The sequence below is a fragment of the Mediterraneibacter sp. HA8405 genome (genome assembly GCF_056148955.1).
This window is the reverse complement of record NZ_CM148758.1, coordinates 2,073,976-2,131,646: the sequence shown is the minus strand read 5'-3', so window position 1 is coordinate 2,131,646 and position 57,671 is coordinate 2,073,976. Positions and strand designations below refer to the sequence as shown.

Genomic DNA, 57,671 nt, shown 5'->3' with positions numbered 1-57,671 from the left:
GCCGTTTCTTCTTACTTCCTGCTGTCCGTCCTGGGCTGTCCTGGCGAAGAAGTACTTCCCGGACGTGATTGATGAAATCTCCCAGGAGCTGACCCCTATGGTTGCCACTGCGAGAACGATTAAGCAGAAACATCCGGATGCAAAGGTAGTTTTTATCGGGCCTTGTGCTTCTAAGAAACTGGAAGCATCCAGAAGAAGTGTGCGAAGCGATGTGGATTTTGTCGTTACTTTTGAAGAACTGCAGGCAATGTTTGATGCAAAGGGAATTGATCTGACTACATATGAAGCCGAATCTTCCTTCCATGACGCAACCGGAGCCGGACGCGGCTACGCTAGCGCAGGCGGTGTATCGGCGGCAATTGAAAAATGCATAAATGAGTATTATCCGGATGTTCAGGTTAATATTGAACATGTGGAAGGACTGGCGGAATGCAAGAAAATTCTGACGCTTGCAAAAGCCGGCAGGCTGAACGGATGCCTGATTGAAGGTATGGGCTGTCCTGGAGGCTGCATTGCCGGAGCCGGAACTAATATTCCGGTGGCAAAGGCGAAGAAGAATCTGGATAATTTTGTGAAAAAATCCAGCCGCGCCGTACCTCCGAAAGAATTGATCGAGATTGATCTGGAGTAGGGCTGCTGCACCCGGACAGAAAAATAAGCGAAGACGAATACTTAGGGCAGAGCGGACGCATTTTGTGCGTCCGCTTTACAAATATACCCTGCTGTGATATATTATAAAACAGGCTTTTTGAGCGAAAGAGGAGGATTTAAGCAATGCAGCCATATGGAGTAAACCAGCTTAGAAAAATGTTTCTGGAGTTCTTCGAGAGCAAAGGACATCTTGCCATGAAGAGCTTTTCTCTGGTGCCCCACAATGATAAGAGCTTACTGCTTATCAATTCGGGAATGGCACCTTTAAAACCATACTTTACCGGGCAGGAAATTCCGCCGAGAAGGAGGGTCACAACCTGCCAGAAATGTATTCGTACGGGTGATATCGAAAATGTAGGAAAGACCGCGCGTCACGGCACTTTTTTTGAGATGCTCGGAAACTTTTCCTTTGGAGACTATTTTAAAGAAGAAGCGATCCAGTGGACATGGGAATTCCTGACAGATGTAGTAGGTCTTGATCCGGACCGTCTGTATCCGTCCGTTTATGTGGATGACGATGAAGCTTTTGAGATCTGGAACAAGAAGATCGGTATTCCGGCGGAACGGATCTTTAAATTCGGAAAAGAAGATAACTTCTGGGAGCACGGTTCCGGTCCCTGCGGCCCCTGCTCGGAAGTGTATTATGACAGAGGCGAGAAATACGGATGCGGCAAACCGGACTGTACGGTAGGCTGCGACTGTGACCGTTATATGGAGATCTGGAATGACGTATTTACCCAGTTTGACAACGATGGGGAAGGCCATTATACCGAACTGGAGCAGAAAAACATTGATACCGGAATGGGCCTGGAGCGTCTGGCAAGCGTTGTACAGGATGTGGATTCTATCTTTGATGTAGACACGATCAAAGCGCTGAGAGATCACGTGTGCCGCCTTGCCGGGAAAGATTATGGAAAAGAATACAAAGACGATGTATCTATCCGTGTTATCACAGATCATATCCGGTCTGTAACGTTTATGATTTCCGATGGAATTATGCCTTCCAATGAAGGACGCGGCTACGTTCTCCGCCGCCTTTTAAGAAGAGCCTGCCGTCACGGAAGACTGCTGGGTATCCATAAGGGATTCCTGCCCGAGCTCGCAGAGACAGTGATTGAAGGTTCAAAAGACGGATATCCGGAACTGGAAGAGAAAAAAGAATTTATTCTCAAAGTAATTACAAAAGAAGAAGAACAGTTTAATAAAACCATCGATCAGGGACTCGGCATTTTGTCGGATATGATTGCGGATATGGAGTCAAAGGGCGAAAAAACCCTGAACGGCGAGGATGCATTCCGTCTCTATGACACATATGGTTTTCCTCTGGATCTGACAAAAGAGATTCTGGAGGAGAAAGAGCTGGGCGTAGATGAAGAAGGCTTCCATGCGTGTATGGAAGTGCAGCGAAAGAAAGCCCGTGATGCCCGCGAAGTTACAAACTACATGGGCGCGGATGTAACAGTATATGAGTCCATTGATCCGGGTGTGACAAGTACGTTTGTAGGATATGACAATCTGACTTGTGATTCAGATGTGACTGTTCTTACCACAGAGGAAGAAATTGTTGACGCGCTTTCCGAAGGACAGAAGGGAACCATTTTTGTTAACGAGACTCCGTTCTACGCGACAAGCGGCGGCCAGGAGGCTGATACCGGATATATCCGTACAGCTGAGGGTGAATTTAAGGTAGAAGATACAGTGAAGCTTCTGGGAGGAAAGATCGGCCATATCGGCGAGATGACGAAAGGTATGATTAAAACCGGAGATAAGGTAACTCTTGAAGTGGATGCAAAGAAACGTGCGCTTTCCGCAAGAAACCACAGTGCCACTCATCTGCTCCAGAAAGCGCTGCGTACCGTTCTTGGAACTCATGTAGAACAGGCAGGATCAAGCGTTAATGAGGACAGGCTGAGATTTGACTTTACTCATTTTTCCGCAATGACGCCGGAAGAATTGCAGAAAGTAGAAGACATTGTTAATGAACAGATTTCCAGAGGCCTGGATGTTATTGTGAAAAATATGCCTATTGAGGAGGCAAAAAAAACAGGCGCTCAGGCTCTGTTTGGTGAGAAGTACGGTGATATTGTGCGTGTAGTCAATATGAGCGGCTTTTCTATTGAGTTCTGCGGAGGAACTCATGTAAAGAATACATCTGAGATCATGGCATTCAAAATTATTTCCGAGAGCGGCGTCGCTGCCGGAGTGCGCCGTATTGAAGCACTGACTTCTGACGGCCTGATGAAGTACTATGCTCAGATTGAAGAGAAACTGAAAAACGCAGCTCACCTGCTGAAGGCGACGCCGGATAATCTTGCGGATAAGATTACGCATATGATAGCAGAGAATAAATCTCTTCACAGCGAAGTGGAAAGCCTGAAGAATAAAATGGCTCAGGATGCAGCCGGAGCTGTACTGGATCAGGTGAAGAAAGTAAAAGGCATAAAACTGCTGGCCGCTCAGCTTGACGGAGTGGATATGAACGGTCTCAGAGATCTGGGCGATCAGTTTAAGGCAAAACTGGGAGAGGGCGTTATTGTGCTTGCCTCCGGAAATGACGGAAAAGTAAGTCTTATGGCAACAGCTACCGACGGCGCCATGAAACAGGGAGCTCATGCGGGCAATCTTGTGAAGGCTATTGCAGGCTGCGTGGGAGGCGGCGGAGGCGGCCGCCCGAATATGGCGCAGGCCGGAGGAAAGAACCCGGCAGGTATTCCGGATGCTCTTGCAAAAGCAGCTGAGGTGCTGGAATCCCAGATTCAGTAAATGAGTATTTATCCTCCTAAACGGTGTATTTACGACGTTTTGCGAGTTTTTGGCGGAAAACAGTTGACGGAAGAGAAAAATATGATATAATCTTTGTTAGTGCAATAAAAATACCCGATCAGTCGTATTATGCACAATACAAGACTGGAGGGGAGGTAAGGTGTGAGACTATGTCAAATGTAATCGTTAAAGAAAACGAGACGTTAGACAGCGCTTTACGCAGATTTAAAAGAAACTGCGCTAAAGCTGGCATTCAGCAGGAGATTCGCAAAAGAGAACACTATGAAAAGCCAAGCGTAAGACGTAAGAAAAAATCTGAAGCTGCTAGAAAACGTAAATATAATTAATAAGTGCACTTTAAACGGGATGTCGTTATACGGCATCCTGTTTTTCACTTTCTGCTGTTCTTATATATATGCAAAAACGAGACGGCTACAGGAAAGGAATACACGGGAACGGTAAATGTCAGAAGAACAGAATACATAAGATTGCAATATATACATCTCTTTTCCTGCAAATTCATCGAGATAAAGCGATAAAACTGTAAAATGCTGAAATTTTTGATTGACAATAATTCATTTTCTATATAAAATAAACGGGTAGACAAAGATGTCTGAGATGCGGTCAGCTCTGTCTGTCCGCAATTTTTATTTTAGGAGGTTGTTTAAGATGTCTTACGTTGATGAGGTAATTGATCTTGTCGTAAAGAAAAACCCGGCTGAGCCGGAATTTCATCAGGCAGTCAAAGAAGTACTTGAGTCTCTTCGCCCGGTAATCGAGGCAAATGAGGAAAAATACCGCAAAGAAGCACTTCTTGAGAGACTGACAGAGCCAGAAAGACAGTTTAAGTTCCGTGTACCGTGGGTAGACGACAATGGTCAGGTCCATGTAAACACAGGATACCGTGTACAGTTCAACAGTGCAATCGGACCATACAAGGGAGGTCTTCGCCTTCATCCGTCAGTAAATCTTGGTATTATCAAATTCCTTGGATTTGAGCAGATCTTCAAGAACTCACTGACAGGTCTTCCGATCGGCGGCGGTAAAGGCGGTTCTGATTTCGATCCGAAGGGCAAGTCAGACAGAGAAATTATGGCATTCTGTCAGAGCTTTATGACAGAACTCTGCAAACATATCGGCGCTGATACCGACGTTCCGGCCGGTGATATCGGAACAGGCGCAAGGGAGATCGGATACATGTTCGGCCAGTACAAGAGAATCCGCGGCGTTTATGAAGGCGTTCTTACAGGAAAAGGACTTTCCTATGGCGGATCCCTTGCACGTACAGAGGCTACAGGCTATGGACTTCTCTATTTCACAGACGAGATGATGAAACTGAACGGAATGGAACTTGCAGGAAAGACAGTTGCAGTATCCGGTTCAGGAAACGTTGCAATCTACGCTACAGAGAAAGCACAGCAGCTGGGAGCTAAAGTAGTTACAGTAAGTGACTCTACAGGCTGGGTATATGATCCGGACGGAATTGATGTAGCCGCCCTGAAAGAGATTAAGGAAGTAAATCGCGCAAGACTGACAGAATACAAGAAATACCGTCCGAATTCCGAGTATCATGAAGGAAGAGGAGTATGGTCAGTTAAAGTTGACGTTGCTCTTCCGTGCGCAACTCAGAATGAGCTCCTTATCGATGATGCAAAAATGCTTGTTGAGAACGGATGCAAAGTTGTTGCAGAAGGTGCGAACATGCCTACAACAATCGAGGCTACAGAGTACCTGCAGGAGCATGGCGTTATTTTCGCTCCGGGAAAAGCAGCAAATGCAGGCGGCGTTGCTACATCTGCTCTTGAGATGTCCCAGAACAGCGAGAGACTGAGCTGGTCCTTCGAAGAAGTAGACGCAAAACTGAAAGACATCATGGTAAATATCTGCCATAACGCGGCTGATGCTGCAGAGAGATACGGCTTTAAAGGCAACTATGTTGTAGGTGCAAACATTGCAGGATTCGAGAAAGTCGTAGACGCAATGGAAGCACAGGGAATCGTATAAGATCGTATAAGTTTGAATTTATCTGCAGCATGCGATTGAAAAAAGTCCGAAAATGTCAGAATACGAAGTGAGAATAAATCGTTTTCGGATAGCGGCTGCGGGAAATTTCCCGCAGCCGCTATCCGAAAGGCGCATCCCATCGTCCGTATTCCACCATTTTCTGTTCTTTTCCAATCGGCACTGCCACTGATAATTTCAAATTCAACAAACAAAAACAAAGACAGAACTATTTCGACTACGGCTAACTATTCATCCGATTTCCGCTTTTGAAACAGGAAAATACACCTGCTTTCAAACAGCAGCGCGGAATACAGTCTTGTGTCAGCCGATAAAGTTCTGTCTTCGTTTCTTCTTGTTTGAATTTGAAATTGTGGGGGAGAAAGCGCAGTCGGGAAGGGATGAGGGGGTGATGGAGGACCGTAAAACAGCGCCGGCACTTAGAGCGCGTCTTTTGCGCTCTTATGTACCGCTGCGCTGTGTCCGAACGAAAGTGCGTCCTCCGGCACTTCCTCATCCCTTTCCGACGGAAATTCTCCGCCCACAAATTCAAATCTGTATGTATTGGAACAGGAAATTCCGGGAACAGTATTAGGGTGCGGTGTCTGCCCTGCTGCAAACCGCGTGAAAAGTTTGTGAAATTTATTGACAGAATCAGGAAAATCAATTATATTATCTTTTAAATAAAAGGGAGTAACTGGCGCTGAAACGTAGCGTTTGCGATATCGTCAGTACGATGGGAGCATTCCATCCGTATCGTGATTAAATGGTGAGACTTTTATTGCATTACATAACAAGGTTGTGCAATAGAAGGCTCATTTTTTATTGCACCGCAAAGAAAACAGTAGGAGGCAAAGATGAAACAGTATTATCAAATGACTGGTGAAGAGACGATTATGGAAGTCAATGGTTCTCTGGAACCGCTCACCGACGAACAGGTATTGGAGCATCAGGAAAAATACGGGCCGAATGAGCTTGTGGAAGGGAAGAAAAAAACAGTTCTTCAGATTTTTCTTGAACAGTACAAGGATTTTCTTGTTATTATTCTGATTATTGCGGCGATTGTATCCGGATTTATCGGAGAAGTGGAAAGTACCGCAGTTATTCTGATTGTAATTACGATGAATGCGATTCTCGGAACTGTACAGACGGTGAAAGCCGAGCAGTCTCTGGCAAGTCTGAAGAAACTTTCCGGACCGGAAGCAAAGGTACTGCGGGGCGGCACGGAAATTCAGATTCCGTCTTCTCAGGTTACTGTAGGCGATATTGTTATGCTGGATGCGGGGGATTATATTCCGGCTGACGGCCGTCTTACAGAGTGTGCAAGCCTGAAGGTGGATGAAAGCGCGCTGACCGGTGAAAGCCTTGGCGTAGAAAAAACGATCGATGTGATCAATTCAGAGGAAGTGCCGCTTGGCGACAGGCTGAATATGGTTTATTCCGGCAGTTTTGTAACATACGGGAGAGGAGCTTTCGTAGTAACAGGAATCGGTATGGAGACAGAAGTGGGTAAAATTGCAAGCCTTCTGAAGACAACCTCCGAGAAACGGACTCCGCTTCAGATCAATCTGGATCAGTTCGGCCAGAAACTTTCTATCTTGATTCTGGTTTTTTGTGCGATTCTGTTCGGAATCAGTATTTTCAGAGGAGATGATCTGGTAGATGCATTCCTTTTTGCAGTTGCCCTTGCAGTAGCGGCGATTCCGGAGGCGCTCAGTTCAATTGTTACTATTGTGCTCTCTTTCGGTACGCAGAAGATGGCGAAAGAACATGCAATTATGCGTAAACTGCAGGCGGTGGAAGGTCTGGGAAGCGTATCGGTGATTTGTTCGGATAAGACCGGTACACTGACACAAAACAAAATGACCGTTGAAGATTACTACGTAGATGATAAATGTATTAAAGCAGCAGAGGTAGATGTTAGTGATCCGTCCCAGAGCCGGCTGCTGATCAGCAGTATGCTCTGCAATGATTCTAAGAATACAGACGGTGTGGAAATCGGTGACCCTACAGAAACAGCTCTGATTAATCTGGGCAGCAAGCTGGGACTGGAACCGGAGGCTGTCCGCGCAAAATATCCGCGGGAGAGTGAGAATCCGTTTGACAGTGACCGGAAGCTGATGGCAACAAAACATACAATGGAAGGGATTCCTACTATGCTGATCAAGGGTGCTGTGGACGTACTCCTTGACCGCATGACTCAGATTCAGATCGGGGATGAAATCCGTCCGATGACAGACGAAGACCGGATAAGGATTGAAAATCAGAATCAGAAGTTTTCACGGGAAGGTCTCCGCGTGCTGGCATTTGCATACAAAGTTGTGTCCGACGAAGAAGAACTTACGCTGGATGACGAGTATGATCTGATCTTTATCGGCCTGATTGCCATGATGGATCCGCCGAGAGAAGAATCCAAAGCAGCTGTAGCAGAATGTAAGAGAGCAGGTATCCGTCCGATTATGATTACAGGAGATCATAAAGTAACTGCAGCGGCTATTGCAAAACGTATCGGTATTCTCGAAGACGAATCTGAGGCATGCGAGGGCGCGGAAATTGATAAGATGTCCGATGAAGAGCTGAAGGATTTTGTGGAAGGAATTTCTGTTTATGCACGTGTGTCTCCGGAACACAAAATCCGTATTGTCCGTGCATGGCAGGATAAAGGAAATATTGTTTCCATGACCGGCGATGGCGTCAACGACGCGCCTGCCCTGAAACAGGCGGATATCGGTGTTGCCATGGGCATTACCGGAAGCGAGGTTTCCAAGGATGCGGCAGCCATGGTGCTGACAGATGATAATTTTGCAACAATCGTAAAAGCGGTAGAGAACGGAAGAAATATATACCGGAATATCAAGAACTCGATCCAGTTCCTGCTGTCCGGAAATTTCGGCGCTATTCTGGCGGTACTTTATGCGTCTATTATGGCCCTTCCGGTACCTTTCGCGCCGGTTCACCTTCTGTTTATAAATCTTCTGACAGACAGTCTGCCGGCAATAGCGCTGGGACTGGAACCGGGCTCCAGAGACGTAATGGACGAGAAGCCAAGACCCATGAATGAGTCGATTCTTACAAAGGATTTCCTGCTTAAGATCGCGACAGAAGGACTTTCTATCGGAGCAACGACAATGGCAGCTTTCCTGATTGGCTACCAGAACGGAGCAAACACGATGCTTGGGATGACAATGGCTTTTGCGACCCTTTGCTCCGCAAGACTTTTCCACGGATTTAACTGCAAATCCGACAGACCGGTTGTATTTACAAAACGAGTATTCAACAATATTTATCTGATTGGCGCGTTCCTTCTCGGTCTTATCCTGATTACTGCAGTTGTAATGATCCCGGGACTGCACAATATCTTTAAAGTACAGACGCTGAATATTAATCAGCTTCTGATTGTCTACGGACTGGCAGCACTGAATATTCCGATTATTCAGATCCTTAAAGGGATTAAATGCGCCTTGAAGAAAAGAAAGAAATAATAGGAACTGATCAAAAAAGCCGGGATACAGATGTGTTTTTCTGTGTGCCGGCTTTTTGCGGCGGCGATAAGACAAAGCAGGGGAATCTGGAGGCATTTACGCTTTCGGAATAAGCCTTACGGCACTTCCGGTGATTGCAGAAACAGGACTTTCGGCAAAAGGTTTTATAGATTGACATGACAGAAGAGAAGAGAGATAATCAGGGTATGGATAAAAAGCTGACAGAGGAGACAGACCGATATGCCATTGAGAAGAAAACAGGATATTTCAGAGATACAAAGACCAAGAAGAATTGAGACAACCCGTTATAAGCCGGATTACAGAAAGGGCCTTACCGGACAGCAGGTTCAGGAACACTATCTTCACGGCTGGACAAACCGTGCGGTAGAGCCGCCGTCCAAATCTGTAAAAGATATTATAAAAGAGAACTTATTTACGTATTTTAACCTGATTTTTGCCGTGATTGCCGTGATGCTGTGCCTGGTCGGCTCTTTTCGCGATCTTACCTTTCTCCCGGTTATTATAGCAAATACGCTGATTGGAATTATACAGGAGATCCGGGCGAAACAGGTGCTGGACAAGCTGACAATGCTCAATGCGCCGCATGCTACGGTCGTCCGTGACGGGAAAAAATATGTTATTGACGCAGAACAGCTGGTTCTGGATGATATCGTTATATTTAAGGCAGGCAATCAGGTCTGCGCAGACGCAGAAGTCTGCGCGGGCGAGGTACAGGTAAATGAATCCCTCCTTACGGGTGAAGCGGACGAGATTACAAAGCGAAAAGGAGCCAAACTGATGTCCGGAAGTTTTATTGTATCCGGACAGTGTCATGCAAGACTGGATAAAGTAGGCGAAGATTCCTATATTTCCAAACTGACTCTTCAGGCGAAGGAGATGCAGGAAGGAGAACAGTCGGAGATGATCCGGTCACTGGATAAGCTTGTGAAATGTGTCGGCATTGCGATTATACCAATAGGACTCATTCTGTTCTGGCAGGCATTTTTTGTACAGCACGACGGATTCCGTGACAGCATTACTTCTATGGTAGCGGCAGTGATCGGTATGATTCCGGAAGGTCTGTACCTTCTTGCCACTGTGGCTCTGGCGGTCAGTTCTATCCGCCTTGCCACAAAAAAAGTTCTGCTTCATAATATGAAGTGTATTGAGACACTGGCCCGGGTTGATGTTCTATGTGTAGATAAGACGGGGACAATCACAGAGAATACGATGAAGGTACAGGATGTTATTTCGACAGACGCATATGATTCCGGGACCATGCAGCCCCTGAATATGATGATCGGAGACTTTGCGGCTGCCATGGATACGGATAATATTACCATGGCAGCCGTGAAAGAATATTTTCAGTCTTCATCGGGAGCAAAGCCTGTCTCGAAAACAGGATTTTCTTCTGCAACAAAATACAGCAGCGTTACTTTCCCGCATGGTGCATACGTAATGGGGGCGCCGGAATTTGTACTCAGGGAAAAATATGAGGATTATGCCGGCGAGATTACAGAGCATGCGGCTTCCGGAGCCAGAGTGCTGGTTTTCGGTATCTATGACGGCAATATAGACGGAAGACCCCTGGAGCATGGCATCACGCCCCTTGCTTTCCTTCTGCTTGCCAATCCGGTCCGGGAGGCGGCTGAGGAAACATTCCGCTACTTTGCGGAGCAGGGAGTTGAAGTGAAGGTGATTTCCGGGGACAATCCGGTTACAGTTTCAAGAGTCGCAAAGCAGGCCGGAATCCAGAATGCAGAGAAATATGCAGATGCCTCAGAGCTGGATACTGAGGAAAAGATGCGGGATGCTGTGCTCGGGAATACGGTATTCGGACGTGTTACACCGAATCAGAAGAGAAAGTTTGTACAGATTCTGAAAGACGCGGGGCATACGGTTGCAATGACAGGCGACGGAGTTAATGATGTTCTGGCGCTGAAAGACGCAGACTGCAGTATTGCCATGGCCTCCGGAAGCGACGCGGCGGCCCAGGCTTCTCAGCTGGTTCTTCTGGAGTCTGATTTCTCATGTATGCCTCAGGTTGTTCTGGAGGGAAGAAGAGTGGTAAACAATATTCAGAGATCGGCAACACTGTTTCTGGTAAAAAATATCTTTTCCTTCCTGCTCAGTCTGATTTCAGTTGCATTTGCGTTTACGTATCCGCTGGAGCCGTCCCAGATTTCTCTGATCAGTATGTTTACCATCGGTGCCCCTGCGTTTTTCCTCGCGCTGGAACCGAACAAAAACAGAATCAAGGGACATTTCCTTACAAACGTATTTCTGAAAGCACTGCCCGCAGCTATTACAGATGCGCTGGCAGTCGGGGCGCTGGTTATATTCGGACGCACTTTCCATGTGAACTCTACGGATATTTCTACGGCGGCCACCATGCTGCTTGCTATTGTAGGCTTTATGATTCTTTATAAGATCAGTGCGCCGATGAATGTACTGCGGACTGTAATTCTCTGCGGATGTATAGCGGGTCTTCTGTTCTGCAGCATTTATTTGAATGATCTGTTTGCCATTACGGGAATGACTATGGAATGCATTATGCTGTTTGTGGTATTTGCAATTGCTACAGAGCCGGTGCTCCGGTATCTGACTATTCTTGTGGGAAAACTGAGATTTTATTATCAGAGACTGCGCGGGCGCAATCCGGAAGCGGAATAAAATATACAATAAACAATAAAAACAGAATGAAAAGGAGAGACTATTTATGGTACATCATATTGTAATGTGGAAATTCAAACCGGAGATTCCGGAGGAAAAAAGACCGGAGCTGAAAGCGGCTATGAAGGAGAATCTGAATGCGCTGGTGGGAAAGGTGCCGGGACTGCTTGAAATGAATTTTGTGGACGAACCGCTTTCTTCAAGTACGCATGATATTGCGCTTGTAAGTATTATGGAAAAAGCGGAGGATATTGCCGTATACGGATCCCACCCGGCACATGTGGCAGTGGCGGATACCTATGTGCGTCCCTATGTGACAGAGAGAGCCTGCCTGGATTATTAATCCTCAGGAGAGAATCAGAAAGGGAAGGTGGCATCTCTTATGAATATGTGTGATCTGATTGTGAAGAAAAAGAGAGGATATGCCCTGTCAGAAGAAGAAATACAATGGATGATCCGGGAATATACAGACGGAAAGATACCGGATTATCAGATGTCTGCCATGATGATGGCGATCTGTTTTGCAGGCATGACTCCGGAAGAGACGAAAGAGCTCACACTGGCTATGGCGCACAGCGGAGACATGCTGGATCTTTCCGGCATACAGGGCATTAAGGTAGACAAACACAGCACCGGCGGCGTGGGGGACAAGACTTCTCTTGTACTGGCCCCGCTGGCCGCGTCTGTCGGCGTCCCGGTGGCAAAAATGTCCGGCAGAGGGCTGGGGCATACGGGAGGTACAATTGATAAGCTGGAAAGTTTTACCGGATTTTCGGTCAGTCTGACTCCGGAGCAGTTTGTACATAACGTAAATACCATTCACATTGCAATTGCAGGCCAGACAGCCAATCTTGCGCCCGCTGACAAAAAACTGTACGCGCTTCGCGATGTGACAGGAACGGTGGACCAGATGTCACTGATTGCCGCCAGTATAATGAGTAAAAAACTTGCTTCCGGAGCAGATGCAATTGTACTGGATGTAAAAACAGGAGACGGCGCCTTTATGAAAAGCCTGAAAGACGCGCAGGCTCTTGCGGAAGAGATGGTAAGCATAGGAAAACTGGCGGGTAAAGATATGACAGCAGTTATTTCTGATATGGATCAGCCGCTGGGATATGCGGTGGGAAACGCCCTGGAAGTAAAGGAAGCGATTCTTACGCTGCAGGGGAAAGGTCCGAAAGATCTGGAGGAGCTTGTATTAGTACTTGGCGCTTATATGACAGTTAAGGCAGGAAAAGCAGATACTCCGGAAGAGGCCGCCGGCATGCTGAAAGATTCCCTGGAAAGCGGAAAGGCATTTCAGACATTCCTGGAATTTATCCGGGCTCAGGGAGGAGATCCCGAAGAGGCTGTTCACCCGGAGCGTCTGCCTCAGGCGGCGTTTCAGGAACCTCTGCTTTCTGCAAGAGAAGGATATATCTGTGATATTCTCACAGAGGAAGTAGGGAAGGTCTGCCTTCTTCTGGGCGGCGGAAGAGAAACAAAGGACAGCCCGGTTGATCTTTCCGTGGGGCTGGTACTGTGCAGGAAAAAAGGCGATTATGTAAAAAAGGGAGAACCTCTCGCTGTTATTCACGCAAACGACAGACACCGCCTGGAAGAGGCGGGAAAAAAACTGGCGGCATGTTTTGAATTTTCAGATACAGAGCCGGCAGGAGAGCCACTTATCAAAGCTATTATTAACTGATTTCTGATATCAGTATCGTAAAAAGAAGAGGAATAAGAAATATAACGCTGCACATATACTGGCTATAAAAGGCGTATGTGTGGCGTTTTTATGGAAAGAGAACAGATCAGGGAAAGGCTTGCATCGGCTGCAAGTATGCCGAAAGACGTTGTACTCGGGGCATCGATTGTTACAATTACAGGTGTATCGGAGGTCTGTGTTGAAAATTACAGAGGGATTATAGAGTATACGGACTGCCTTGTACGGCTTCAGGCCAGGGAAGGTCAGATGCGTCTGACAGGAAAACGGCTGAATATTGAGTATTATACAAATGATGAAATGAAAATAACAGGCAGAATCGACAGCATTGAGTTCAATGATGGGAGGAGAGGGGATTGATACATTCGCTGATCCGCTGTATGAAAGGGTATGTCAGAATCCGTGTGGAAGGATATTCACCGGAACGTTTCCTGAATATGTGCTGTTATCATGGAATCTATATCTGGGGACTTGCACCTGCAGGAGATGCCTATGAGATGTATATGTCTGTTTCCGGATTAAAAAAAGTCCGGCCCCTGGCCAGAAAAACTCATACAAAAATCTGTATTGTCCGCCGTGTCGGGCTGCCGTTTTTTCTTGTGCGGTACCGGAAACGCAGACTGTTTTTTGCAGGAATTATTCTGTGTGCCGCCCTGCTAAAGTTTTATTCTGTGTTTATTTGGGATATTCATTTTGAAGGAAATGAGAAATGGACAGATTCTACGCTGACAGATTTTCTGGCGTCGGAAGATGTTACGCCGTTTATGCTCAAAAGCCGTGTTGACTGTCAGGGTATTGTAAAAGCCATCCGAAAGGAATATAATGATATCGTTTGGGTGTCTGCGTCTGTTGACGGAAGCAGACTGAACATTCAGATCAAAGAAAATGAGGATACCTTCCGGGAAGAGGAAAAAGAAACCGGAATACAGGAACAGCATCCTACAGACCTGGTAGCCACGGCGGACGGTGTAATTACAGAAATCGTAACCCGCTCCGGCGTCCCCCGGGTGCACGTGGGGGACGAAGTAAAAAAGGGGGATATTCTTGTCTGCGGAAGAATTGAAGTACTCAGTGACAGCGGTGAAGTAACAGGATATCAGTATCAGAGGTCCGATGCGGATATCTATGCGGACACAGAAATGAAATATGAGAATACAATGCCTCTGACCCGTCAGGAAAAAATATATGACGGAAAAGAAAGCCGTCAGGGATTTGTACGTATTTTCGGATGGACTGTTTCTGTGGGAAGTCTGAAAAATCAATATGAATACAGTGAAATTCTCACAGAAGAGCAGCAGATCAGACTGGGGGAGAATTTTTATCTTCCTTTTTCCTGGGGCGCGAAAACCGCAAAATCTTATTCATTTAAGACGGAAAAGTACAGCAGTGAGGAGATCCGGCAGAAATTAAGCGCGGATTTCGCCCTTTTTTGCAGAGAAATGGAAGAAAAAGGTGTTCAAATAAAAGGAAATGATGTTAAAATACAACTGAACAAAAATTCCGCGTCTGCTTCTGGCACATTATACCTGAATGAAAAAATCACACAGGAGGCAGATACGGAGATTTTAATTGTTGAAAGGAAAGAATCAGATGAGTCTGACAGAACAGATGATTGAGATACCGGCCGAACATGAGGCAAATGTATTCGGCCAGTTTGACGCATATGTAAAAAAACTGGAGCGGACATTTCATGTCACTCTGATTGCGCGGGACGGAAAAATAAAAATTGTCGGAGAGCAGGCGGCCGCGGAAAAAGTTTTTCGTATCCTGACACAGCTTGTGGAATTGTCCAGGCGGGGCAATACTATTACAGAACAGAATGTAGACTATGCGATTTCTCTGGTATTTGAAGACCAGGAAGAGGGAATTGTCGCCATAGATAAGGATCTGATCTGTCATACGCTGCAGGGAAAACCTATTAAGCCGAAAACACTGGGGCAGAAACGCTATGTGGATTCGATCCGTGACGGCATGATTACTTTTGGACTGGGACCTGCGGGAACCGGAAAGACCTATCTGGCCATGGCAATGGCTATTACAGCGTTTAAGCGGAATGAAGTGGGGAGAATTATTCTGACCAGGCCGGCGATTGAGGCGGGGGAGAAACTCGGATTTCTTCCCGGCGATTTGCAGAGCAAAATCGACCCGTATCTGAGGCCTCTGTATGATGCCCTGTATCAGATTATGGGGGCGGAGAGCTTTCTTAAAAATTCAGAGAAAGGTCTGATAGAAGTAGCTCCCCTTGCCTATATGCGCGGACGTACGCTGGACAATGCGTTTATCATTCTGGATGAAGCGCAGAATACAACGCCCGCCCAGATGAAAATGTTTCTGACAAGAATCGGATTTGGATCCAAGGTTGTTATTACGGGAGACTCCACTCAAAAAGATCTGCCTTCCGGAGCGGTATCTGGTCTGGATGTGGCGGAAAAGGTTGTAAAAGGTATTGAGGGAATCAGCATCTGCACTCTGACAAGTAAAGATGTTGTCCGCCATCCTCTTGTACAGAAGATCGTAAAGGCTTATGAAGATTATGAAAAGAACACTGCAAGGCAGAAGAACAGCAGAAGGAGAAAGGTATGAGTATCTATATAGAAGAGGAGGGCGGCAGTTCCCTTCCTTTCGACACGGAGGAAATTGCGAGAACTGTAGTTGAGGCGGCTCTGGAATATGAAAAGTGTCCTTATGAGGCGGAAGTCACCATTCTTCTTACAACGGATGAGGAAGTGAGAAAACTGAATTGTTCTTCAAGAGGTCTTGACCGCCCTACAGATGTTCTGTCTTTCCCTATGCTGGAATACGATCGACCGGGAGATTTTTCATGGCTTGAAAGTGAACCTCAGGATGCTTTTGACCCGGAAACCGGTGAACTGATGCTGGGCGATATTGTTATTTCCAAAGATAAAGTACTGGCACAGGCTGAGGAGTACGGTCACTCTCCGGTGAGAGAGTATGCTTTTCTGATCGCGCACAGTATGCTGCATTTGTTCGGATATGATCATATGGAGGAAAAAGAACGGCTTCTGATGGAAGAACGACAGCGCGGCATTATGCAAAAAGTAAATATTCCGCGGTAATTGTTTATTAAGAGATGCATTGGGATAAAACTGAGGAGGACTGATATGTCGGAATCACATACGAACAGAAAACAGAAAAAAGATGATTATCTTGTTCAGGGGGCTATTCTGGCCGCGGCGGCAGTAATTACCAAGGTAATCGGAGTTGTCTACCGTGTGCCGCTGGCAAATATACTGGGCGATGAAGGAAACGGCTTTTACGGATATGCATATCAGGTTTACGCAATGGCGCTGATGCTTTCGTCTTACAGCCTGCCTACGGCAGTGTCCAAGCTTGTGTCCGAGAGAGTCGCCTCAGGAAAACGCAGAAATGCTTTCCGTGTATTTGTGTGTTCCCTTGTGTTTGCATTTATTGTGGGTCTGATAATTACTCTTGCCATTTTTTTCGGGGCAGGAGCCATTTCGGAATATGTAATGAAATCACCGCTGAGTGTATATGCTTTGAAAGTTCTGGCGCCAGGTCTTTTTATTGTGGCGGTTATGGCAGTCCTGAGAGGTTATTTCCAGGGGCTGAATACAATGGTTCCTACCGCGATTTCCCAGATTATCGAACAGCTGGTCAACGCGGTAGTCAGTATCGTAGGGGCAAGCATTCTTTTTGGAATCGGCATCAGAGCGGGTGAGAAGGCAGGAGAGGAACTGCTGGGACCGGCATATGGCGCGGCCGGCAGTACCATCGGAACAGTTTCCGGGGCTGTTGCCGGGCTTTTGTTTCTCATTTTTGTTCTCTGGCTGTACAAGGGCGTCATTAAAAAACAGCTGAAACGGGACCGGACCAGAGGAAGAGAAAGCTATTCTCATATTCTGAAGGTGCTTATTTTTACAGCTGTGCCGGTTATACTGAGCACGGCGGTTTATAATATCAATCAGATTCTTGACCTGACGATTTTCAATCATATTATGGATGCCCAGGGATATGTGGAACAGGAATATATGGCGCTGCAGGGAATTTATACGGCGAAGTATGATACATTGATCAATGTGCCTATGGCCATACCCTATGCCCTCAGTGCTTCCATTGTGCCAAGTCTGACAGCAGTGGTTACTGCGGGAACTCAAAAACAGGTACATTACAAAATCGATCAGACAATCCGTCTTACCATGTTTCTGACGATTCCATGCGGTGTCGGATTTATTGCACTGGCGTCTCCGCTGATGGTGCTGCTGTACAATGATGCCAGCGCTACACCTGCCAATCTGCTTATGCTGGGCGCCGCTGTTGTCGTTCTTTATGGCTGGTCTTCCGTATCGAATTCTGTTCTGCACGGACTAAACCATATGTCCAGCCCGGCAAAAAACGCTGGAATTTCTCTGGTAATTCACCTGGCTGCATTTATACTTATGATGACAGTGTTCAGAATGAATGTGTATGCGCTTGTATGCAGCAATATTGTATTTGCTCTGTGCATGTGCTATCTGAATCAGCGAAAGATACGAAAGGTATGCGGGTTCCGGGTGAATATCGTACATACATTTGTAAAACCGCTGATCGCCGCTCTAGTTATGGGGATTGTGGCATATGCGGTTCACCTGGTGCTGGATCTGCTGATCGGCGGCAGATATATTCCTACTATCATTGCAATTCTGGCGGCTGTTGTGGTATATTTTGTAATTGTTCTGAAAATCGGAACATTATCAGAAGACGATATTGAAGCACTTCCCATGGGCGCAAGACTTCTTCGTCTTTGCAAACGTCTGAACCTTCTGCCCTCGGAAAAACCGGCAGAAGTCTGATGTGAATCTTTTGAATAAAAAACAGAAAAAAGGCCAATACTGTAACTAAAAAAGGAGCGGATCCTTATGAAGACAAAGTACGTGATTGGCCTTTTAGCAGCATTTTTACTGATTGCGGCCCTTTTAGCCGCAGGTTATCAGATCAGCTACCGGCATGTAATGGACAGGCAGGCAGCTGCCGCGGAGGAAGAAGCTGCTACGGAAAGCATTGCCGCTGAAGGCGAGGCGGTGAAGGAAGAAAAAAGTGAGGGAGACGGATACTGGATCAGTCAGCTGCAGGGGTATGTGACGGTGTATCTGAGCGACCGTACTACAATCTATGAAATGACAGATATTCTCCTGACTGATCTTCCGGAAGAAGTACAGCAGGAAATAGCGGCAGGGAAATATATATCTACGACAGAGGAACTGTATGCATTTCTTGAAAATTATTCAAGTTGAAAATATTGTCTGAAAGGAATCAGGTATGGAAAAACAGAAGATAAACCGAATTAATGAATTGTATAGAAAATCAAAGGCGGAAGGGCTGACCGAGGCTGAAAAAAAAGAACAGAAAGTACTTCGGGCAGAGTATCTCGAACTGGTAAGAAGGAATCTGCGCGGTCAGCTCAATAACATTGATGTAGAAGAAAAAGACGGGACAATTATCAATCTGGGAGAAAAATACGGAAAAAAAGGAAGGCTTCCGTCATAATAAAAGAAAAATTTTGCAAAAGCAGAAATGAGGCGTGAAAATGCAGAACAGACTTCCCGGAGATCCGGTGATACTGCTGGGTGTAGTAAACACAAAACTGAGAGATTTTTATAGTTCGCTGGATGAGATGTGTGAAGATATGCAGATCAGCAGACAAGAACTGACAGAAAAACTTGCCCTGATTGATTATGCATATGATTCAGAAAGAAACCAGTTTATCTAAGGACAAAATACATATATTAAGGAAATAAAGAATGAAAGAAAACAGAATTGAGACAGATCAGACGCTTTCTGATATTCCCTCTGCGGAACCGGAAAGACAGTATTATTTTATAGAGAAAGCAAGAAAACATCTGGAGGAAATGAAAAAAGAGGCAGGCCGGCCTCTTACTTTCTGTGTTACTACCTTCGGCTGTCAGATGAACGCCAGAGATTCGGAAAAACTTACCGGCATTCTGGAAGAGATCGGCTATATGGAAGAACCGGAGGAGGAAAAGGCGGATTTTGTGATTTATAATACCTGCACGGTACGGGAAAATGCAAACCTGAGAGTATACGGGCGTCTGGGACAGCTGGGGAGAGCAAAAAAGAAAAATCCCCATATGATGATTGCTCTGTGCGGATGTATGATGCAGGAGCCTCAGGTAGTTGAAAAGCTGAAAAAAAGTTATCATTTTGTGGATCTGATTTTCGGAACCCACAATATATATAAATTTGCTGAACTGCTTTATACACGCATGGAGTCCGGACGTATGGTGATCGATATCTGGAAAGATACGGATAAGATTGTGGAAGACCTTCCTGTGGAGAGAAAATATCCCTTCAAATCCGGGGTGAATATAATGTTCGGCTGTAATAATTTCTGCAGCTACTGCATCGTGCCTTATGTCCGCGGACGAGAGAGGAGCCGTGATCCAAAAGCCATTATCCGGGAAATCGAACGCCTGACTGCGGACGGCGTAGTTGAAGTAATGCTGCTGGGCCAGAATGTCAATTCTTATGGAAAGACACTGGATAATCCTATGAGCTTTGCAGAATTATTAAGGGAAGTGGAGAAAATTGACGGGCTTGAACGGATCCGTTTTATGACATCACACCCGAAAGACCTGTCAGACGAGTTGATACAGGTAATGGCAGAGTCAAAAAAAATATGCACACATCTTCATCTGCCGGTACAGTCCGGAAGTACCCGGATTCTTCAGAAAATGAACCGCAGATACACAAAAGAACAGTATCTTGAGCTGGTGAGAAAAATACGGGAAGCTGTGCCGGATATTTCCCTTACAACAGATATTATTGTAGGATTCCCGGGCGAAACGGAAGAGGATTTCCAGGATACTCTGGATGTGGTGCGTAAAGTGCGGTATGACAGTGCGTTTACATTTATCTATTCCAGGAGAACAGGAACTCCCGCAGCTGTTATGGGAGATCAGGTAGATCCGGCGGTGGTAAAAGACCGGTTCGAAAGACTGCTGAAAGAAGTCCAGGATATTGCGGCACAGACATGTGCAGTGCATCAGGGAACGATTCAGACAGCCCTTGTTGAGAGTGTAAACGAACATGATTCGTCTCTTGTGACAGGAAGACTGAGCAATAATCTTCTGGTTCATTTCCCGGGAGACGCATCTCTGATCGGCAGTCTTGTTCCGGTCAGCTTAAAAGAATGCAGAGGCTTTTATTATCTGGGAGAACGGGCATAAACTGCCACTAATAAATGATCAAAAACCGTCCAGACTATGTATAAGATGTTGAAAATACATGGAGAGGACGGTTTTTTATGAAAAGACTCAGTGAGTATCTGTTTCTGCTTGTTGTGGGCGGAACGCTTTATTATGGATTTGAAATGATATTCCGGGGTTTTTCCCACTGGACCATGTTCCTCCTGGGAGGAATCTGCCTGATCTTCTGTGCTCAGCAGGGAATATGGACCCGATGGAGAGAGCCGCTCTGGAAACAGGTGGGCTGGTGTATTATTTTTGTAACAGCCTGTGAATTTATTACAGGAATAATTGTCAATAAATTTCTGAGATGGAATGTGTGGGATTATACCGGACTTCCTTTTCAGATTATGGGACAAATCTGTCTGCCCTTTATAATTATTTTTTCCGGACTGTGCGCTGTGGGAATTCTGCTGAGCGGGTATGTACTCTGCTATATATATGGGGAAGAACGTCCCGAATTTCATGTGGTCTGAATGAGGAATTTTCCCGGGTACAGGACGGCAGTCTGCTTGAAGGGGCTGTCTTTTTGTGATAATCTAGTAGGGCAGGAAACAGATTACAGATTATAATGTAAAAATGCTTTTACAGCAGTAGAGAAACCATAGAAAAAGGAGTAAGAATGTGGCTGAATTAACACCAATGATGAAACAGTACATGGAGACAAAATCCCAGTATCAGGACTGCATTCTGTTCTATCGTTTAGGCGATTTTTATGAGATGTTTTTTGATGATGCACTGACTGCATCCCGGGAACTGGAAATTACCCTGACAGGAAAAAACTGCGGGCAGGAGGAGCGGGCGCCCATGTGCGGCGTTCCGTATCATGCTGTGGAAGGGTATCTCAATAAACTTGTATCCAGGGGATATAAGGTAGCTATATGTGAACAGACGGAAGACCCGAAGCAGGCCAAAGGAATTGTAAAAAGGGAAGTTGTGCGGATTGTTACACCTGGTACAAACGTAGATGCGCAGGCACTGGATGAGACAAAAAATAACTATATTATGTGTATTGTCTATATTGCGGACAGGTACGGCATTTCTGTAGCGGATATTTCTACAGGCGAATATCTGGTGACGGAGCTGCCGGACAGCGCCAGGCTGATGGATGAGATCAGCAGATTTGTGCCGGCGGAGATTATCTGCAATGAAGCTTTTTATATGAGCGGAATGGATCTGGATGGTCTGAAAGACCGGCTGGGCATTACAATTTATTCTCTGGAATCCTGGTATTTTGACGATTCTCTGTGCAGAGAAAAACTGCTGGAGCATTTTCATGTATCAGGCTTCGGCGGCCTGGGACTGGAGGACTATGACTGCGGCATTATCAGTGCCGGCGCGCTTCTTCAGTATCTGCTGGAGACACAGAAGAACTCTCTTTCCAATCTGACTCATATTACGCCGTATGTAACGGGAAAATATATGCTTCTGGACAGCGCCACCAGGAGAAATCTGGAGCTGTGTGAGACTTTGCGTGAAAAACAGAAGAGAGGCTCCCTGCTCTGGGTTCTGGATAAGACAAAAACAGCTATGGGCGCCCGGATGCTGCGAAAGTGTGTAGAGCAGCCCCTGATTGATAAAAAAGAAATTGTACTTCGGCTGGATGCCGTGGAAGAATTGAAAAACCAGGCGATTTCCAGGGAAGAGATCCGGGAGTATCTGTCTCCGGTGTACGATCTGGAACGTCTTCTTACAAAGATTACGTATGGGACAGCCAATCCGCGGGATCTCACCGCGTTTAAAACTTCTCTGGAAATGCTGCCTCCCATCCGGTATCTGCTTGAGGAAATGCAGTCTGATCTGCTGAAAGAGATTTATAAGGATATGGATTCGCTGGAGGATCTGTGCAGCCTGCTGAAAAGCGCGATCCGGGACGAACCTCCCATTGCCATGAAAGAGGGAAATATTATCCGGGACGGCTATAATGAGGAGGTCGACAAGCTCAGAAGAGCCAAGTCCGACGGAAAAGACTGGCTGGCAAAACTGGAAAATGAAGAGCGGGAAAAAACAGGAATCAAAAATCTGAAAATAAAATATAACAAGGTGTTCGGCTATTATCTGGAAGTGACCAATTCCTACAAGTCGATGGTGCCGGATTACTATACAAGAAAACAGACGCTGGCCAATGCGGAACGCTATATTACTCCGGAGCTGAAAGAGCTGGAGGATATGATTCTCGGAGCAGAAGATAAGCTGTATGCTCTGGAATATGAGCTGTACTGCGGAGTCCGGGATCAGATCGCCTCTCAGGTTGATCGCATTCAGAGGACGGCAAAGGCGGTAGCCTGGCTGGATACATTTACTTCCCTGGCGCTGGTGGCGGAGCGCAACGGTTATGTCCGCCCGAATATTAATGAAAAAGGCGTTATTGATATCAAAGACGGCCGGCATCCGGTTGTGGAACGTATGATTCCGAATGGTACATTTATTTCCAATGATACATATCTGGATGACAAAAAACACAGAATTTCAGTTATTACCGGGCCGAATATGGCAGGTAAATCAACCTATATGCGTCAGGCAGCCCTGATCGCTCTCATGGCGCAGATCGGCTCTTTTGTTCCTGCGGCAAAGGCCAATATCGGACTGTCAGACCGGATTTTTACGAGAGTCGGAGCTTCCGACGATCTTGCCTCAGGGCAGAGTACGTTCATGGTGGAGATGACAGAAGTGGCAAATATTCTGCGCAACGCGACCTCCAGAAGTCTGCTTATTCTGGATGAGATCGGAAGAGGAACAAGCACTTTTGACGGTCTTTCTATAGCCTGGGCAGTGATCGAGTACATCAGCGACAGCCGGCTCCTGGGGGCCAAGACTCTTTTTGCCACACATTATCATGAGCTGACAGAACTGGAAGGAAAGATCAGCAATGTAAATAATTACTGCATTGCCGTAAAGGAAAAAGGGGATGACATTGTTTTCCTCAGAAAGATTGTGAAAGGCGGGGCAGACAAGAGCTATGGAATTCAGGTCGCAAAACTGGCGGGAGTTCCGGACCTGGTTATTGAACGGGCAAAGGAAATCGTAGAAGAACTGAGCAATGAAGATATTACGGCAAAAGTCAGTGAAATTGCCTCGAAGGAACGTGCTGCAAAGAAAAAGCCGAAGACACGAAAATATGATGAAGTAGATATTGCCCAGATGTCTCTGTTTGACACAGTCAAAGACGATGATGTGCTGGAAGAACTGAAAAATATTGATGTGGGAAATATGACCCCGATTGATGCGCTGAATACTATATACCGGCTGCAGAATAAACTGAAAAACAGATGGTAAATAAATCAGGAAAAAGAAAAACATCCAGAAAACAGAAAGGAGAAAGCTATGCCGCATATACAGGTGCTGGATCAGATAACAGTTGATAAGATTGCCGCCGGAGAAGTAATCGAACGGCCAGCCTCAGTAATAAAAGAACTGGTGGAAAACGCCATAGACGCGGGAGCCGATTCCATAACGGTAGAAATCCGCGACGGCGGAATTTCTTTTATCCGGGTTGCGGACAACGGCTGCGGAATCCCGCAGGATGAGGTGAGAAAAGCTTTTCTTCGCCACTCAACCAGCAAGATCCGGACTGTGGAGGATCTTGCGGCTATTTCTTCTCTGGGATTCCGGGGGGAAGCTCTTTCCAGTATTGCGGCAGTGACAAAAACCGAGCTGATAACGAAAACAAAAGATGCTGAATTCGGGACGAGATATGTGATTGAAGGCGGAAAGGAGCTCTCTCTTGAGGATACCGGGGCATCCGATGGAACGAATTTTGTGGTCCGGCAGCTCTTTTACAACGTCCCTGCCAGAAGAAAATTTCTGAAGACTCCAATGACTGAAGCAGGACATGTTCAGGATCTGATGACGCGGCTTTCTCTCTCTCACCCGGAGGTGGGTTTTCTGTTTTTAAATAACGGACAGGAAAAGCTCCGCACTTCAGGCAACGGAAAGCTGAAGGATGTAATTTACAATGTTTACGGCAGGGATGTGGCAGCAAATCTTCTGGAAATTGATTATGAAAAAAACGGCTTCGGCATTTCCGGATATCTGGGCAAGCCGGTGATTTCAAGAGGAAATCGGAATTTTGAAAATTTTTTTGTGAACGGACGTTATGTAAAAAGTCCTATGATTTCAAAATCACTGGAAGATGCTTACCGGGACTTTTCCATGCAGCACAAATTTCCTTTTGCAGTTCTTCATTTTCACGTAAAGGGAGATGAAATAGATATCAATGTACATCCGACCAAGATGGAACTGCGGTTTCAGAGACAGCAGGAAGTATATAATACAGTTTTTGAAGGCGTACACCGGACGCTTCTGGAGCCGGAGCTGATTCAGAGAGCCGAGGTTCCTGATCCGGTTTCTGTGTCCCCTCAGGCGGAGAAAAAAAGTCCCTTCCTGCTGAAGCCAAAGAACGGGTACGAAGTTCCGGCGGGTAAGCCGGCAATGATCCGGGATAAAATTCAGACCGACGCAGGAATGATACAGAAAGAGACGGGCCGTCCGGCCGCAGAAGAAGCTGTGAAGTCTTCTTCTGAGCAGCCTGCAGCGGAATCAGCAAGGAAGAAAGAGACCGATACGGCAGTTTCTGCCGGAGAACGAGATGAAGAGTATTTTATCCGTAAAATGAGGGAACGGGTTCTGGCTTATCATCAGCGGTCATCCTCAGCGGAAGTGCCTTCCAACGGAGAACTTTTTCGTTCCAGGGAAGTGCAGACGGAGAGAATCCGGGAGCAGATGCATGGCTCCGATGCTCCGGAGAGCAGAGTGGCACCGGAGCCGGCTGAAAAAGCAGACGGGCCGGAAAAACAGGAAGAAACGGGAAAACCTGTGCAGCTTGGTCTGTTTGAAGAAAATTTTCTGAAACGGGACGTCCGCGCAGAATACAAGCTGGTCGGACAGGTGTTTGAAACATACTGGCTGGTGGAATACCGGGACAGTCTGTATATTATTGATCAGCATGCCGCGCATGAAAGAGTGCTTTATGAAAAAACTCTGAAGGGGATGAAAAACAGAGAATTTACTTCCCAGTATTTAAGTCCGCCGATTATTCTCTCCCTTTCCATGCAGGAAGCGGAAGTGCTGAATACGCATATGGACCGGTTCGCAAGAATCGGATTTGAGATTGAGCCTTTCGGAGGAGAAGAATTTGCTGTGCGCGCAGTTCCGGACAATCTGTTTGGCATAGCGAAGAAGGATCTGCTTATGGAAATGCTCGACAGTCTGTCCGACGGACTGACTACCTCCATGACTCCGGAACTGATTGATGAAAAAGTGGCTTCCATGTCATGCAAGGCGGCAGTAAAAGGGAATAATAAACTTTCGGCGCAGGAGATGGACGCACTGATCGGGGAGCTTCTTTCACTGGACAATCCATACCACTGTCCTCATGGAAGACCCACAATTATAGCGATGACAAAAAGAGAACTGGAAAAGAAGTTTAAGAGGATTGTCTGATGAAACGACCTTTGATTATACTGACAGGTCCCACAGCAGTGGGAAAAACGGCTGCGTCTATCGGGCTGGCCAAAGCAGTGGAGGGAGAAATTATATCCGCCGATTCCATGCAGGTATACCGGGGAATGGATATTGGTTCAGCTAAAATCAGCAGAGAAGAGATGGGCGGGATAAGACATTATCTCGTAGACGTGCTGGAACCGGAAGAAGAATTTAATGTTGTAAAGTTTCAGCATCTTGCAAAACAGGCCGCAGAGGAAATTTATTCAAGAAACAGGATTCCAATTGTTGTGGGAGGCACCGGGTTTTATATCCAGGCGCTGCTCTATGATATTGATTTTACGGAAAATGACGGCGATATGTCTCTTCGGAGAGAACTGGAGAGAACGGCAGAGGAGAAAGGACCGGAGTATCTGCATCAGCTGCTTCATGAAGTTGATCCTCAGGCGGCAGCTGAACTTCATCCGAATAACATTAAACGGGTGATCCGCGCCCTGGAATTTTACAGACAGACAGGAAAAAGAATCTCAGAACATAACAGAAAAGAGCGGGAAAAAGAATCTCCGTATCAATACGCGTATTTTGTGCTGACAGATGACCGCTCCCGCCTGTATGAACGGATTGACAGAAGAGTGGACGTTATGATGAAAGAAGGGCTTCTGGATGAAGTCCGGTCACTCAGAGAACGGGGCGTAAAGCGGACCTGCACGTCCATGCAGGGGCTGGGCTACAAAGAGCTGTATGCCTGTCTGGAAGGAGAGTGTTCTCTGGAGGAGGCTGTGCGGATTATAAAACGTGACACCAGACATTTTGCCAAGAGGCAGCTTACCTGGTTTAAGCGGGAGCGGGATGTGATCTGGCTGGATAAAGGACAGTTTTTTCAGGATGAGAAAAAGATCCTGGATGAGATGCTCCGCTGCCTGGAAGAAAGACAGATTTTGTAAATAAAAGAGATGAAAGACAGGAAAAGAATAATGGATATTACATCAACAGAATATATGTACAGTGAATTGGGAATTTCAAAGGAAATACTTGAGCTGGGGCAAAAGACGGAAGCAGAGTTAAAAGAGCGTTTTCTGGAGTTTGACCGGACCGCAGAGTATAACCAGCTTAAAGTCATCCGGGCCATGCAGGAGAACAGAGTAAATGAAGGATGTTTTCAGTATGCCAGCGGATATGGATATAACGATCAGGGGAGAGATACGCTGGAGGCTGTTTATGCTTCCGCATTTCATACAGAAGCGGCTCTTGTACGTCCCCAGATTACCTGCGGAACACATGCCCTGGCGCTGGCCCTTTCGGCAAATCTGCGCCCGGGAGACGAACTTCTTTCTCCGGCGGGGAAACCATATGATACACTGGAGGAAGTTATCGGCATCCGTCCGTCCAACGGCTCTCTTGCCGAGTATGGAATTACCTACCGACAGGTAGAACTTCTGGACAATGGTTATTTTGACTATCCGGCTATTGAGAAAGCCCTGAATGAAAAGACGAAGCTTGTGACAATTCAGAGGTCCAAGGGATATCAGACAAGACCAAGCTATTCAGTGGCAGAGATCGGGGAGTTGATCTCCTTTATAAAGGAACGCCGCCCGGATGTAATCTGCATGGTGGATAACTGCTACGGAGAGTTTGTGGAACGTCTTGAACCATCCGATGTGGGAGCGGATATGATTGTCGGCTCACTGATCAAAAACCCCGGCGGCGGACTGGCGCCCATCGGAGGCTATATTGCCGGAAAAGAGAATCTGATTGAGAATTGTGCCTGCAGACTTACCTCTCCGGGACTGGGAAGGGAAGTCGGCGCTTCACTGGGGGTTATGCAGTCTTTTTACCAGGGCTTTTTCCTGGCTCCCACAGTAGTGTGCGGCGCTTTGAAGGGTGCTGTTTTCGCGGCAAACATCTATGAGAAACTGGGGTATCCGGTTATCCCTTCCGGCAGGGAAGAACGGCATGATATTATCCAGGCAGTAACCCTCGGGTCACCGGAGGGCGTAATTGCGTTCTGCAAAGGCATTCAGTCCGCGGCTCCGGTAGACAGTTATGTAAGCCCGGAGCCCTGGGCCATGCCGGGCTATGACAGTGATGTGATTATGGCGGCGGGAGCCTTTGTTCAGGGATCTTCCATCGAACTGAGCGCTGACGGTCCCATAAAACCGCCTTATGCTGTTTATTTTCAGGGGGGACTGACATGGGCGCACGCCAGATTCGGAATTCTGAAATCTCTTCAGAGCATGGTGGATGCAGGAGTTGTAAATCTGGAAAAAATACGCAGCCTGCTTTAGAATTATTGAAATAAATATGTGAAATAAAATCCGCTGTCCCGGACAGAGCTGTCCGGGAGAACAGGAGGAAAGTATGAAAAATGTGGTTGTGGCGGGCGCAGGCGCATCCGGCATGATGGCAGCCGTAACTGCGGCGTCGGAAGGGGCTCATGTAATTCTTCTGGAGCATAAGGACAGAATCGGCAAGAAGATTCTGTCCACGGGAAACGGCAGATGTAATTTTACAAATACCTGTCAGGAACCGATCTGCTACCATTCGGATAATCCCGGATTTCCATGGAAAATCATTGAAAAATTCAACGCGCAGCAGGTGATTTCTTTTTTTCTTCAGCTGGGCGTTTACTCAAAAAACCGGAACGGATATCTGTATCCGAATTCCGATCAGGCTTCCGCTGTGCTTGACGCATTCCGTATGGAACTGGACCGGCTCCATGTGGAAATCCTGACGGAAACGGAATGCAGGGAGATCCGTCCGGGAAAAAAGGGATTTACGGTGACAACAAATAAGGGAAACATCCGGGCAGACCGGGTGATTCTCGCGGCAGGATCCAAAGCGGCGCCTTCTACAGGGTCAGATGGTTCCGGATATGATCTGGCCGGGAAACTGGGACACAGGATACTGCCGGTTCTTCCGGCGCTGGTCCAGATCAGATGCAGTGAAAAATTCTTTAAAAGTCTTGCGGGAGTCCGGGCAAACGGAAGCGTGTCCATCTGGACAGAGGACAGATGTATCGCCCGGGACACAGGAGAACTGCAGCTGACGAATTATGGGATTTCAGGGATTCCGGTATTTCAGGTAAGCCGTTACGCATCCCGGCTGCTGTATGAGAAAAGAGATGTATATGCGGTTCTTGATTTTATGCCTGATTTTACGCATGAACAGATGACCGCGTTTCTGCGGGCACGGGCAAAGACAAGACCGGAAAAAACGGCCGGAATGTTTCTGATCGGACTTTTTCATCGGAAACTGGCGGATCTGTGGATAAAGCTCTCCGGTATTTCCCGTGAAAAAACGGCCGGGGAGCTTACGGATGAGGAGATTATGAGGCTGGCCCGCCTGATCAAGTCCATGAAAGTTTCAGTTACAGGAACCAATTCTTTTGAACAGGCCCAGGTGTGCTGCGGCGGTGTGGACACGGCGGAAGTAAACCCGGATACGCTGGAATCCCTTTATGTGCCGGGACTCTATTTCGCAGGAGAAATTCTGGATGTAGACGGTATGTGCGGGGGATATAATCTGACGTTTGCCTGGGCCAGCGGATATGTGGCCGGAAAATCAGCGTCAGTTTAGCCGGAAAAGAATATTAAACAGAGGAGAGGGAATCTTATGCTCCGTATCAATCAGCTGAAGCTGCCAGTGGGACATACCCCGGAGCAGCTGAAAAAGAAAATTATCAAATCACTGCAGATCAGAGAACGTGATCTGAAGCAGTATTCCGTGAGAAAACGCTCTATTGACGCAAGAAAAAAGCCGGAGCTGTATTATGTATATTCCATTGATCTTACTGTGGAAAATGAGGCCCGCGTTCTGAAATGTACAAAAGGCAGAGTACAGAAAGTATCGGAAAAGCCGTACCGGATACCGGAGCACGGAAAAAAGAAAATGTCACTGCGTCCGGTTGTGGTCGGCAGCGGCCCTGCGGGGCTTTTCTGTGCATATCTGCTGGCTCTGGAAGGGTACCGTCCTCTGATTGTGGAACGGGGGGCTCCGGTGCGGGAGCGAAAGGCGGATGTAGAACATTTCTGGGAAACCGGAGTGCTTGATCCTTCATCCAATGTACAGTTCGGCGAAGGAGGAGCCGGAACATTTTCAGACGGAAAACTGAATACCCTGGTAAAAGATACAGCCGGAAGAAACCGCTTTGTCCTTGAGACATTTGTATCTTTCGGAGCTCCGGAGGACATTCTCTGGGAGCAGAAGCCGCATATCGGGACGGATATTCTTATTGACGTAGTGGAAGCTATGCGGAACCGTATTATCCAGCTGGGTGGTGAATTCCACTTTCACAGTCAGGTGACAGACATTCTTCCCCGGGAAGGCTGCCTTGTCATTAACGGCCGGGAGAAAATCCGTACAGAGGCGGTTGTGCTGGCGATTGGACACAGTGCAAGAGACACATTTCAGATGCTGTATGACCGGGGCGTCTGCATGGAAGCAAAGTCCTTCGCTGTCGGCGTCAGAGTAGAACATCCCCAGGAAATGATTGACCGGAATATGTACGGCACACACAGAGGAAAGAAACTCCCTGCCGCTTCTTATAAACTGGCGGAAAAACTGGAAAACGGGAGAGGAGTGTACTCATTCTGTATGTGCCCGGGCGGCTATGTTGTCAATGCTTCATCGGAAGAAGGACGGCTGGCGGTAAACGGCATGAGCTACAGGGACCGGGATGGAGAAAATGCCAACAGCGCCATTGTTGCAACCGTTACACCTGCAGATTTTAAAAACACGCATCCTCTTGCAGGAATTGAATTTCAGCGTGAACTGGAGGAAAAAGCCTGGCGCGCGGGAAATGGAAAAGTGCCTGTACAGCGGCTGGAAGATTATCTGAAGAACCGGGCAGGCACCGGGTTTGGAAAGGTACGTCCCAATATAAAAGGCGGATATACACCTGCCAATGTCCGGCAGATTTTCCCGGAAGAGCTTGCCTGGTCGCTGGGAGAGGGAATCTGCAGAATGGGGAAGAAAATTCCCGGATTTGATGACGGGGATACGCTTCTTTCCGGTGTGGAAAGCAGGACTTCATCTCCGGTCAGGATCGTCAGAAATGAACAGTATGAGTCCAGCATATCCTGGCTGTACCCCTGCGGAGAAGGGGCAGGCTATGCGGGAGGCATTACTTCAGCCGCCATGGATGGGATGCGTGTGGCGGAGGCGATAATAAAACGAATGTATCCGGGCTGAAGCAGTAAATATGGCCGGGTATTTTTTCATGCGGTTCGTAAGAAAGCCGGGCCGGTTATATGCGGCGAAAGTTTGAATTCACAGAAAATTAATATTACGGCTCTATACACTTTTTTTATTCTGTGATAAAATAAATCATTGTATTAGTGGCATCGCAGCGATAAGATGCAGCATGAATACAGGAAAAACAATCAAAGAAATGTACCGTGATGAGCGGCCCTACGAAAAATGTGAACAATACGGGGCGGAAAATCTTACAGATGGAGAATTGCTGGCAGTTCTGCTGAGAACAGGAACAAAAGGAGCAAATTCTCTGGAACTGGCACAGAAGCTTCTTCATCCGGATTTCAGTGAATGCGGCATTCTCAATATACACAGATGGACAAGAGAAGATCTCCTTCGCGTAAAAGGAATCGGCCGCGTAAAAGCCGTACAGATTCTGTGCCTGTCGGAGCTGGCCAAGCGTCTTTCCAAGGCGTCTGCCGCTTCCGGACTGAATTTTTCATCGCCGGATACGATTGCGCAGTATTATATGGAGGATATGCGGCATCAGCAGAAAGAAGTCCTGAAACTTCTTTTGCTGAATACACGCACAAGGCTGATCAGTGAGGTGAATATTTCTACGGGAACTGTAGATACGGCTCTGATTTCGCCGCGGGAATTGTTTATTGAAGCGCTCCAGAGAGGGGCAGTTTCCATTGTGCTTCTTCACAATCATCCAAGCGGTGACCCGACACCCAGCAAAGAGGATGTTCGGATTACACGACGGATACAGAGCGCGGGCAGCATGATCGGCATAGAGCTGCTTGATCACATCATTATAGGAAATAATTGTTTTATCAGTCTGAGGGAAAAGGGATTCCTCCGGCAAAAGCAGGAGTAAAATAATAAGGGATGGAATAAGATGGCCAGGAATGTTTATGGACTGGATTTGGGAACTTATGAAATAAAAGTGTTTGATAAGAGAAAAAATGAAATATGGTGCGAGAAAAATGTAATTGCCATGAAAGACAGGAAATACATTTTCTCGCTGGGGGATCAGGCGTATGAGATGTATGAGAAGTCTCCCGACAATATACAGGTGGTTTTTCCTATGAAAAACGGTGTGATTGCCCATTTTGACGATATGCAGTATCTGCTGGGCAATCTTTTGAAAACGGGAAGGCAATTTGTAAGAGGGTCGGAATATGTGATCGCGGTTCCCACAGATGTAACAGAGGTCGAAAAAAAAGCTTTTTTTGACCTTGTCTTTCATTCTGAGGCACGGGCAAAATCTGTCAGGATTGTTGAGCGGGGGCTGGCCGACGCACTGGGATGCGGCATCGACATTATGGAGGAAAAAGGAGCGTTTATCGCTAATTTCGGCGGTGGCACAACAGAACTGTCTGTATTGTCATCAGGCGGTATCGTGCTGAACAGGCTGGTCAAGATCGGCGGGGACAGTTTTGATGATGCAATTGTTTCTCTTGTACGGCATAATCTTGAGTTCCTGATCGGGAGAATGACGGCTGAGAGGCTTCGTAAGGAATTCGGAGTATTCGATCAGAAAACAGACACTGCTATTACTGTATCGGGCCGGGATCTGATTACCGGAGTGCCCGGTCAGACTGAGATTCCGATCAGTCTGGTGAGGGCAGCTATGAAAGACCCGATTGAAGAATGTGTCCATGCAATTCGCACAATGATCGAGCGGACTCCTCCTGATGTAAGAAGAGCGATAGAGGCGAAAGGAATTTATCTTACAGGAGGCTTGTCAAATATGAAAGGGCTCTCTACATATCTTCAGGAGAGCATCGGACTTTCTGTTATAAGTTCCCCGCAGGCTGAACTGTGCGCTGTCAGAGGCCTTCAGAAGATTATTTCTGACAAGGCTTATTACAGACGGCTTCTTTATTCTATGTTGGACGATAATTACAGGTGGTTGAGATAATATGAAAAAGAAAAATCATACATCCGTTACGAACAGATATATATTGCTGGGACTTTCAGCATTTTGTATTCTCATGATGCTTCTGTCTTCATTTTCAGACAGAGTGGGAGGACCGTTTAAAGCACTGGCCAATGTTACGGTTATACCTCTTCAGCAGGGCATTAACCAGATTGGCAGCTGGCTTGGAGATATGACAGATAATTTTGACACTATGGAGCAGCTTCGAACAGAAAACGAACAGCTTCAGGAGCAGGTTAATAATCTGATAACAGAGAACAATTATCTTCAGGCAGAACAGTCAGAGCTGGAGCGGCTTCAGGAGCTTTATCAGCTGGATCAGAATTATGCAGATTATGAAACAACCGGAGCTCATGTTATAGGGAAAGATTCCGGAAACTGGTTCAATTCCTTTACCATTGACAAAGGAAGTCGGGACGGCATTGAGATAGATATGAATGTAATGGCGCAGAGCGGCCTTGTGGGCATTGTAGTTGATGTAGGGCCTACGTGGGCGAAAGTCCGTTCCATTATTGATGATTCCAGTAATATAAGCGGTATGGCCCTGTCCACCTCAGATACCTGTATTGTAAGCGGGGATCTTTCTCTGATGAGCGACGGGCAGATCCGGTTTGAACAGATGGAAAATAATGATAATGTAGTAAATGTAGGCGATCAGATTGTAACATCTTATATCAGTGACAAATACCTTCAGGGTATTCTGATCGGATATGTAAGTGAGATAAATGTGGATTCCAACAATCTTACCCGGTCCGGCTATATTACTCCTGCAGTTGATTTCAAAAATCTTCAGGAGGTGCTTGTTATAACTACAACAAAGGCTGAACTCACGGGACAAAACGAAACATAAGCACCAGAAGGGGAGTCGGGGATTATGATGAAGTCAAAAAAAATTAAAAGAATTATTATTACAGCGGTTCTGATTTTGGCTGCATATCTGATCCAATGTACAGTTTTACCGTTCCTGGAAATCGCAGGAATTAAACCGAATCTGCTGATCATTGTCACATCTTCGATCGGGTTTATGCGGGGATCCCGGGAGGGAATGTATACAGGGATTGCAGCCGGTCTTCTGACAGATATTCAGTTCGGAGATATGATCGGATTTTATGCCATGATATATTTACTGATCGGATTTATAAACGGCCTGTTCCGGCAGGTGTATTTTGACGAGGATATCAAGCTCCCGCTTTTCCTGATTACGATCAGTGAATTTCTGTACGGAATTGTAATTTATTTTCTTATGTTCCTGCTGAGAAGCGATTTTGATTTTCTGTATTATCTGAACAGAATTATTGTGCCCGAGCTGATTTATACAATTGTTATTACTTTGGGATTCTATCCACTTATTCTGTTTATCAATCAGAAGCTCGAAGCAGAAGAAAAAAGGAGTGCAAGTAAATTTGTTTAGAGAAATTATTGACCGCATAAAAGAGGCAGGAGAGTATATTATACGAAGCAGACTTGTTACGCTGATCGTAGTATTTCTTCTGACATCTGCTATCCTTCTGGGACGTCTTTTTTATCTGCAGATTGTCAGAGGGGAAGATTATCTCGAAAATTATGAGCTGCAGATCAGAAAAACACGGGATATTGCCGCGACCCGCGGGAATATTTATGACCGCAACGGAAATCTGCTTGCATATAATGAGCTGGCCTATTCTGTTACAATAGAAGATACTGTTCCGTCAGATACGGGAACCAAAGAAAAAAATAAAATCCTTAATGATATCCTGGATCAGGTACTTACAATTGTAGAGTCACATGGGGATTCCGTAATAGACAGCTTCGGTATTATTCTGGATTCTTACGGCAATTATCAGTTTGCGGAAACGAATGAAACACTGCGTCTGAGATTTGTGGCCGACGTGTACGGGAAAGCGTATATTGACGACCTGACAGAGGAGCAGCGTAACAATTCGGCAGCGGAAATTATTCATTATCTTTGTTCAGAACGATATGGTCTGGATGATGAAAATGAAAGTCCGGAGTATATCCTGAAAATGATCAATATGCGTTATGCAATGGGGCTGAACAGTTTTCAGCAGTTTATGACGACTACTCTTGCTTTTGATGTCAGTAATGAAACTGCGGCGGCCATTATGGAAAACCAAAGTTCACTGACAGGTGTGGATATTGAGGAAGATTCGCTGCGCAGATATGCTGATGGAGAGTATTTTGCCTCTATTATAGGATATACAGGACAGATTTCCCAGGAAGAATATGACAATCTGAGCGCGGAAGAGAAGAAACGATATTCTTTGTCTGATATTGTGGGAAAATCCGGTATCGAACAGACAATGGACAGCATCCTTCAGGGCGAAAAGGGAGAGACAACCTTTTATGTGGACAACCTGGGTAAAGTAACTGAAACTGTCAGCACAACAAATCCGAAAGCCGGAAATGATGTATACCTTACAATTGATAAAGATCTTCAGATCAATGCATATAAATTGCTGGAAGAAAAACTTGCCGGCATCGTAACATCCAAACTTCGGAATATTCTGGAATATGACCCATCCACAGAAAAAGATGCGAGTGATATTATCATTCCTGTCAGCGATGCGTATAATTCCTTTATTGCTAACAGGATTATAGATATGGATCATTTCAGCAGCGATGATGCAAAGACTTCGGAGAAGGAAGTTTATGCGATCTTCCAGGAGAAAAAATCATCTGTACTGCCGCAGATCATGTCAGAACTGCAGAGCGCAGACGCCGCGGTTTATAATGATTTATCAGATGAAATGCAGGCTTACATGGATTACATTTATGACACAGTACTTACTGCAAATACAGGAATTATTCTTACCGGAGAGATTAATTCTTCAGATGAAATGTATATTTCCTGGAATACAGAAGGCGATGTCAGTCTTCATGATTTTCTGAATTATGCAATTACGCAGAACTGGATAGACACATCCAAGCTTGGAAACAGCTCTTATTCGAGCTCAACAGAGATTTTTGATGAAATACTGACATATTTGGAAGAATATTTGAATGAGGACAGTGGTTTCGACAAACTTCTCTATGAATATCTTATAAAATCAGGAAGTGTCACAGGCGCTCAGATCTGTTCGATCGCATACGAACAGGAAGTGCTTCCGATGGATGAAGCAGCTTATAATGGTTTGAGAAGCGGAAGTGTTGATTCCTATTCATGGCTTCTGGATAAAATTCGGAATCTTGAGATCACACCCGGACAGCTGGCTCTTGAGCCCTGTTCGGGAGGTCTTGTGATAACGGATCCTAATTCCGGTGACGTGCTGGCCTGCGTTTCCTATCCCGGATATGATAATAACCGACTGTCTAATACAATGGATTCAGCCTATTATAATCAGCTCAATACCGGACTGGCCAATACCTTCTACAATAGAGCGACACAGGAAAAAACAGCTCCGGGTTCTACTTTCAAGATGGTTTCTGCTGTGGCGGGATTGACGGAGGGAGTAATTAACGCCAATACGTCATTTTATTGCGACGGTACTTTTACAGAAGTTACTCCGAGTCCGCACTGCTGGATTTATCCCAGCGGTCACGGTTATCTTAATGTAGTCGGAGGTATTCAGAATTCATGTAATGAGTTTTTCTACAACGTAGGATATAGTCTTGGTATGGATGCAAGTGGAAACTACGACAGTGAGACAGGTATAGAGAAGCTGGCTAAATATGCAACGATGTTCGGGCTGTCAGAAACGTCAGGAGTAGAGATCCCTGAGTCGGAACCGGAGATTTCTGATGAATATGCTGTTCAGTCAGCCATCGGCCAGGGTACAAACAACTTTACTGTCAGCCAGTTAAACCGTTATGTAACAGCCGTGGCAAACAGCGGAACGGTATATGATCTGACACTGATTGACAAGACAACAGATTCTAACGGCAATCTGATTAAAGATTACCAGGCAGAAGTTGTGAGTACAATGGATGAAGTTGATTCGTCCACATGGGATCTGGTACATGAGGGAATGCGGAGAATGGTAGAAAATTCATCTACATTTTCCGGGCTTGATTTTGATATGGCCGGAAAGACCGGTACGGCACAGCAGAGTAGCGTCCATGCAGACCATGCGTTGTTTGTCGGTTATGCACCCACCGATTCTCCGGAGATTGCTGTTGCGGTCAGAATGGCTTATGGCTACAGTTCTTCCTATGCGGCGGAAATCGGAAGAGATATAGCAAGTATTTATTTTGATCCCGACTCCGCAGACGATCTGATTACCGGATCTGCGGCACATCTGGGAGATGCACTTGCAGGTGATTAAAAAGGAATGGTGATGATAAGTGGACAGGCTGGTTACAATCCGAAGCTGCAGGTATGGAATAGATATCCAGCTCAGCCCGGACGCAGAATTTGGCGTCCTGGCGGATACTCTTGCAGAAAAGTTTCATGCCTCTGCCGGATTTTTCAAGAATGCACAAATGGCGCTGAGTTTCAGCGGAAGAATATTAAGCCGTACAGAAGAAGAACATGTGCTGAAAATAATCAGTGATAATACAGATATTAATATTCTTTGCATTATAAGTCGTGACGAGAAAATGGAAGCGATGTACAGAAGCGTTGTGGAACAGACACTTTCAGATATACAGAAACGGGAGGGACTGTTTTACAGAGGAACACTTGCAAAAAGACAGGTTCTGGAGTCTGATGCCAGCATTGTTGTTCTCGGAGATGTGGAACCGGGAGCCAGAGTGATTGCAGAGGGGAATATTGTTATCATCGGTGTTCTCTATGGTTCGGCTCATGCGGGCGCGTCCGGAGACAGAAATGCTTTTGTTGCCGCACTTGCCATGCAGCCAAAAAAGCTTTGCATCGGTGATATTGAAGCAAAACGTCAGATCATTTATCAGGAGAGCCTTACAATAAAGGGTCCTCAGATAGCGGTGGTGGATGGAAAACGTATTTATCTGGATCCGCTTGTGGATGAAACTGCCGGGTGTATGAGACTTTAAGGAAAAGTCTCTGATTCATCCCAGTGTTTTCCAGACTGGCCGGGCTTGTACTTATAATATGTGTAGGAGGAAAAAGCAGCATGGGAGAAGTAATCGTCATTACATCAGGAAAAGGCGGTGTCGGCAAGACGACAACGACAGCAAACATAGGAATCGGTCTGTCAGGACTGGGGAAAAAGGTGCTTGTTATTGATACGGATCTGGGCCTGAGGAATCTTGATGTTGTGATGGGCCTGGAAAACAGAATTGTATATAATCTGGTTGATGTGATAAACGGGAATTGCCGGCTGAAGCAGGCGCTGGTCAGAGATAAGCGTTTCCCGGAGCTGTATCTGCTGCCATCTGCCCAGACAAAAGATAAGAGCAGTGTTTCGCCGGAACAGATGAAAAAACTGGTGGATGACCTCAGAGATGAATATGATTTTGTCCTTCTTGACTGTCCGGCAGGAATTGAACAGGGATTCCAGAATGCTATAGCTGGAGCGGAGCGTTCCATTGTTGTTACGACACCGGAGGTATCGGCGATACGTGACGCCGATCGGATTATAGGCCTCCTGGAGACATCAGGTATTAAGAAAAATCAGCTTCTGATCAACCGGATTCGTATCGATATGGTCAGGCGTGGAGATATGATGTCTGTAGATGACGTTACGGAAATTCTGGCGATTGAGCTGCTGGGAGTGATTCCTGATGATAAACAGGTTGTTATTGCCACAAACCAGGGAGAGCCGGTTGTGGGGGAAGGGAGTCAGGCAGGCGCGGCATACGACCGGGTATGCCGGAGACTGACAGGGGAAGAGATTCCGGTTTATGATTTTTCACAGCCGGAAGGTCTTTTCGGTAAAATTTCCGGTTTCTTTCACAGAAATCAGGGAGGCACATTATGAATTCGCCTTCAGTATTTGTCGCAAAAGAGCGGCTGAAGAACCTTCTTGTGTCAGACAGGATACAGTGTACTCCGGATGCTGTGGACAGACTCTCAAAAGATCTGTATTATACAGTTTCAAAGTACATGGAAGTCACACCGGATGATTTTAATATTGAGATAACACGTACAGATATACATATAAGATATATAGGAGAAAAAAATTGAAATCTTTTCTTAAAAATATCAAGCTTCATTACAATATAAAAGATTACCGTTTCAGCCTTGTAATCCTGGTGACTATTTTATCAATTATCGGAGTGTTTATGGTGAGAAGCGCAAGACCGGATCTCACAGGACGTCAGATGATGGGAGTTGTGCTGGGACTGGCAGCTATGTTAATTATTTCTCTGATTGATTATAAGTGGGTTTTGGGACTGTACTGGCCGTTATATGGACTAAATCTGATTATGCTTATTGCGGTGCCGATATTCGGTACAGAGGCAAACGGGGCCAAAAGGTGGCTGAATCTGGGATTTACCCAGTTCCAGCCGTCTGATCTGACCAAAATACTGATGATACTCTTTTTTGCCAGGTTTCTGATGGACCGTAAGGAAAAAATCAACAGACCAATGACGCTTCTGCAGGCTGTTGCGCTTATTCTTCCATCGCTGATTTTGATTTATGAACAGCCAAATCTGTCCACGACAATCTGTATAGCGGCTTTGTTCTGTGCTTTGATTTTTCTTGGCGGGCTCACATACAGATACATTGTTCCGGTAATCGCTGTTATTGTTCCGGCTGTTATTATTCTGCTCGCCATAGCCGTCCAGCCGAATCAGCCGTTTCTTGAAGATTATCAGCAGAAAAGAATTCTTGCATGGCTTGATCCGGAGGAATATGCTGACGACGGGGCTTATCAGCAGCTGAATTCTGTAATGGCCATCGGTTCCGGCCAGCTTTCAGGAAAAGGATATAACAATGATGAGACAACTTCTGTTAAAAACGGAAATTTTGTATCCGAACCGCAGACAGACTTTATTTTTGCAATAATTGGAGAAGAATTAGGATTTGTGGGTTGTTGTGTTGTCATATTTTTGCTATTATTAATTGTGATAGATTGTATTTTGATCGGCTTAAAGGCAAAAGATACAGGTGGTCGGATTATCTGTGGCGGGGTCGCCTCGCTGATTGGCATACAGAGCTTTATTAACATCGGCGTGGCGACTATGGTTCTCCCCAACACGGGCTTATCCCTTCCGTTTGTAAGCTATGGACTGACTTCCCTTGTGTGCTTTTTTATGGGGATCGGTTTCGTCCTGAATGTCGGCTTGCAGCCGAATAAATATCAGTAAGGAGAGGACAGCGGTTATGAATATCGGATTAATAGCACACGATGCGAAAAAAAAACTAATGCAGAATTTCTGTATTGCATACCGGGGCATTCTCAGCAAGCATGAACTGTACGCTACAGGGACAACAGGCAATTTGATTGAGAGTGTGACGAATTTGACAATTCATAAATTTCTTGCGGGACATCTTGGCGGTAAACAGCAGCTTGGATCACAGATAGAAAATAATAATATTGATCTTCTTATTTTCTTCAGAGATCCGCTTACACCACGCTCCCATGAACCGGATGTCAACGATATTGTTCAGCTCTGCGACAAGTATAACATTCCGATTGCGACAAATATTGCAACTGCCGAGGCGTTGATCCTGGCATTGGACAGAGGAGATCTTGACTGGCGTGAGATGTACAAATAATAAATACAGGAGACGGCGCAGGAGAAGACAGAGAAGAAGAAATCGTACAAACAGAATTCTGGTACTGCTTCTTTGCGTTGTACTTTTCATGGGAGCAGGTACAGCTGCCGTCATGATCTTTTTGTCGCAGAATGGTAATGTTGTTGAAAGATATGAAAGCAGAGTTTATACAGACGGTTTGTATCAGGGCGAACTGTTCGCACAGAATTTGTGCGTAAGCTCCGATGGTGATGTGGCGCTGGATGGTATGCAGGATGATTCTGCACTTCACGGCGCAGGTCTTTTTAATATGGAAGATAAGGAGGTCGTTTACGGTTATCATCTTTACGACCGGCTTTATCCGGCAAGTACAACAAAAATATTGACAGCATACATTGCGCTGAAATATGGAAATATGGATGATAAAGTTACTGTAAGTGCAAATGCAACAGATTTTAACTGGGACGAATCGGTATGCGGACTCAGGACTGGAGACACTTTATCAATGTATGATCTGGTATGCGGACTTCTTCTTCATTCAGGAAATGATGCGGCTGTCGCGATTGCCGAACATATATCGGGCAGTGAAGAAGCTTTTGTTGAACTGATGAACAGTGAAGCGGCTGCCCTGGGCGCTACGGATTCTCATTTTGTTAATCCTCATGGACTTCACGATGATGATCACTATACTACTGCATATGATTTATATCTGATTTTTAATGAATGTCTGAAGGATGAACGCTTTGTAGAGATCATTTCTCTGAATCCGTATACAGCTGTTATAACCGGGGCAGACGGAACAACCAGAACAGAAACTTGGATTCCGACTCATTTTTATGCTTCGGGAGATGCAGTTGCTCCGAACGGAGTACAAGTTATAGGCGGGAAAACCGGAACGACGAATAAAGCTGGAAACTGTGTTATTCTTTATGACGAAGATTCGGACGGCACGCCCTATATTTCAGTTATTATGGGAGCTGAGGATAAAACGATTCTGTATGAAGAGATGAATCAGTTGTTCTCTGCGGGAATACTGCAGGGGGTATCGGCAGCTTCTTCAAATTAGATAGATGTAATAGAGTATTTCCGGTCTTTTTCAGACCGGTACGACAAGATAAAGCCTTGCACAGTTCTGAATATTCAGAGCTGCGAAAGGCTCTTTCTTGTTACTTTTACTGGCACGCCAGCAAAAAGTGTTTTCTTTTATTCCGACATACCTCTGATTCTTCCGAACAGACTGATCAGATACAGACCGCACAAACCTACAATTGTGTATACAATCCTTGAGATCCAGCTCAGATTTCCAAAAAGGAAGGCTACAAGGTCGAAACGGAAGATTCCAACCAACAGCCAGTTTACCGCGCCAATAATGACAATTGTCAGTGCAGTGTTATCGAACCATTTCATGCTATTTCCTCCTTTTTCATGTCAATAATCCTATTATTTCCTTAAAAACTGGAAATATACATTTGAAAATGGTATACTGATTAAGTTATAAGCTACAGGAGGTATTATAGACTTTGGCATCAAAAAAAAATCAGTCTGTTAATATAAAGAAATATAAAAAGAAAAGAGAGATGAATCTTGGCATCCTGCTCTTTGCTGTGGTACTTATTTATTTGATTGTCATGATTATTTCCTATTTTACAGGTGATCAGGTTAATGCCTATGAGGTGCGGGAAGGAAGTATTGTGCGTGACAATTCTTATACCGGTCTTGTAATAAGAAATGAAACCGTGGTTAACGCAGAAGCAGACGGATATGTGAGTTTTTATCAGAATGAAAACAGTAAAGTAAAGAAAGGGGCAAAGGTTTATGCTCTTACGGAAAATGAACTGGATACGGAGAATACATCTTCTGGCAGTAAGAATACAGCACTGAGTGATGATATTCAGTCGGGTATAGTCCTGCAGATACAGAATTTTAATGAGAATTATAAAGATTCAGATTTTTCTTCCGTATATCTTTTGAAAAATGATATTACGGTATCCCTTCAAAATGAGCTGAGTCAGACGAAGACAGAGCAGCTGGATGCAGTGATTAGTGCGGAAGGGCTGGATGCGGTATCCTATTCTTCAGCACAGGATGGAATTGTGGCCTATACGACAGACGGATATGAAGGTCTTACCAGCGAAACTTTTACAGAAGAAGATTTTGACAGGACCTCTTATGAAAGCACAGTTATAGAAGACCAGACATATGTCAGTCTGGGTAGTCCGGTTTATAAACTGATTACAGATGATGACTGGTCTGTAATAGTTCAGCTGGACGATGAAACTGCAGAAGAGCTTTCTGAAAACGAGACATCAACTATAAAGGTACGTATTGATAAGGACAGTGAGACCCTGAATGCGGATTTTTCACTGATACAGCGTGGAGGCAAGTATTACGGATGTCTCGAATTCAATAATTCCATGATACGGTACGCGGAGGACCGATATCTGAATATTGAACTGATTCTGGAGGATGAAAGCGGGCTGAAGATTCCAAAGACCGCAGTAGTTACCCGGAATTTTTCCATTGTTCCCCGGGATTATCTGACAACGGGAGGAAATGGTTCGTCAACCGGCGTACTTTTACTGGACGATGACGGAAATGCAGTTTTTAAAGAAATTGATATATACAATATATCGGAAGACGATGAAGTATACGTAAGCCTGAGTGATATAAAGACAGGAGATGTGCTTATAAAACCGGAATCGTCGGAAACATATAGTGTTGATGATACAAAAACACTTGAAGGTGTATATAATATTAACAGAGGATATGCTGTGTTCAGAAAAGTAACAGTACTCTGTGAAAATGATGAATATTGTATTGTACAGGAAGGCGAAGATTACGGCCTTTCCAATTACGATCATATTGTTCAGAACGGCTCAAGCGTAGAACCGGATGAAGTTGTATACTAGTATACAATAATACGCATATTATATTTTTGTGATAAATCGCGTGAAAAACAGGAGGCATGATGATATGTTAAGAGAAAATCTGCAGGAAGTAGAACAGAGAATTGCCGATGCATGCAGACGTGCGGGCAGAAAACGCGAGGAGGTGACGCTGATTGCCGTCAGCAAGACGAAACCTGCGGAGATGCTGAAGGAAGCTTACGATCTGGGAGTTCGTGTTTTCGGAGAGAATAAAGTGCAGGAGCTGACTGAAAAATACGATCTGCTTCCGGATGATATCCGCTGGCATATGATCGGACATTTACAGACTAATAAAGTGAAATATCTGATAGGAAAAACAGAACTGATTCATTCGGTGGATTCCCTGAAACTTGCAAAAGTAATTGAAAAAGAGTCGGAAAAGAAAGAATGCATCACGGATATTCTTGTAGAAGTAAATGTTGCGGAGGAAGAAAGTAAGTTCGGCCTGAAGATGGAAGAGGTGATTCCCTTTATAGAAAATGCGGCTCAGTTCCCTCACATTAATGTGCGTGGACTTATGACAATTGCGCCTTTTGTTGAAAATCCAGAAAAAAATCGTACAATTTTCGCAGATTTACATAAATTATATGTTGACATTAAGGAAAAAAACATTGATAATGGTACTGTGAATATACTTTCGATGGGGATGACCAATGATTTTGAAGTTGCGATTGAAGAAGGAGCAACAATGGTGAGAATCGGAACCGGAATCTTTGGTGCCAGAAATTATAATATTTAATTAGTAATCTGGATCAGAAAGTATGAATAAAAAAATTGCGCAGGATGAGGTAAAAGCGCAAGATAGGAGTGTAAAGATGGGTGTGTTTGATAAATTTCTGGACATCATGAAATTGAACGATGATGAGTACGAAGACGACGATTTCTATGATGACGACGAATATTATGAGGATGATTATGAAGAAAAACCGCGTCGTTCACTGTTCGGAAAGAAAAATGCAAAAGAAGATGATTATGACGATTTTGACATGGGCGAAGATAAGAAATCTCAGCCTGCTTCTAATAAAGTGACGCCGATGCGGCCTGCACCGAAACGGGGAGGCAATATGGAAGTCTGCGTAGTAAAACCGACTTCTGTGGATGATTCCAGAGAAATTACTGAGACGCTTCTTTCAGGACGTACGGTTATTCTGAACCTTGAGGGAATGGATCTGGAGATCGCTCAGAGAATTATAGATTTTGTTTCCGGTGCGACGTTTGCAATCAGCGGAAACCTGCAGAAGATTTCAAATTACATATTCCTTGTTACACCTACAAATGTAGATATTTCCGGCGACCTTCAGGATCTGCTGGGCGGATCCATGGAGACTCCAAGCGTAAAGGGCGGATATTAATTTCTTATGCAGAAAAACAGTCAGGAAAAAGATATGCAGTTTCTGGAAAAACGTTTTCTTGATCTTTCCAGAACTGCATATCAGCGTGATATAGTTACATATACAGATTTTCTGAATTTGAATGAACAGAATATTTTGCATGGTCTGCCAAAAAATCAGCTGTTTTCACGATATCAGCTTTTTGGTGGATATGATACTGCAGAGCGTCAGATGGCTGCGTTTATTCCTGATGCTCTTTATTTACGTTACGGGAAAAGTGAATTATCCCCTGTGGAAACTGGATATCCCTTCTGTGCGGTCAGAATTTCTCCGCTGCAACGGAAATATGCAGAAAAACTGACTCACAGAGATTATCTGGGCGCTGTATTAAATCTGGGAATGGAACGCTCAAAGACCGGGGATATTATTCCCTGGGAGGAAAATATGGTGATTTTTATTCACAGAGATATGTCAGAGCTGCTTCTGCATGAATTGAAGCGGATCAGGCACACATCGGTGTCTGCTGTCGAATTTCCGGCGGAAGAGATAAATAATTATACGCCCGGATATGAAGAAATCCGGGGAACGGCGGCTTCTGTCAGGCTGGACAGTCTGCTGGCTCTTGCTTTTTCTTCCTCCAGGACAAAGCTTTCCGGTCTGATTGAAGGGGCCAGGGTCTTCGTAAACGGCAGACTTGTTACAAGTAACGGATATCAGCCGAAACCGGGGGACGTTATATCTGTCAGAGGAATGGGAAAATTCCGTTTCGCAGAAGAAGGTGGACGCACAAAAAAGAACAGACAATGTGTTGTTCTTTATAAATATGTTTGAGGATGGAAAAAGAAATGAACCGAACAGAAAGGAAAAGAGCACAGACAGGTTATATTGCAGCTCTTCTGGGATTTATTGCAGCAGTTTTTGTGGATCAGATTACAAAGTATCTGGCAGTTATTTTTCTGAAAAATAAAAATCCATTCGTACTCATAGACGGCGTATTTCAGCTGCGTTATCTGGAAAACAGAGGCGCTGCTTTTGGCATGATGCAGAACATGCAGTACCTGTTTATAGCAGGAGCAATAATAATTGTTGTTATTTTTGCTTTTCTATATGGCAGAATTCCCTTTCAGAAGAAATATTTTCCGCTTCGTATCTGCGGTATTCTGGTTTGTGCCGGAGCTGTCGGAAATATGATCGACCGCCTGAGACTGAATTATGTAATAGATTTCTTTTATTTTAATCTGATTGATTTTCCGATATTTAATGTTGCAGACTGCTATGTTGTATGTGCATGTATTGCTTTTGTTCTGCTTATTTTATTTTATTATAAAGATGATGACTTTAGCTTTCTGAAAAGGACGTAAGTATGAGTGAAGAATTTGCAAGCGGAGAATTTGAGTTAATAAGCGCTGAAACAGGGGAAAGGATCGATCGTTTTTTAAGCGGAAAACGGCAGGACCTTTCCCGTTCTTATATACAGAAACTGATTAAAGATGGAAATGTAAGTGTAAATTCTGCTCCTGTAAAACCGAATTATAAAGTATGTGAAGGCGATCAGATCCGTATCTGTATTCCGGAACCGGAAGTCCTCGATGTGCTTCCGGAGGCGATCCCGCTCGACATTCTCTATGAAGATAATGACATCCTTGTTGTAAACAAGCCGAAAGGAATGGTTGTTCATCCATCGCCCGGACATTATACGCACACACTGGTTAATGCGGTTCTTTATCACTGTAAGGGGCAGCTTTCCGGCATTAATGGCGTTATACGTCCCGGAATTGTGCACAGAATTGATATGGATACGACAGGTTCTCTTCTGGTATGCAAAAATGACCGGACACATCAGATTCTTGCCGAACAGTTAAAGGAGCATTCCATCACCCGCAGATATCATGCGGTAGTATACGGAAATTTCAGGGAAGATAAGGGAACTGTAGATAAAGAGATCGGACGTCATCCTACAGACCGGAAAAAAATGAGTACGCATTCTGCTTCAGGGAGAAGAGCGGTAACCCACTACCGTGTCCTTGAAAGATTCGGAAATTACACTTATATCGAATGTGAGCTGGAAACGGGAAGAACCCATCAGATCCGCGTTCATATGAGCAGTATCGGGCATCCGCTTCTGGGGGACAATGTGTACGGTCCGGCAAAGTGTCCGTTTTCCCTTCAGGGACAGACGCTTCATGCAAAAATACTCGGTATTCATCATCCGTCAACAGGAGAATATATGGAGTTTGACGCGCCGCTTCCGGATTATTTTGTCAGACTTTTATCCACATTGCGCGGCGGAAAATAAAACGTTATTCACACAGAGCTCTGGAATTTCAGACTTTTTATTTTTTCATTGTAATACAAAGCTGTTTTCGTTATAATAGTCATATAATAAATAGATACACATCATATTTTTATGCAAAATGATGATATCTACGACAAGGAGAGTGACGGACTATGACGACAAATACTATTATTACTATTGGACGTGAATTCGGAAGCGCAGGCAGGGAAATCGGGTATAAAGTCGCTGACGCATTCGGCATTAAACTTTATGACAAAGAGATGCTTGCAAGAGCAGCAAAAGAAAGCGGGATTTGTGAAGAGATTTTTGAGTCCCATGATGAAAAACCGACGAACAGCTTTCTGTACTCCCTTGTGATGGATACGTATTCCATGGGGTATTCAGGGAATACATACACCGATATGCCGATTAATCATAAGGTATTTCTGGCCCAGTTTGACGCAATTAAAAAGATTGCAAATGAAGGCCCCTGTATTCTTGTAGGCCGGTGCGCGGATTACGCTCTGGAATCTTACGGTAATGTGGTAAGTGTTTTTATCCACGCAGATATGAACGCCAGAATCCGGCGTATTTCCAGAATCTATGATGTGACAGACGCCAAGGCGAAAGATATGATTATTAAAACGGATAAAAAGCGGGCCAGCTATTATAATTATTATACAAATAAAAAGTGGTCCAATGCCGACAGCTATGAACTCTGTCTGAACAGTTCAGAACTGGGGATAGAGGGAACGGCTAAGATTATAGAAGAATATGTAACACTGAAAGAAAAGATCAAAAAAGAAGACAGGAAACTGTAAACCGGTTTCCCGTCTTTTACAGGAGAGTCCGGCGGGCTCTCCGTTTTCTTTTCATTTCATTTATCTCACTCTGATCTGACGTTGGGGCCAGCCTTTGATATTTCCGTTTAGAATTGCATGGAACATTCTTTCTTTTGCACCCGGATGCTCTTTATTAATCTGCCGCAGCAGTTCTTTCGCGTACTGTCTTTTCGTATAACCGTCTACAGGGCATTTGCTTTTTACCACAGGCAGATTGTATTTGTTTTTAAAACCGATTACATCCATTTCATCGACAAACATAAGGGGACGGATTACAGTCAGATCCATACGGTCCAGCCATGTTTTCGGTGAAAAGGAATAAAAGCGTCCTTCAAAAATCATTGAGAGAAGCATTGTTTCAACAATATCGTCCTTGTGGTGGGCGTAAGCCACCTTATTACAGCCCATTTCCTTTACAGCCTGATTCAGTGCGCCCTTGCGCATTTTCGCGCAAAGAGAGCAGGGATTTGACTCTTTCCGGATATCAAATAAAATATGGTATATATCAGATTTCACAATCCGGTATGGAACGTCCATTTCGCGGCACAGATCCTTAACCGGAGTCAGATCAAAATTATCAAAGCCCAGGTCTACTGTGACGGCGCTCAGTTCAAATTTCTGAGGATAAAAACGTTTCAGACCGTGAAGGGCATAAAGCAGTGTAAGGCTGTCTTTTCCGCCGGAAATTCCAACTGCAATATGGTCGCCCTCCTGTATCATTGCATATTCATCAACGGCTTTTCTTGAAAAACTTAAAAGTCTCTGTAACTGCATAATAACTTCCTTTCTTTCGTTGAAGTGACATTTCTATATTATAATAAGATCCGACTGCAATTACAAGATAATCATCTGACTTTATAATAATTAGACCTGAGACTGATCTGTGCTTCCATGTTACAGGACGAAATATAGGACGACGTTTTTGTGTTTACACTTTCCGAAGCTTGACCGCGCCTGCCGCCTGTCTCCGGCGGTTTTCATCGATTGCGGCATAATGTTTACGTGTTGTATTTACATCTTTATGGCCCAGTACGTCCGCGACAAGATAAATATCTCCGGTTTCTTTATAAAGAGAAGTTCCGTATGTGCTGCGGAGTTTGTGGGGGGTTATCTTTTTATTTGGAGTGACCTCCTTTGCATACTTTTTCACCATATTTTCTACTGCCTGAACCCCCATCCGTTTCCGCTGGGTGGAGAGAAAGAGGGCATTTTCATGACCGGGAAGAGGCACAACCGCTTTTCTGGTTGTGTACAGATAGGTTTTTAATGCGTTTTCAACTTCCTCGCCAAAGTATACGACCATTTCATTTCCGCCTTTTCGTGTAACTTTAACCCCGTTGTTTTTAAAATCGACATCCTGAATATCCAGTCCTACACATTCTGATACACGAATACCGGTTCCCAGCAGGAGAGTAAGAATGGCCAGATCCCGGTTTTTCGTCTTTTCGTAATAGGCCTTTCTCTGGCCGGTCAGGTTGTCGCCTCCGTGATCCACATAATCCAGAAGCATGGCCACCTCATCCGTATCCAGCCGTACAATCGCCTTTTCATGCTGCTTTGGCATATCTACCAGAAGAGTGGGATTCTTGCTTATAATCTGATGTTTGAAGAAATATCCGTAAAAACTTCTCAGCGCAGACATCTTTCTGGCCAGACCTTTTTCTGTATTGGTAATCTGTTTTTTTTCATCATTTTCATAGACTTTAAGGTATTCCTGATATTCCTCAATATCGACAGGTTCCAGACGTTCCAGATCCTGTACGGTGAACTGATCTATAGAATAATCTTTATAAACCGGATTATTTTCCATAAGAAAATGAAAGAAAACGCGAATGTCATATGCATAAGAGATTCGTGTTCTCGCTGAAGTTGTAGGTTCAACGGCACGGAAATAATCTTTTGCAAAAGGCGGAAGCGTCTTTAAAATTGATCGAAGCCGAAGCGTGTTATCAACATATTTCTGTTCATGATATGATTTTGTATCTTTTGCTGATTCCATTTTTAACTCCCTTTTATTCATTAAAAATATAATCTCTGTTAATTAGCCTGAAACCATAGAATTCCGAGAAATAGTAATTCCATAAGTTCATTATAGCATTCCAGTACTTTTTCGTCCAGATCTTTTGGAAAAATCGGTATTTGTCGTATAGATTGAAATTACGGTATATTGCACTGTTCTTCCGGAAAATGAGAAAAACCAGGGAAATACCTGGGTGAAGGTATATCTCCGGTTTTTCTCGGGAGTGTACATATTTTTTATATATCAATATGGGATGTATATTGATACCAGAGTTAATGAAACAGGATTATTTATTATTTCCTGTATAAGCATGATCTGCAGGCTGAACAAAAGAATCTGGTTCAGTTGCTGCATTTTATTATAAGATACTGTCCGGACTGTATAAAATCAGATTCCAGACCGTTAATATCTTTTATAGCACGTATATACTCGTCTATGGAATCGTACTCATCTGTCATATTATCACGGGCAATGTCCCATAAGGTGTCGCCGGACTGAATCCGGATGCTTTTATAATGTGTGTCTGGACCTGCCGCGCTGTTTTCCCGTGCTGATACGAAGAAAGCTCCAAATATAAGGCTGACTGATAATATAATAATAAAACTTACTGTCAGAAGTATAAACTGCTCTTTCCTTTTTTTCTGCATTGCCCTTTTCATTATAAATACCCCCTGGAAATGATAATAAAATAATAAATCAATAATGTTCATATTGTATACATGTATTCATATAAGAAAATTATAACGAACAACTGTTCTGTATTTATTATATGATAAGAACATGTGTTTGTCAACAGAAAACCGATGAAAAATCGAACATATTTTCGCAACAAATGTTTGATTTTTGAAAAATACTATGTTAGTATATTTATAATATGAAACAAGTTCGGAGGGACGATATGGCACAGGGCAAAATAAGCAAAAAGCAATTGGAGATTCTTGAATATATTAAGTCTCAGATACTGGAGCGCGGATTTCCGCCGGCTGTCCGGGAAATCTGCGAAGCGGTAAATCTTAAGTCCACTTCTTCTGTTCACTCCCATCTGGAGACGCTGGAGAAGAACGGATATATCCGCAGAGATCCTACGAAGCCAAGAGCGATTGAGATACTGGATGATAATTTTAATCTTACACGGAGAGAAATGGTGAATGTTCCGATTGTCGGACAGGTTGCTGCCGGTGAACCTATACTTGCCCAGCAGAATATTGAGAACTACTTCCCTATTCCGGTTGAATTTATGCCGAACAGGCAGACGTTTCTCCTGAAAGTAAAAGGAGAAAGCATGATAAATGCCGGTATACTGGACGGCGATATGGTACTGGTTGAAGAGACGTCTGCAGCCTCCAACGGCGATATGGTTGTGGCGATGGTCGATGACGGAGCCACAGTGAAAACCTTTTATAAAGAGGAAGGAATCTTTCGCCTTCAGCCGGAGAACGATTTTATGGATCCGATTATTGTAAAAGAAGTTACGATTCTGGGAAAAGTAATCGGTGTATTCCGTTTTTTCAAATGATATATAAGTGATATAAAACTAATGTTAAGTGTAAAAAATTAAGGCCCGAAGTGATTTCAGTCACCCGGGCCTTTTAAAGACATTCCGAAAACAGATATTCTGAATCCCGTTTACAGATCCGCGATATCCGTTATTTTACCGTCTTTCCAGATTCGTTCCAGATCGTAGAACAGGCGGTTTTCTTTGTCAAATACGTGCACAATAATGTCTCCGAAGTCCAGCAGCACCCAGCTTCCGGATGCCCTCCCCTCTCTTTGTTTCAGAGGATAACCGGCTTTGTGAAGCTCTTCTTCTACATTATCTACCAGCGCATTTACCTGACTATCGTTTGTTCCGTTCGCAATGATAAAATAGTCGGCAAGCACAGAAATTCCGGTAATATCAATAATTTTGATGTCTTCCCCTTTTTTGTCGTTCAGCGCATTCCATGCAATCCGCGCCATTTCTTTGGGCTGGTTCATATCAATCCTCCTTTTTTTTATAAAAATTATAGGTGTTAATTGTCATAGGGTCAACAGCTTTTCCTCCGTTTTTGAGATAGCGGACCGTTGATCCGGCTGAGAGACATACTGCTCTGTCAATGTCGGTAAAAACGATTTTTCGGATCTGAGCAAGGCCGGGAATCTCTTTACGGTTTGGCTCAATATAATCGGCAATATACACAATTTTTTCAAGAAGCGTCATATCCGGCCGTCCTGTAGTATGGTAGGTTATGGCATCCAGTATGTCAGAATCTTCTATCTCGTATTCATGTTTCGCCAGATAGGCTCCCAGCTTTGCATGGACAAGTGCCGGCATCTCCAGTTCGGATTCTGTAAGAGGAATCTTTTTCTTTTTGCAGAAGCTGATCTGATCATCAGCAGAAAGATATTTGCCGCAGTCATGGAGCAGCCCGGCAGTCATGGCTTTCCGGATGTCAGCGCCGTAGCACATGGCCAGAGAGGCTGATGTATACATCACTCCCAGCGTATGTTCGTATCTGTCCTTTTTCAGTATTTTGGAAAGTTTTTTGCTGATTTTTCGTAATTCCTCTGTCATACTGTATCATCTTCTTTCTTTTTATAGAGATGGTTTGTCCTGATATATTCCGCGACAGAATCCGGAACCATATACCGTACTCCCAGATCTCTGGAAGCACGATCCCGGATAACTGTCGAAGAAATTTCCAGAAGCGGCGCCTGCAAAAGCCGGATGCGAGCTCCGTATTTTTCTGTTAAATACAGAATCTGGCGCTGCATTTCCCGGGCATCTTTATCATCCCGCATGGCAGCCAGAATCGTGCAGGTCGGAAAAATCTCCCGGAAATATTTCCACTGTTCAATAGAAAACAGAGAATCTGCTCCCAGAATGAAGTAAAATTCGTGTTCAGGAAACATCTGATTGAATTCCTGCATAGTCCGATAGGTATAGGAATGCTCTTCCGTGTTTGCTTCGTGCAGATTGAGGCGGAAATGAGGCACGCCCTCTATGGCCTTTCTTATCATTTCAATACGGTGTTCCAGTGAGGTGCCTGTATCTGCGGTTTCTTTATGGGGCGGATTGCCATTTGGCAGAAACCAGATCTCATCCAGTCCGAAATCTTCGTAGGCAAATTCGCCAAGGAGCAGATGCCCGATATGGATTGGATCGAAAGTCCCTCCCATAATTCCGATTTTCATATTTCACGTTCCTTCCTGCAAGGTTCTGCTTTTCTCCATCTGTTAACTGTCCGATAAGAATTGTCGTTTATTTACTGAGGCAGGACAATTTTTTTCTTATCGTCTTTGCCTTCTCTGTACAGGACGATTTTCTTTCCGATTACCTGAACTATCTGGGAACGGGTACGTTCGGAAATAATTTCAGCCAGTTCCCGGGGATCGTCCGCGCAGTTTTTCAGTACACTGATTTTAATCAGCTCACGTGCTTCCAGCGCCTCGGATATGGCCTGCGTAAGTCCCGGCGTCATACTGGATTTTCCGACCTGGAATATGGGCTCCATGGTCATTGCAAGGCTCTTTAAATATGCTCTCTGCTTTGTGGTCATATATCCTTCTCCTTTTATTTGTAATAATCAAACTGGAGTCCGTACATGCGGACAGTATCGCCTTCCTGGATTCCCTTTGCTTCCAGTTCATCCAGGATCCCGGTTTCTTTCAGGAACTTCTGGAAAAAGGCAAATCCCTTTTCGGAATCCAGATTTGTATAACCGAGCATTTTTTCGATTTTCGGACCTTCTACAACATACATTCCGTCTTCTACTTCCACAGTATAGGGCAGCTCTTCGTAAATCAGCTCCTCGTCAGGGAAGTATTCCTGTTCAAATACGACAGGGGAACGGTCCATAGTATCGAGCTGCGAGCTGACATAGTATAAAAGTTCTGAGATACCTTTTCCTGTCGCTCCGGAGATCGGGAATACACGGATCCCCTTTGGTTCAAACTCCGCTTTCAGGCGTTCTACCGGATCTTCTTCCGGGGAGTAGATCAGATCTGTCTTATTTGCGGCAATAACCTGCGGACGCTTCGCGATTTCGGGATTGTATGCTTCCAGTTCCGCATTGATTTTATAGATATCGTCTACCGGGTCTCTGCCCTCTGAACCGGCGGCGTCAACCACATGAACCATCATTTTGGTCCGTTCGATATGCCGGAGAAATTCATGGCCCAGTCCTACGCCTTCAGAAGCGCCTTCGATCAGTCCCGGAATATCCGCCATGACAAATCCTTTCGCTCCTTCCAGGTCAACAACGCCCAGATTGGGATTCAGTGTAGTGAAATGATAATTGGCAATCTTCGGATCTGCATTGGTAACTCTGGACAGCAGGGTGGATTTTCCTACATTCGGGAAGCCGATCAGTCCCACGTCAGCAATAACCTTCAGTTCCAGCTGGACTTCCAGTTCTTTTGCCGGCTGTCCCGGCTGGGCGTATTTCGGCACCTGCATGGTCGCCGTGGCAAAATGTTGATTTCCGAGACCGCCCTTCCCGCCTTTGAGGACAATCTGACGGCGGTTATCTCCGGACATATCAGCGATAACTTTACCTGTAACTGCTTCTTTAATGACAGTGCCCTCGGGAACAGGAAGAACCAGATCTTTCCCGTCTTTTCCGTGGCAGCGGCGTTTCCCGCCGGGCTCTCCGTCGCCTGCCGCGTATTTTCTCTTATGTCTGTAGTCTCCGAGAGTATTCAAACCCTCATCTACTTCAAAAATCAGATCACCGCCGCGGCCGCCGTCCCCGCCGTCAGGACCGCCGTTCGGAACATACAGCTCTCTGCGGAAGCTGCAGTGTCCGTCTCCGCCTTTTCCGGATCTGATATAGATCTTCGCTCTGTCTGCAAACATAATTACTCCTTTTCAGTATATAAGTGCTGTACTCAAAGTGATATATTTCTGAGTGACAAAAGCCCCAGACAAAAAGTCTGGGGCTGTGCCTGTTAATATGCAAGTGAAAAGTTCTGTCCGTACTTTTCTGTCAGTCTGATTATTCAGCTGCCGGATAGATAGAAACCTGTTTCTTGTCTCTTCCTTTTCTTTCATATCTTACTACGCCGTCTACCAGTGCAAACAGAGTGTCATCTCCGCCGCGTCCTACGTTAACGCCCGGATGAATCTTTGTTCCGCGCTGTCTGTAAAGGATATTTCCGGCCTTTACAAACTGTCCGTCAGCTCTCTTCGCACCCAGTCTTTTTGATTCGGAATCACGTCCGTTCTTTGTAGAACCAACTCCCTTTTTATGAGCAAAAAACTGAAGATTCATTTTCATCATGGTACCTACACCTCCTTGAAGATTATGTCAATGTATGGTTCATATTCACTGTTCTCTTCTATCGCTTCAAGTCCTAAAAGCATAGAATCAAACAGAAGTGAGGCATCGTGGGAAGGTGTGTCCTTAAAGCGGAATTGAATGTTTCCTTCTGTATCGTCTGACATACAGCTTGTTTTATCATCTGTAAACTGTTCGACAGAATTCACAGTATTGATAACAAGCGCTGAAACGGCAGCGCAGACAATGTCATGTCCTGCTTCTTCATATCCCGCATGTCCGGACAGGTCGAAGCCCGCATATTCATGCCTCCTGGTTTTATAAACAGTTACCCTGATCATACGGACACTGCTTATGCGTTGATCTTGTCGATCTTAACAGCTGTGTACTGCTGTCTGTGTCCGTTTTTCTTATGGTATCCAGTTTTTCTCTTATACTTGTAAACGACAACTTTTTTAGCTTTTCCGTCACCGATTACAGAAGCTGTAACTGTTGCACCTTCAACAGTCGGATTACCAACGACCAGTTTGTCATTGTTTACGGCAAGCACCTGGTCAAATGTATAAGTCTCGCCAGCTTCAACACCAAGTTTCTCTACTTTAATGATATCGCCTTCGGCTACTTTGTACTGTTTACCACCTGTTGCTATAATCGCGTACATATGGCACCTCCTATTATCATTACTCGCCAATTACGGTGTCTGCCAGATAGACAGAACTTAAAACCTCATTGTGCGGCATACTGTTGTAGTATAGCATACTGCTTTTTGTCCAGTCAAGAGTTTTTATCCATTTTTTTCAGCTTTTCATAGCAGTATTCAATAATACTGCGGCGTGTGATAATTCCGATAAATTTTCCGCCATCGTCTACAACCGGTACAAAATTCTGATTCATGGCTTTCTGGATCAGATCTTCCATGTCAGAGCCGGCCGATACTGCAGCATAATCTGCTTTCCTGGGAAAATCCTTAATAAAAATGTTTTCCGCTTCTTTCAGATTAAGATGTGTATACCGTTTGATTCCCCAGAGAATATCTCCTTCTGTAATTGTACCTACATATTCCCCCTGACGGTTCAGCAGGGGAATGGATGCATATTTATGATATTCCATGGATTCCAGCGCCTGCCTGAGTGTGCTGGAGTCATAGATATATGCTGTCTCGCTCTTTGGCTTTAAAAAGAACAGAATATTCATATGAAACTGTCCGCCGCCTTTCTCCTGTTGTGTATTTCGGGTTTTCTTTCTGTCAGGCAGATTGCAAACATCTGCCTGACTGCCTGCCCCATACCGGGCAGGCGGCTGTCCGGTTCGGTTAAATCTGTGTTACAACAAAGATTTCGTAGAGAGCCCGGATTGCGTTTTTGAAGTCATCGTGACGCACGCCTACGATAATATTAAGCTCGCTGGAGCCCTGATCGATCATTTTTACATTAATATGTGCATGAGCAAGGGCTGAGAAGATCCTTCCGGCTGTTCCTCTTGTGGACTTCATGCCCCGGCCTACAATTGCAATCAGCGCCAGATCGGATTCCAGTTCAATATGATCCGGATTTACCGCTTTGTGGATTTCCGCAAGAATTTTCTGCTCTTTTTCCTCAAAGACATCTTTGTGTACAAAGATTGTCATTGTATCAATACCGGAAGGCATATGCTCTATAGACACATTGTTCTCTTCAAATACCTGCAGTACTTTGCGGCAGAATCCGATCTCGGAGTTCATCATGGCTTTCTCAATTGTTATGGCAACAAAACCGTCTGTTCCCGCAATTCCGGTAATTGTGTACTTTGACTGACGGCAGGTTCCTTCGACAATCAGCGTGCCTTTATCCTGAGGAGCATTTGTATTTTTAATGTTAATCGGAATACCGGCTTTTCTTACAGGAAAAATGGCGTCTTCATGAAGAACGCTGGCACCCATGTAGGACAGCTCACGGAGTTCTTTGTACGTGATCGTCTCGATGGATTTCGGTTTCTTAACAATTCTCGGATCCGCAATAAGAAATCCGGATACGTCTGTCCAGTTTTCGTACAGATCGGCATTTACGGCCAGAGCTACAAGTGATCCGCTTACGTCAGATCCTCCTCTGGAAAAAGTAACAACCGTTCCGTCCTCTTTTGCACCGTAAAATCCGGGGATAACCGCGTTTTCCATATCAGCCAGTCTGGCTGAAAGCAGTTCGTTTGTCAGAGCGTCATTGAATGTGCCGTCATCATTGAAACGGATGACTTCTGCCGCATCCACAAATTCAAAGCCCAGGTAGGCCGCCATAACCTTTCCATTCAGATATTCGCCCCGGGAAGCCGCGTAATCCCGTCCGATCTTTTTGCTGAAATTTACCCGGATTATATCAAAGTCTTCATCCAGAGAAAAGTCAAGTC

Annotated in this window: 57 protein-coding genes (2 of these 57 only partly in view); 43 read left to right on the top strand and 14 right to left on the bottom strand. The window is 45.0% G+C overall.

Translation table 11 applies throughout. The features are described 5' to 3' along the window. The 35 genes from AC0QUU_RS10030 to AC0QUU_RS09860 form a co-directional block, all read left to right on the top strand. Positions 1 to 631, top strand: partial view of a 4Fe-4S dicluster domain-containing protein gene (locus AC0QUU_RS10030; protein ID WP_474545560.1) — the 3' end only. Its footprint begins 878 nt before the window's first position; 631 of the gene's 1,509 nt are visible here — the last part of the coding sequence; its start codon lies off the left edge, out of view; the stop codon is at positions 629 to 631. 143 nt (positions 632 to 774) lie between these two features. Further along, entirely contained in the window at positions 775 to 3,414 is a 2,640-nt protein-coding gene (gene alaS / locus AC0QUU_RS10025) for an alanine--tRNA ligase (RefSeq protein ID WP_474542530.1), read from the top strand. 170 nt (positions 3,415 to 3,584) lie between these two features. Further along, positions 3,585 to 3,761, top strand: a complete 177-nt coding sequence (gene rpsU / locus AC0QUU_RS10020) for a 30S ribosomal protein S21 (RefSeq protein WP_004054229.1) — start codon at positions 3,585 to 3,587, stop codon at positions 3,759 to 3,761. Between the two features lie 322 nt (positions 3,762 to 4,083). Then, positions 4,084 to 5,418, top strand: a complete 1,335-nt coding sequence (gdhA, locus tag AC0QUU_RS10015; protein ID WP_474542520.1) for an NADP-specific glutamate dehydrogenase — start codon at positions 4,084 to 4,086, stop codon at positions 5,416 to 5,418. 854 nt (positions 5,419 to 6,272) lie between these two features. Beyond that, positions 6,273 to 8,897, top strand: a complete 2,625-nt coding sequence (locus AC0QUU_RS10010; protein WP_474542518.1) for a cation-translocating P-type ATPase — start codon at positions 6,273 to 6,275, stop codon at positions 8,895 to 8,897. 240 nt (positions 8,898 to 9,137) lie between these two features. After that, on the top strand, positions 9,138 to 11,570 hold the full coding sequence (locus AC0QUU_RS10005) for a cation-translocating P-type ATPase (RefSeq protein WP_474542516.1): 2,433 nt from the start codon (positions 9,138 to 9,140) through the stop codon (positions 11,568 to 11,570). Between the two features lie 46 nt (positions 11,571 to 11,616). Further along, positions 11,617 to 11,913: a Dabb family protein gene (locus AC0QUU_RS10000; protein ID WP_474542514.1), complete on the top strand. Its 297-nt coding sequence runs from the start codon at positions 11,617 to 11,619 to the stop codon at positions 11,911 to 11,913. A gap of 39 nt (positions 11,914 to 11,952) precedes the next feature. Continuing rightward, positions 11,953 to 13,257, top strand: a complete 1,305-nt coding sequence (locus AC0QUU_RS09995) for a pyrimidine-nucleoside phosphorylase (RefSeq protein WP_474542512.1) — start codon at positions 11,953 to 11,955, stop codon at positions 13,255 to 13,257. A 90-nt stretch (positions 13,258 to 13,347) separates the two neighbouring features. Next, positions 13,348 to 13,635 carry a YabP/YqfC family sporulation protein gene (locus AC0QUU_RS09990; RefSeq protein WP_474542510.1) on the top strand — a complete coding sequence of 96 codons (288 nt, stop codon included), beginning with the start codon at positions 13,348 to 13,350 and terminating at the stop codon, positions 13,633 to 13,635. Then, positions 13,632 to 14,891 (top strand): sporulation protein YqfD, encoded by a 1,260-nt coding sequence (locus tag AC0QUU_RS09985; protein ID WP_474542508.1) that lies wholly within the window; start codon positions 13,632 to 13,634, stop codon positions 14,889 to 14,891. The genes AC0QUU_RS09990 and AC0QUU_RS09985 overlap by 4 nt, the downstream gene beginning before the upstream one ends. After that, entirely contained in the window at positions 14,866 to 15,858 is a 993-nt protein-coding gene (locus tag AC0QUU_RS09980; RefSeq protein WP_474542506.1) for a PhoH family protein, read from the top strand. Before AC0QUU_RS09985 ends, AC0QUU_RS09980 begins: the two co-directional genes overlap by 26 nt. Continuing rightward, entirely contained in the window at positions 15,855 to 16,352 is a 498-nt protein-coding gene (gene ybeY, locus AC0QUU_RS09975; protein ID WP_474542504.1) for an rRNA maturation RNase YbeY, read from the top strand. Before AC0QUU_RS09980 ends, ybeY begins: the two co-directional genes overlap by 4 nt. Before the next feature lie 45 nt (positions 16,353 to 16,397). Beyond that, positions 16,398 to 18,086, top strand: coding sequence for a putative polysaccharide biosynthesis protein (locus AC0QUU_RS09970; RefSeq protein WP_474542502.1), 1,689 nt, complete (start codon positions 16,398 to 16,400; stop codon positions 18,084 to 18,086). Positions 18,087 to 18,152: 66 nt separating this feature from the next. Then, positions 18,153 to 18,527, top strand: coding sequence for a hypothetical protein (locus AC0QUU_RS09965; RefSeq protein ID WP_474542500.1), 375 nt, complete (start codon positions 18,153 to 18,155; stop codon positions 18,525 to 18,527). 25 nt (positions 18,528 to 18,552) lie between these two features. Beyond that, a complete protein-coding gene (locus AC0QUU_RS09960) occupies positions 18,553 to 18,780 on the top strand; it encodes a DUF896 domain-containing protein (RefSeq protein WP_474542498.1) in 228 nt (75 codons plus the stop codon). Between the two features lie 40 nt (positions 18,781 to 18,820). Further along, on the top strand, positions 18,821 to 19,003 hold the full coding sequence (locus tag AC0QUU_RS09955; protein ID WP_474542496.1) for a DUF4250 domain-containing protein: 183 nt from the start codon (positions 18,821 to 18,823) through the stop codon (positions 19,001 to 19,003). A 31-nt stretch (positions 19,004 to 19,034) separates the two neighbouring features. Continuing rightward, on the top strand, positions 19,035 to 20,480 hold the full coding sequence (miaB, locus tag AC0QUU_RS09950; protein WP_474542494.1) for a tRNA (N6-isopentenyl adenosine(37)-C2)-methylthiotransferase MiaB: 1,446 nt from the start codon (positions 19,035 to 19,037) through the stop codon (positions 20,478 to 20,480). 77 nt (positions 20,481 to 20,557) lie between these two features. Continuing rightward, on the top strand, positions 20,558 to 20,974 hold the full coding sequence (locus AC0QUU_RS09945; protein ID WP_474542491.1) for a putative ABC transporter permease: 417 nt from the start codon (positions 20,558 to 20,560) through the stop codon (positions 20,972 to 20,974). 148 nt (positions 20,975 to 21,122) lie between these two features. Next, the gene (mutS, locus tag AC0QUU_RS09940; RefSeq protein WP_474542489.1) at positions 21,123 to 23,774 is read left to right on the top strand and encodes a DNA mismatch repair protein MutS; all 2,652 of its coding nucleotides are present in this window, start codon (positions 21,123 to 21,125) and stop codon (positions 23,772 to 23,774) included. Positions 23,775 to 23,822: 48 nt separating this feature from the next. Next, positions 23,823 to 25,940 (top strand): DNA mismatch repair endonuclease MutL, encoded by a 2,118-nt coding sequence (gene mutL / locus AC0QUU_RS09935; protein WP_474542487.1) that lies wholly within the window; start codon positions 23,823 to 23,825, stop codon positions 25,938 to 25,940. Further along, on the top strand, positions 25,940 to 26,884 hold the full coding sequence (miaA, locus tag AC0QUU_RS09930; protein ID WP_474542485.1) for a tRNA (adenosine(37)-N6)-dimethylallyltransferase MiaA: 945 nt from the start codon (positions 25,940 to 25,942) through the stop codon (positions 26,882 to 26,884). Before mutL ends, miaA begins: the two co-directional genes overlap by 1 nt. A 30-nt stretch (positions 26,885 to 26,914) precedes the next feature. Next, on the top strand, positions 26,915 to 28,225 hold the full coding sequence (locus AC0QUU_RS09925) for a methionine gamma-lyase family protein (protein WP_474542483.1): 1,311 nt from the start codon (positions 26,915 to 26,917) through the stop codon (positions 28,223 to 28,225). A 73-nt stretch (positions 28,226 to 28,298) separates the two neighbouring features. After that, positions 28,299 to 29,516 carry a BaiN/RdsA family NAD(P)/FAD-dependent oxidoreductase gene (locus AC0QUU_RS09920; RefSeq protein ID WP_474542481.1) on the top strand — a complete coding sequence of 406 codons (1,218 nt, stop codon included), beginning with the start codon at positions 28,299 to 28,301 and terminating at the stop codon, positions 29,514 to 29,516. 36 nt (positions 29,517 to 29,552) lie between these two features. Beyond that, a complete protein-coding gene (locus AC0QUU_RS09915) occupies positions 29,553 to 31,130 on the top strand; it encodes an NAD(P)/FAD-dependent oxidoreductase (protein ID WP_474542479.1) in 1,578 nt (525 codons plus the stop codon). Between the two features lie 172 nt (positions 31,131 to 31,302). Continuing rightward, positions 31,303 to 32,013: a RadC family protein gene (radC, locus tag AC0QUU_RS09910; protein WP_474542477.1), complete on the top strand. Its 711-nt coding sequence runs from the start codon at positions 31,303 to 31,305 to the stop codon at positions 32,011 to 32,013. Positions 32,014 to 32,034: 21 nt separating this feature from the next. After that, positions 32,035 to 33,060, top strand: coding sequence for a rod shape-determining protein (locus tag AC0QUU_RS09905; RefSeq protein ID WP_474542475.1), 1,026 nt, complete (start codon positions 32,035 to 32,037; stop codon positions 33,058 to 33,060). Position 33,061: 1 nt separating this feature from the next. Then, positions 33,062 to 33,928: a rod shape-determining protein MreC gene (gene mreC, locus AC0QUU_RS09900; RefSeq protein ID WP_474542473.1), complete on the top strand. Its 867-nt coding sequence runs from the start codon at positions 33,062 to 33,064 to the stop codon at positions 33,926 to 33,928. 27 nt (positions 33,929 to 33,955) lie between these two features. Then, positions 33,956 to 34,489, top strand: coding sequence for a rod shape-determining protein MreD (mreD, locus tag AC0QUU_RS09895; RefSeq protein ID WP_474545559.1), 534 nt, complete (start codon positions 33,956 to 33,958; stop codon positions 34,487 to 34,489). Then, positions 34,482 to 37,340, top strand: a complete 2,859-nt coding sequence (locus AC0QUU_RS09890; protein WP_474542472.1) for a penicillin-binding transpeptidase domain-containing protein — start codon at positions 34,482 to 34,484, stop codon at positions 37,338 to 37,340. The genes mreD and AC0QUU_RS09890 overlap by 8 nt, the downstream gene beginning before the upstream one ends. 19 nt (positions 37,341 to 37,359) lie before the next feature. Next, on the top strand, positions 37,360 to 38,028 hold the full coding sequence (locus AC0QUU_RS09885) for a septum site-determining protein MinC (protein ID WP_474542470.1): 669 nt from the start codon (positions 37,360 to 37,362) through the stop codon (positions 38,026 to 38,028). An 80-nt stretch (positions 38,029 to 38,108) separates the two neighbouring features. After that, positions 38,109 to 38,915, top strand: coding sequence for a septum site-determining protein MinD (minD, locus tag AC0QUU_RS09880; protein WP_474542468.1), 807 nt, complete (start codon positions 38,109 to 38,111; stop codon positions 38,913 to 38,915). After that, positions 38,912 to 39,121: a cell division topological specificity factor MinE gene (locus AC0QUU_RS09875; RefSeq protein WP_474542466.1), complete on the top strand. Its 210-nt coding sequence runs from the start codon at positions 38,912 to 38,914 to the stop codon at positions 39,119 to 39,121. The genes minD and AC0QUU_RS09875 overlap by 4 nt, the downstream gene beginning before the upstream one ends. Further along, on the top strand, positions 39,118 to 40,248 hold the full coding sequence (locus tag AC0QUU_RS09870) for an FtsW/RodA/SpoVE family cell cycle protein (protein WP_474542464.1): 1,131 nt from the start codon (positions 39,118 to 39,120) through the stop codon (positions 40,246 to 40,248). The genes AC0QUU_RS09875 and AC0QUU_RS09870 overlap by 4 nt, the downstream gene beginning before the upstream one ends. Before the next feature lie 16 nt (positions 40,249 to 40,264). Further along, positions 40,265 to 40,660 carry a methylglyoxal synthase gene (locus AC0QUU_RS09865; RefSeq protein WP_474542462.1) on the top strand — a complete coding sequence of 132 codons (396 nt, stop codon included), beginning with the start codon at positions 40,265 to 40,267 and terminating at the stop codon, positions 40,658 to 40,660. Next, positions 40,644 to 41,705, top strand: coding sequence for a D-alanyl-D-alanine carboxypeptidase family protein (locus AC0QUU_RS09860; RefSeq protein ID WP_474542460.1), 1,062 nt, complete (start codon positions 40,644 to 40,646; stop codon positions 41,703 to 41,705). The genes AC0QUU_RS09865 and AC0QUU_RS09860 overlap by 17 nt, the downstream gene beginning before the upstream one ends. A gap of 137 nt (positions 41,706 to 41,842) precedes the next feature. Here the strand turns inward: AC0QUU_RS09860 and AC0QUU_RS09855 are convergent, their stop codons facing one another. Continuing rightward, positions 41,843 to 42,046: a DUF378 domain-containing protein gene (locus AC0QUU_RS09855; protein WP_474542458.1), complete on the bottom strand. Its 204-nt coding sequence runs from the start codon at positions 42,044 to 42,046 to the stop codon at positions 41,843 to 41,845. 113 nt (positions 42,047 to 42,159) lie between these two features. Here AC0QUU_RS09855 and AC0QUU_RS09850 point away from each other — a divergent pair, with 113 nt between their 5' ends. From AC0QUU_RS09850 to AC0QUU_RS09820, 7 genes are all read left to right on the top strand, one after another. Further along, positions 42,160 to 43,548 (top strand): biotin/lipoyl attachment domain-containing protein, encoded by a 1,389-nt coding sequence (locus tag AC0QUU_RS09850; protein ID WP_474542456.1) that lies wholly within the window; start codon positions 42,160 to 42,162, stop codon positions 43,546 to 43,548. 64 nt (positions 43,549 to 43,612) lie between these two features. After that, positions 43,613 to 44,305, top strand: a complete 693-nt coding sequence (locus tag AC0QUU_RS09845) for a YggS family pyridoxal phosphate-dependent enzyme (RefSeq protein ID WP_474542454.1) — start codon at positions 43,613 to 43,615, stop codon at positions 44,303 to 44,305. A 76-nt stretch (positions 44,306 to 44,381) separates the two neighbouring features. Next, the gene (locus tag AC0QUU_RS09840; RefSeq protein ID WP_474545558.1) at positions 44,382 to 44,918 is read left to right on the top strand and encodes a cell division protein SepF; all 537 of its coding nucleotides are present in this window, start codon (positions 44,382 to 44,384) and stop codon (positions 44,916 to 44,918) included. 6 nt (positions 44,919 to 44,924) lie between these two features. Continuing rightward, positions 44,925 to 45,728 (top strand): YlmH/Sll1252 family protein, encoded by an 804-nt coding sequence (locus AC0QUU_RS09835; RefSeq protein ID WP_474542453.1) that lies wholly within the window; start codon positions 44,925 to 44,927, stop codon positions 45,726 to 45,728. 14 nt (positions 45,729 to 45,742) lie between these two features. Beyond that, on the top strand, positions 45,743 to 46,258 hold the full coding sequence (gene lspA, locus AC0QUU_RS09830; protein ID WP_474542451.1) for a signal peptidase II: 516 nt from the start codon (positions 45,743 to 45,745) through the stop codon (positions 46,256 to 46,258). A 2-nt stretch (positions 46,259 to 46,260) separates the two neighbouring features. Continuing rightward, on the top strand, positions 46,261 to 47,193 hold the full coding sequence (locus AC0QUU_RS09825; protein ID WP_474542449.1) for an RluA family pseudouridine synthase: 933 nt from the start codon (positions 46,261 to 46,263) through the stop codon (positions 47,191 to 47,193). Positions 47,194 to 47,345: 152 nt separating this feature from the next. Then, complete coding sequence (locus tag AC0QUU_RS09820; RefSeq protein WP_474542447.1) at positions 47,346 to 47,993, top strand: cytidylate kinase-like family protein; 648 nt, start codon at positions 47,346 to 47,348, stop codon at positions 47,991 to 47,993. 60 nt (positions 47,994 to 48,053) lie between these two features. On the opposite strand, the gene AC0QUU_RS09815 is transcribed toward AC0QUU_RS09820, so the two are convergent. From AC0QUU_RS09815 to AC0QUU_RS09805, 3 genes are all read right to left on the bottom strand, one after another. After that, a complete protein-coding gene (locus tag AC0QUU_RS09815) occupies positions 48,054 to 48,788 on the bottom strand; it encodes a tRNA 2-thiocytidine biosynthesis TtcA family protein (protein ID WP_474542445.1) in 735 nt (244 codons plus the stop codon). A gap of 154 nt (positions 48,789 to 48,942) precedes the next feature. Then, positions 48,943 to 50,013: a tyrosine-type recombinase/integrase gene (locus AC0QUU_RS09810; RefSeq protein WP_474542444.1), complete on the bottom strand. Its 1,071-nt coding sequence runs from the start codon at positions 50,011 to 50,013 to the stop codon at positions 48,943 to 48,945. Between the two features lie 362 nt (positions 50,014 to 50,375). Then, the gene (locus AC0QUU_RS09805; RefSeq protein WP_474542442.1) at positions 50,376 to 50,693 is read right to left on the bottom strand and encodes a LysM peptidoglycan-binding domain-containing protein; all 318 of its coding nucleotides are present in this window, start codon (positions 50,691 to 50,693) and stop codon (positions 50,376 to 50,378) included. A 239-nt stretch (positions 50,694 to 50,932) separates the two neighbouring features. Between AC0QUU_RS09805 and lexA the strand changes: the two genes are divergently transcribed. After that, a complete protein-coding gene (gene lexA, locus AC0QUU_RS09800) occupies positions 50,933 to 51,550 on the top strand; it encodes a transcriptional repressor LexA (protein ID WP_474542440.1) in 618 nt (205 codons plus the stop codon). 110 nt (positions 51,551 to 51,660) lie between these two features. On the opposite strand, the gene rsfS is transcribed toward lexA, so the two are convergent. The 10 genes from rsfS to AC0QUU_RS09750 form a co-directional block, all read right to left on the bottom strand. Then, entirely contained in the window at positions 51,661 to 52,011 is a 351-nt protein-coding gene (gene rsfS, locus AC0QUU_RS09795; RefSeq protein ID WP_474542438.1) for a ribosome silencing factor, read from the bottom strand. Between the two features lies 1 nt (position 52,012). After that, positions 52,013 to 52,588 carry a bis(5'-nucleosyl)-tetraphosphatase (symmetrical) YqeK gene (gene yqeK, locus AC0QUU_RS09790; protein WP_474542436.1) on the bottom strand — a complete coding sequence of 192 codons (576 nt, stop codon included), beginning with the start codon at positions 52,586 to 52,588 and terminating at the stop codon, positions 52,013 to 52,015. Further along, positions 52,585 to 53,208 carry a nicotinate-nucleotide adenylyltransferase gene (gene nadD / locus AC0QUU_RS09785; RefSeq protein WP_474542435.1) on the bottom strand — a complete coding sequence of 208 codons (624 nt, stop codon included), beginning with the start codon at positions 53,206 to 53,208 and terminating at the stop codon, positions 52,585 to 52,587. Before nadD ends, yqeK begins: the two co-directional genes overlap by 4 nt. A 71-nt stretch (positions 53,209 to 53,279) precedes the next feature. Next, positions 53,280 to 53,573 carry a ribosome assembly RNA-binding protein YhbY gene (gene yhbY, locus AC0QUU_RS09780; RefSeq protein WP_474542433.1) on the bottom strand — a complete coding sequence of 98 codons (294 nt, stop codon included), beginning with the start codon at positions 53,571 to 53,573 and terminating at the stop codon, positions 53,280 to 53,282. A gap of 14 nt (positions 53,574 to 53,587) precedes the next feature. Beyond that, complete coding sequence (obgE, locus tag AC0QUU_RS09775; RefSeq protein WP_474542431.1) at positions 53,588 to 54,871, bottom strand: GTPase ObgE; 1,284 nt, start codon at positions 54,869 to 54,871, stop codon at positions 53,588 to 53,590. Positions 54,872 to 55,010: 139 nt separating this feature from the next. Continuing rightward, a complete protein-coding gene (rpmA, locus tag AC0QUU_RS09770) occupies positions 55,011 to 55,295 on the bottom strand; it encodes a 50S ribosomal protein L27 (RefSeq protein WP_072525613.1) in 285 nt (94 codons plus the stop codon). A 5-nt stretch (positions 55,296 to 55,300) separates the two neighbouring features. Continuing rightward, on the bottom strand, positions 55,301 to 55,633 hold the full coding sequence (locus AC0QUU_RS09765) for a ribosomal-processing cysteine protease Prp (protein WP_474542430.1): 333 nt from the start codon (positions 55,631 to 55,633) through the stop codon (positions 55,301 to 55,303). A gap of 11 nt (positions 55,634 to 55,644) precedes the next feature. Then, positions 55,645 to 55,953, bottom strand: coding sequence for a 50S ribosomal protein L21 (gene rplU / locus AC0QUU_RS09760; RefSeq protein WP_087161451.1), 309 nt, complete (start codon positions 55,951 to 55,953; stop codon positions 55,645 to 55,647). 113 nt (positions 55,954 to 56,066) lie between these two features. Further along, complete coding sequence (locus AC0QUU_RS09755; protein ID WP_474542428.1) at positions 56,067 to 56,486, bottom strand: CBS domain-containing protein; 420 nt, start codon at positions 56,484 to 56,486, stop codon at positions 56,067 to 56,069. Between the two features lie 118 nt (positions 56,487 to 56,604). Continuing rightward, on the bottom strand, positions 56,605 to 57,671 hold the 3' portion of the coding sequence (locus AC0QUU_RS09750; RefSeq protein WP_474542427.1) for an aspartate kinase. 253 nt of this gene lie beyond the right edge of the window; only the last 1,067 of its 1,320 coding nucleotides appear in the window; the start codon falls outside the window, past its right edge — the gene reads right to left on this strand; the stop codon is at positions 56,605 to 56,607.

Coding starts and splice junctions, on each gene's coding strand:
- rplU (WP_087161451.1), bottom strand. CDS start 55,953: ATGTACGCGATTATAGCAACAGGTGGTAAACAGTACAAAGTAGCCGAA.
- gdhA (WP_474542520.1), top strand. CDS start 4,084: ATGTCTTACGTTGATGAGGTAATTGATCTTGTCGTAAAGAAAAACCCG.
- AC0QUU_RS09815 (WP_474542445.1), bottom strand. CDS start 48,788: ATGCAGTTACAGAGACTTTTAAGTTTTTCAAGAAAAGCCGTTGATGAA.
- AC0QUU_RS10000 (WP_474542514.1), top strand. CDS start 11,617: ATGGTACATCATATTGTAATGTGGAAATTCAAACCGGAGATTCCGGAG.
- minD (WP_474542468.1), top strand. CDS start 38,109: ATGGGAGAAGTAATCGTCATTACATCAGGAAAAGGCGGTGTCGGCAAG.
- mutL (WP_474542487.1), top strand. CDS start 23,823: ATGCCGCATATACAGGTGCTGGATCAGATAACAGTTGATAAGATTGCC.
- AC0QUU_RS09825 (WP_474542449.1), top strand. CDS start 46,261: ATGAGTGAAGAATTTGCAAGCGGAGAATTTGAGTTAATAAGCGCTGAA.
- AC0QUU_RS09995 (WP_474542512.1), top strand. CDS start 11,953: ATGAATATGTGTGATCTGATTGTGAAGAAAAAGAGAGGATATGCCCTG.
- AC0QUU_RS09960 (WP_474542498.1), top strand. CDS start 18,553: ATGGAAAAACAGAAGATAAACCGAATTAATGAATTGTATAGAAAATCA.
- obgE (WP_474542431.1), bottom strand. CDS start 54,871: ATGTTTGCAGACAGAGCGAAGATCTATATCAGATCCGGAAAAGGCGGA.
- ybeY (WP_474542504.1), top strand. CDS start 15,855: ATGAGTATCTATATAGAAGAGGAGGGCGGCAGTTCCCTTCCTTTCGAC.
- AC0QUU_RS09990 (WP_474542510.1), top strand. CDS start 13,348: ATGGAAAGAGAACAGATCAGGGAAAGGCTTGCATCGGCTGCAAGTATG.
- AC0QUU_RS09945 (WP_474542491.1), top strand. CDS start 20,558: ATGAAAAGACTCAGTGAGTATCTGTTTCTGCTTGTTGTGGGCGGAACG.
- alaS (WP_474542530.1), top strand. CDS start 775: ATGCAGCCATATGGAGTAAACCAGCTTAGAAAAATGTTTCTGGAGTTC.
- AC0QUU_RS09970 (WP_474542502.1), top strand. CDS start 16,398: ATGTCGGAATCACATACGAACAGAAAACAGAAAAAAGATGATTATCTT.
- AC0QUU_RS09980 (WP_474542506.1), top strand. CDS start 14,866: ATGAGTCTGACAGAACAGATGATTGAGATACCGGCCGAACATGAGGCA.
- AC0QUU_RS09875 (WP_474542466.1), top strand. CDS start 38,912: ATGAATTCGCCTTCAGTATTTGTCGCAAAAGAGCGGCTGAAGAACCTT.
- AC0QUU_RS09965 (WP_474542500.1), top strand. CDS start 18,153: ATGAAGACAAAGTACGTGATTGGCCTTTTAGCAGCATTTTTACTGATT.
- yqeK (WP_474542436.1), bottom strand. CDS start 52,588: ATGACAGAGGAATTACGAAAAATCAGCAAAAAACTTTCCAAAATACTG.
- AC0QUU_RS09905 (WP_474542475.1), top strand. CDS start 32,035: ATGGCCAGGAATGTTTATGGACTGGATTTGGGAACTTATGAAATAAAA.
- AC0QUU_RS09925 (WP_474542483.1), top strand. CDS start 26,915: ATGGATATTACATCAACAGAATATATGTACAGTGAATTGGGAATTTCA.
- rsfS (WP_474542438.1), bottom strand. CDS start 52,011: ATGAACCAGCCCAAAGAAATGGCGCGGATTGCATGGAATGCGCTGAAC.
- AC0QUU_RS09955 (WP_474542496.1), top strand. CDS start 18,821: ATGCAGAACAGACTTCCCGGAGATCCGGTGATACTGCTGGGTGTAGTA.
- miaB (WP_474542494.1), top strand. CDS start 19,035: ATGAAAGAAAACAGAATTGAGACAGATCAGACGCTTTCTGATATTCCC.
- AC0QUU_RS09820 (WP_474542447.1), top strand. CDS start 47,346: ATGACGACAAATACTATTATTACTATTGGACGTGAATTCGGAAGCGCA.
- mreC (WP_474542473.1), top strand. CDS start 33,062: ATGAAAAAGAAAAATCATACATCCGTTACGAACAGATATATATTGCTG.
- AC0QUU_RS09845 (WP_474542454.1), top strand. CDS start 43,613: ATGTTAAGAGAAAATCTGCAGGAAGTAGAACAGAGAATTGCCGATGCA.
- AC0QUU_RS10005 (WP_474542516.1), top strand. CDS start 9,138: ATGCCATTGAGAAGAAAACAGGATATTTCAGAGATACAAAGACCAAGA.
- AC0QUU_RS09755 (WP_474542428.1), bottom strand. CDS start 56,486: ATGAATATTCTGTTCTTTTTAAAGCCAAAGAGCGAGACAGCATATATC.
- AC0QUU_RS10010 (WP_474542518.1), top strand. CDS start 6,273: ATGAAACAGTATTATCAAATGACTGGTGAAGAGACGATTATGGAAGTC.
- miaA (WP_474542485.1), top strand. CDS start 25,940: ATGAAACGACCTTTGATTATACTGACAGGTCCCACAGCAGTGGGAAAA.
- rpsU (WP_004054229.1), top strand. CDS start 3,585: ATGTCAAATGTAATCGTTAAAGAAAACGAGACGTTAGACAGCGCTTTA.
- AC0QUU_RS09765 (WP_474542430.1), bottom strand. CDS start 55,633: ATGATCAGGGTAACTGTTTATAAAACCAGGAGGCATGAATATGCGGGC.
- AC0QUU_RS09920 (WP_474542481.1), top strand. CDS start 28,299: ATGAAAAATGTGGTTGTGGCGGGCGCAGGCGCATCCGGCATGATGGCA.
- AC0QUU_RS09915 (WP_474542479.1), top strand. CDS start 29,553: ATGCTCCGTATCAATCAGCTGAAGCTGCCAGTGGGACATACCCCGGAG.
- AC0QUU_RS09835 (WP_474542453.1), top strand. CDS start 44,925: ATGCAGAAAAACAGTCAGGAAAAAGATATGCAGTTTCTGGAAAAACGT.
- AC0QUU_RS09805 (WP_474542442.1), bottom strand. CDS start 50,693: ATGAAAAGGGCAATGCAGAAAAAAAGGAAAGAGCAGTTTATACTTCTG.
- radC (WP_474542477.1), top strand. CDS start 31,303: ATGAATACAGGAAAAACAATCAAAGAAATGTACCGTGATGAGCGGCCC.
- lspA (WP_474542451.1), top strand. CDS start 45,743: ATGAACCGAACAGAAAGGAAAAGAGCACAGACAGGTTATATTGCAGCT.
- AC0QUU_RS09865 (WP_474542462.1), top strand. CDS start 40,265: ATGAATATCGGATTAATAGCACACGATGCGAAAAAAAAACTAATGCAG.
- nadD (WP_474542435.1), bottom strand. CDS start 53,208: ATGAAAATCGGAATTATGGGAGGGACTTTCGATCCAATCCATATCGGG.
- lexA (WP_474542440.1), top strand. CDS start 50,933: ATGGCACAGGGCAAAATAAGCAAAAAGCAATTGGAGATTCTTGAATAT.
- rpmA (WP_072525613.1), bottom strand. CDS start 55,295: ATGATGAAAATGAATCTTCAGTTTTTTGCTCATAAAAAGGGAGTTGGT.
- AC0QUU_RS09810 (WP_474542444.1), bottom strand. CDS start 50,013: ATGGAATCAGCAAAAGATACAAAATCATATCATGAACAGAAATATGTT.
- yhbY (WP_474542433.1), bottom strand. CDS start 53,573: ATGACCACAAAGCAGAGAGCATATTTAAAGAGCCTTGCAATGACCATG.
- mreD (WP_474545559.1), top strand. CDS start 33,956: ATGAAGTCAAAAAAAATTAAAAGAATTATTATTACAGCGGTTCTGATT.
- AC0QUU_RS09855 (WP_474542458.1), bottom strand. CDS start 42,046: ATGAAATGGTTCGATAACACTGCACTGACAATTGTCATTATTGGCGCG.
- AC0QUU_RS09840 (WP_474545558.1), top strand. CDS start 44,382: ATGGGTGTGTTTGATAAATTTCTGGACATCATGAAATTGAACGATGAT.